The 55,884-nt window shown below is 61.8% G+C and carries 51 protein-coding genes and 4 pseudogenes (1 of these 55 only partly in view); 25 read left to right on the top strand and 30 right to left on the bottom strand.

The window, feature by feature from the left end; genetic code table 11:
- Positions 1 to 272: 272 nt before the first annotated feature.
- Positions 273 to 956, top strand: coding sequence for a response regulator (locus ABQJ48_RS30095; RefSeq protein ID WP_367841603.1), 684 nt, complete (start codon positions 273 to 275; stop codon positions 954 to 956).
- 333 nt (positions 957 to 1,289) lie between these two features.
- Positions 1,290 to 1,994: a response regulator gene (locus tag ABQJ48_RS30100; RefSeq protein ID WP_367841604.1), complete on the top strand. Its 705-nt coding sequence runs from the start codon at positions 1,290 to 1,292 to the stop codon at positions 1,992 to 1,994.
- Between the two features lie 164 nt (positions 1,995 to 2,158).
- Here the strand turns inward: ABQJ48_RS30100 and ABQJ48_RS30105 are convergent, their stop codons facing one another.
- Positions 2,159 to 5,686 carry an ATP-binding protein gene (locus tag ABQJ48_RS30105; RefSeq protein ID WP_367841605.1) on the bottom strand — a complete coding sequence of 1,176 codons (3,528 nt, stop codon included), beginning with the start codon at positions 5,684 to 5,686 and terminating at the stop codon, positions 2,159 to 2,161.
- 354 nt (positions 5,687 to 6,040) lie between these two features.
- On the opposite strand from ABQJ48_RS30105, the gene ABQJ48_RS30110 reads away from it, so the two are divergent.
- The 4 genes from ABQJ48_RS30110 (at position 6,041) to ABQJ48_RS30125 (ending at position 9,588) form a co-directional block, all read left to right on the top strand.
- Positions 6,041 to 6,733 carry an NnrU family protein gene (locus ABQJ48_RS30110; protein ID WP_367841606.1) on the top strand — a complete coding sequence of 231 codons (693 nt, stop codon included), beginning with the start codon at positions 6,041 to 6,043 and terminating at the stop codon, positions 6,731 to 6,733.
- A gap of 336 nt (positions 6,734 to 7,069) precedes the next feature.
- Complete coding sequence (locus ABQJ48_RS30115; protein WP_367841607.1) at positions 7,070 to 7,555, top strand: adenosine-specific kinase; 486 nt, start codon at positions 7,070 to 7,072, stop codon at positions 7,553 to 7,555.
- A 134-nt stretch (positions 7,556 to 7,689) separates the two neighbouring features.
- The gene (locus ABQJ48_RS30120; RefSeq protein ID WP_367841608.1) at positions 7,690 to 8,613 is read left to right on the top strand and encodes an ATP adenylyltransferase family protein; all 924 of its coding nucleotides are present in this window, start codon (positions 7,690 to 7,692) and stop codon (positions 8,611 to 8,613) included.
- Positions 8,614 to 8,835: 222 nt separating this feature from the next.
- Entirely contained in the window at positions 8,836 to 9,588 is a 753-nt protein-coding gene (locus ABQJ48_RS30125; protein ID WP_367841609.1) for an SDR family oxidoreductase, read from the top strand.
- Positions 9,589 to 9,655: 67 nt separating this feature from the next.
- Here the strand turns inward: ABQJ48_RS30125 and ABQJ48_RS30130 are convergent, their stop codons facing one another.
- Positions 9,656 to 10,129, bottom strand: coding sequence for a VOC family protein (locus tag ABQJ48_RS30130; protein ID WP_367841610.1), 474 nt, complete (start codon positions 10,127 to 10,129; stop codon positions 9,656 to 9,658).
- Positions 10,130 to 10,553: 424 nt separating this feature from the next.
- On the opposite strand from ABQJ48_RS30130, the gene ABQJ48_RS30135 reads away from it, so the two are divergent.
- Complete coding sequence (locus tag ABQJ48_RS30135) at positions 10,554 to 11,822, top strand: M20 family metallopeptidase (protein ID WP_367841611.1); 1,269 nt, start codon at positions 10,554 to 10,556, stop codon at positions 11,820 to 11,822.
- Positions 11,819 to 12,478 carry a trimeric intracellular cation channel family protein gene (locus ABQJ48_RS30140; RefSeq protein WP_367841612.1) on the top strand — a complete coding sequence of 220 codons (660 nt, stop codon included), beginning with the start codon at positions 11,819 to 11,821 and terminating at the stop codon, positions 12,476 to 12,478. The genes ABQJ48_RS30135 and ABQJ48_RS30140 overlap by 4 nt, the downstream gene beginning before the upstream one ends.
- A 220-nt stretch (positions 12,479 to 12,698) precedes the next feature.
- Here ABQJ48_RS30140 and ABQJ48_RS30145 read toward each other — a convergent pair whose 3' ends face one another.
- The gene (locus ABQJ48_RS30145; RefSeq protein ID WP_367841613.1) at positions 12,699 to 13,067 is read right to left on the bottom strand and encodes a BON domain-containing protein; all 369 of its coding nucleotides are present in this window, start codon (positions 13,065 to 13,067) and stop codon (positions 12,699 to 12,701) included.
- 649 nt (positions 13,068 to 13,716) lie between these two features.
- On the opposite strand from ABQJ48_RS30145, the gene ABQJ48_RS30150 reads away from it, so the two are divergent.
- Positions 13,717 to 14,739, top strand: coding sequence for an NAD(P)H-dependent flavin oxidoreductase (locus tag ABQJ48_RS30150; protein WP_367841614.1), 1,023 nt, complete (start codon positions 13,717 to 13,719; stop codon positions 14,737 to 14,739).
- A 183-nt stretch (positions 14,740 to 14,922) separates the two neighbouring features.
- Here ABQJ48_RS30150 and ABQJ48_RS30155 read toward each other — a convergent pair whose 3' ends face one another.
- A complete protein-coding gene (locus ABQJ48_RS30155; protein WP_367841615.1) occupies positions 14,923 to 15,696 on the bottom strand; it encodes an SDR family oxidoreductase in 774 nt (257 codons plus the stop codon).
- Between the two features lie 128 nt (positions 15,697 to 15,824).
- Complete coding sequence (locus tag ABQJ48_RS30160) at positions 15,825 to 16,529, bottom strand: GntR family transcriptional regulator (protein WP_367841616.1); 705 nt, start codon at positions 16,527 to 16,529, stop codon at positions 15,825 to 15,827.
- Between the two features lie 187 nt (positions 16,530 to 16,716).
- On the opposite strand from ABQJ48_RS30160, the gene ABQJ48_RS30165 reads away from it, so the two are divergent.
- Positions 16,717 to 17,991, top strand: coding sequence for a glucarate dehydratase family protein (locus ABQJ48_RS30165; protein ID WP_367841617.1), 1,275 nt, complete (start codon positions 16,717 to 16,719; stop codon positions 17,989 to 17,991).
- An 80-nt stretch (positions 17,992 to 18,071) separates the two neighbouring features.
- Here the strand turns inward: ABQJ48_RS30165 and ABQJ48_RS30170 are convergent, their stop codons facing one another.
- From ABQJ48_RS30170 to ABQJ48_RS30190, 5 genes are all read right to left on the bottom strand, one after another.
- Positions 18,072 to 18,776, bottom strand: coding sequence for a response regulator (locus ABQJ48_RS30170; protein ID WP_367841618.1), 705 nt, complete (start codon positions 18,774 to 18,776; stop codon positions 18,072 to 18,074).
- 24 nt (positions 18,777 to 18,800) lie between these two features.
- Positions 18,801 to 20,210 carry a sensor histidine kinase gene (locus tag ABQJ48_RS30175; RefSeq protein WP_473094210.1) on the bottom strand — a complete coding sequence of 470 codons (1,410 nt, stop codon included), beginning with the start codon at positions 20,208 to 20,210 and terminating at the stop codon, positions 18,801 to 18,803.
- A 285-nt stretch (positions 20,211 to 20,495) separates the two neighbouring features.
- The gene (locus ABQJ48_RS30180; RefSeq protein ID WP_367841620.1) at positions 20,496 to 20,939 is read right to left on the bottom strand and encodes a hypothetical protein; all 444 of its coding nucleotides are present in this window, start codon (positions 20,937 to 20,939) and stop codon (positions 20,496 to 20,498) included.
- A 224-nt stretch (positions 20,940 to 21,163) separates the two neighbouring features.
- Entirely contained in the window at positions 21,164 to 21,916 is a 753-nt protein-coding gene (locus ABQJ48_RS30185) for a BON domain-containing protein (protein WP_367841621.1), read from the bottom strand.
- A gap of 67 nt (positions 21,917 to 21,983) precedes the next feature.
- Positions 21,984 to 22,469 (bottom strand): aminoacyl-tRNA deacylase, encoded by a 486-nt coding sequence (locus tag ABQJ48_RS30190; RefSeq protein ID WP_367841622.1) that lies wholly within the window; start codon positions 22,467 to 22,469, stop codon positions 21,984 to 21,986.
- 199 nt (positions 22,470 to 22,668) lie between these two features.
- Between ABQJ48_RS30190 and fusA the strand changes: the two genes are divergently transcribed.
- Positions 22,669 to 24,720: an elongation factor G gene (gene fusA / locus ABQJ48_RS30195; protein ID WP_367841623.1), complete on the top strand. Its 2,052-nt coding sequence runs from the start codon at positions 22,669 to 22,671 to the stop codon at positions 24,718 to 24,720.
- Between the two features lie 66 nt (positions 24,721 to 24,786).
- Here the strand turns inward: fusA and ABQJ48_RS30200 are convergent, their stop codons facing one another.
- Entirely contained in the window at positions 24,787 to 25,701 is a 915-nt protein-coding gene (locus tag ABQJ48_RS30200; RefSeq protein WP_367841624.1) for a PhzF family phenazine biosynthesis protein, read from the bottom strand.
- A 91-nt stretch (positions 25,702 to 25,792) separates the two neighbouring features.
- Positions 25,793 to 25,879: pseudogene (locus ABQJ48_RS30205) on the bottom strand (carbohydrate ABC transporter permease); the annotation flags it as partial.
- Here ABQJ48_RS30205 and ABQJ48_RS30210 point away from each other — a divergent pair.
- A pseudogene (locus ABQJ48_RS30210) lies at positions 25,859 to 26,167 on the top strand (efflux RND transporter permease subunit); the annotation flags it as partial. The pseudogenes ABQJ48_RS30205 and ABQJ48_RS30210 sit on opposite strands and share 21 nt — an antisense overlap.
- 66 nt (positions 26,168 to 26,233) lie before the next feature.
- Here the strand turns inward: ABQJ48_RS30210 and ABQJ48_RS30215 are convergent.
- The 3 genes and pseudogenes from ABQJ48_RS30215 to ABQJ48_RS30225 all read right to left on the bottom strand — a co-directional run.
- Positions 26,234 to 26,512, bottom strand: a pseudogene (locus ABQJ48_RS30215) (efflux RND transporter permease subunit); the annotation flags it as partial.
- 12 nt (positions 26,513 to 26,524) lie between these two features.
- Positions 26,525 to 26,761 (bottom strand): annotated as a pseudogene (locus ABQJ48_RS30220) (NAD(P)(+) transhydrogenase (Re/Si-specific) subunit alpha); the annotation flags it as partial.
- Between the two features lie 166 nt (positions 26,762 to 26,927).
- Entirely contained in the window at positions 26,928 to 27,851 is a 924-nt protein-coding gene (locus ABQJ48_RS30225; RefSeq protein ID WP_367841625.1) for an NmrA family NAD(P)-binding protein, read from the bottom strand.
- A 230-nt stretch (positions 27,852 to 28,081) separates the two neighbouring features.
- Here ABQJ48_RS30225 and ABQJ48_RS30230 point away from each other — a divergent pair, with 230 nt between their 5' ends.
- The 7 genes from ABQJ48_RS30230 to ABQJ48_RS30260 all read left to right on the top strand — a co-directional run bounded on the left by ABQJ48_RS30230 (position 28,082) and on the right by ABQJ48_RS30260 (position 34,559).
- A complete protein-coding gene (locus ABQJ48_RS30230; protein ID WP_367841626.1) occupies positions 28,082 to 29,698 on the top strand; it encodes a long-chain fatty acid--CoA ligase in 1,617 nt (538 codons plus the stop codon).
- 97 nt (positions 29,699 to 29,795) lie between these two features.
- On the top strand, positions 29,796 to 30,014 hold the full coding sequence (locus tag ABQJ48_RS30235) for a hypothetical protein (RefSeq protein WP_367841627.1): 219 nt from the start codon (positions 29,796 to 29,798) through the stop codon (positions 30,012 to 30,014).
- Between the two features lie 452 nt (positions 30,015 to 30,466).
- Positions 30,467 to 30,673, top strand: coding sequence for a hypothetical protein (locus tag ABQJ48_RS30240; protein ID WP_367841672.1), 207 nt, complete (start codon positions 30,467 to 30,469; stop codon positions 30,671 to 30,673).
- A 1,285-nt stretch (positions 30,674 to 31,958) separates the two neighbouring features.
- Positions 31,959 to 32,411 carry a MaoC family dehydratase gene (locus ABQJ48_RS30245; protein WP_367841628.1) on the top strand — a complete coding sequence of 151 codons (453 nt, stop codon included), beginning with the start codon at positions 31,959 to 31,961 and terminating at the stop codon, positions 32,409 to 32,411.
- A 35-nt stretch (positions 32,412 to 32,446) separates the two neighbouring features.
- On the top strand, positions 32,447 to 33,157 hold the full coding sequence (locus tag ABQJ48_RS30250; RefSeq protein ID WP_367841629.1) for a flavin reductase family protein: 711 nt from the start codon (positions 32,447 to 32,449) through the stop codon (positions 33,155 to 33,157).
- A gap of 149 nt (positions 33,158 to 33,306) precedes the next feature.
- Positions 33,307 to 34,218, top strand: coding sequence for a LysR family transcriptional regulator (locus tag ABQJ48_RS30255; protein WP_367841630.1), 912 nt, complete (start codon positions 33,307 to 33,309; stop codon positions 34,216 to 34,218).
- A gap of 77 nt (positions 34,219 to 34,295) precedes the next feature.
- Positions 34,296 to 34,559: a hypothetical protein gene (locus ABQJ48_RS30260; protein ID WP_367841631.1), complete on the top strand. Its 264-nt coding sequence runs from the start codon at positions 34,296 to 34,298 to the stop codon at positions 34,557 to 34,559.
- 424 nt (positions 34,560 to 34,983) lie between these two features.
- Here the strand turns inward: ABQJ48_RS30260 and ABQJ48_RS30265 are convergent, their stop codons facing one another.
- The 6 genes from ABQJ48_RS30265 to ABQJ48_RS30290 form a co-directional block, all read right to left on the bottom strand.
- Positions 34,984 to 36,462, bottom strand: a complete 1,479-nt coding sequence (locus tag ABQJ48_RS30265; RefSeq protein WP_367841632.1) for a YncE family protein — start codon at positions 36,460 to 36,462, stop codon at positions 34,984 to 34,986.
- Positions 36,462 to 36,956, bottom strand: coding sequence for a DUF305 domain-containing protein (locus ABQJ48_RS30270; protein WP_367841673.1), 495 nt, complete (start codon positions 36,954 to 36,956; stop codon positions 36,462 to 36,464). The genes ABQJ48_RS30265 and ABQJ48_RS30270 overlap by 1 nt, the downstream gene beginning before the upstream one ends.
- A gap of 876 nt (positions 36,957 to 37,832) precedes the next feature.
- Positions 37,833 to 38,807, bottom strand: coding sequence for an alpha/beta fold hydrolase (locus ABQJ48_RS30275; protein ID WP_367841633.1), 975 nt, complete (start codon positions 38,805 to 38,807; stop codon positions 37,833 to 37,835).
- A gap of 112 nt (positions 38,808 to 38,919) precedes the next feature.
- Positions 38,920 to 39,321 (bottom strand): hypothetical protein, encoded by a 402-nt coding sequence (locus tag ABQJ48_RS30280; RefSeq protein ID WP_367841634.1) that lies wholly within the window; start codon positions 39,319 to 39,321, stop codon positions 38,920 to 38,922.
- Positions 39,321 to 39,746, bottom strand: coding sequence for a hypothetical protein (locus tag ABQJ48_RS30285; protein WP_367841635.1), 426 nt, complete (start codon positions 39,744 to 39,746; stop codon positions 39,321 to 39,323). Before ABQJ48_RS30285 ends, ABQJ48_RS30280 begins: the two co-directional genes overlap by 1 nt.
- Before the next feature lie 14 nt (positions 39,747 to 39,760).
- On the bottom strand, positions 39,761 to 40,297 hold the full coding sequence (locus ABQJ48_RS30290) for a tautomerase family protein (RefSeq protein ID WP_367841636.1): 537 nt from the start codon (positions 40,295 to 40,297) through the stop codon (positions 39,761 to 39,763).
- Between the two features lie 106 nt (positions 40,298 to 40,403).
- Here ABQJ48_RS30290 and ABQJ48_RS30295 point away from each other — a divergent pair, with 106 nt between their 5' ends.
- A complete protein-coding gene (locus ABQJ48_RS30295) occupies positions 40,404 to 41,411 on the top strand; it encodes a GlxA family transcriptional regulator (RefSeq protein WP_367841637.1) in 1,008 nt (335 codons plus the stop codon).
- 381 nt (positions 41,412 to 41,792) lie between these two features.
- Here ABQJ48_RS30295 and ABQJ48_RS30300 read toward each other — a convergent pair whose 3' ends face one another.
- The 5 genes from ABQJ48_RS30300 to ABQJ48_RS30320 all read right to left on the bottom strand — a co-directional run bounded on the left by ABQJ48_RS30300 (position 41,793) and on the right by ABQJ48_RS30320 (position 47,432).
- Entirely contained in the window at positions 41,793 to 42,944 is a 1,152-nt protein-coding gene (locus tag ABQJ48_RS30300; RefSeq protein WP_367841638.1) for an acetyl-CoA C-acyltransferase, read from the bottom strand.
- Between the two features lie 366 nt (positions 42,945 to 43,310).
- On the bottom strand, positions 43,311 to 44,330 hold the full coding sequence (locus ABQJ48_RS30305; protein WP_367841639.1) for a zinc-dependent alcohol dehydrogenase family protein: 1,020 nt from the start codon (positions 44,328 to 44,330) through the stop codon (positions 43,311 to 43,313).
- 130 nt (positions 44,331 to 44,460) lie between these two features.
- Positions 44,461 to 44,892 carry a tautomerase family protein gene (locus tag ABQJ48_RS30310; RefSeq protein ID WP_367841640.1) on the bottom strand — a complete coding sequence of 144 codons (432 nt, stop codon included), beginning with the start codon at positions 44,890 to 44,892 and terminating at the stop codon, positions 44,461 to 44,463.
- 202 nt (positions 44,893 to 45,094) lie between these two features.
- Positions 45,095 to 45,979, bottom strand: coding sequence for a beta-keto acid cleavage family enzyme (locus ABQJ48_RS30315; protein ID WP_367841641.1), 885 nt, complete (start codon positions 45,977 to 45,979; stop codon positions 45,095 to 45,097).
- Between the two features lie 46 nt (positions 45,980 to 46,025).
- Complete coding sequence (locus tag ABQJ48_RS30320; protein ID WP_367841642.1) at positions 46,026 to 47,432, bottom strand: NAD-dependent succinate-semialdehyde dehydrogenase; 1,407 nt, start codon at positions 47,430 to 47,432, stop codon at positions 46,026 to 46,028.
- Between the two features lie 166 nt (positions 47,433 to 47,598).
- On the opposite strand from ABQJ48_RS30320, the gene ABQJ48_RS30325 reads away from it, so the two are divergent.
- The 5 genes from ABQJ48_RS30325 to ABQJ48_RS30345 all read left to right on the top strand — a co-directional run bounded on the left by ABQJ48_RS30325 (position 47,599) and on the right by ABQJ48_RS30345 (position 52,482).
- Positions 47,599 to 47,895, top strand: a complete 297-nt coding sequence (locus tag ABQJ48_RS30325; RefSeq protein ID WP_367841643.1) for a DUF1330 domain-containing protein — start codon at positions 47,599 to 47,601, stop codon at positions 47,893 to 47,895.
- 208 nt (positions 47,896 to 48,103) lie between these two features.
- Positions 48,104 to 48,880 (top strand): enoyl-CoA hydratase/isomerase family protein, encoded by a 777-nt coding sequence (locus ABQJ48_RS30330; protein WP_367841644.1) that lies wholly within the window; start codon positions 48,104 to 48,106, stop codon positions 48,878 to 48,880.
- Position 48,881: 1 nt separating this feature from the next.
- On the top strand, positions 48,882 to 50,168 hold the full coding sequence (locus ABQJ48_RS30335) for a CaiB/BaiF CoA transferase family protein (protein WP_367841645.1): 1,287 nt from the start codon (positions 48,882 to 48,884) through the stop codon (positions 50,166 to 50,168).
- A gap of 171 nt (positions 50,169 to 50,339) precedes the next feature.
- On the top strand, positions 50,340 to 51,587 hold the full coding sequence (locus ABQJ48_RS30340) for an MFS transporter (RefSeq protein WP_367841674.1): 1,248 nt from the start codon (positions 50,340 to 50,342) through the stop codon (positions 51,585 to 51,587).
- A gap of 181 nt (positions 51,588 to 51,768) precedes the next feature.
- Positions 51,769 to 52,482 carry a TetR/AcrR family transcriptional regulator gene (locus ABQJ48_RS30345; protein WP_367841646.1) on the top strand — a complete coding sequence of 238 codons (714 nt, stop codon included), beginning with the start codon at positions 51,769 to 51,771 and terminating at the stop codon, positions 52,480 to 52,482.
- Here ABQJ48_RS30345 and ABQJ48_RS30350 read toward each other — a convergent pair.
- From ABQJ48_RS30350 to ABQJ48_RS30365, 4 genes are all read right to left on the bottom strand, one after another.
- Positions 52,404 to 52,679 carry a 4-hydroxylaminobenzoate lyase gene (locus ABQJ48_RS30350; RefSeq protein ID WP_367841675.1) on the bottom strand — a complete coding sequence of 92 codons (276 nt, stop codon included), beginning with the start codon at positions 52,677 to 52,679 and terminating at the stop codon, positions 52,404 to 52,406. The two genes, ABQJ48_RS30345 and ABQJ48_RS30350, sit on opposite strands and share 79 nt — an antisense overlap.
- Before the next feature lie 178 nt (positions 52,680 to 52,857).
- Positions 52,858 to 54,543: a cation acetate symporter gene (locus ABQJ48_RS30355; protein WP_367841647.1), complete on the bottom strand. Its 1,686-nt coding sequence runs from the start codon at positions 54,541 to 54,543 to the stop codon at positions 52,858 to 52,860.
- Positions 54,540 to 54,863: a DUF485 domain-containing protein gene (locus ABQJ48_RS30360; protein WP_367841648.1), complete on the bottom strand. Its 324-nt coding sequence runs from the start codon at positions 54,861 to 54,863 to the stop codon at positions 54,540 to 54,542. The genes ABQJ48_RS30355 and ABQJ48_RS30360 overlap by 4 nt, the downstream gene beginning before the upstream one ends.
- 115 nt (positions 54,864 to 54,978) lie before the next feature.
- Positions 54,979 to 55,884, bottom strand: the 3' portion of a protein-coding gene (locus ABQJ48_RS30365; protein WP_367841649.1) for an NAD(P)H-dependent flavin oxidoreductase. 96 nt of this gene lie beyond the right edge of the window; 906 of the gene's 1,002 nt are visible here — the last part of the coding sequence; the start codon falls outside the window, past its right edge; its stop codon occupies positions 54,979 to 54,981.

The raw sequence follows: 55,884 nt of genomic DNA on the forward strand, positions 1-55,884 counted from the left end.
CGTTTCGTTGACAGATCCAGACCAAGACCAAGTTGCGTCATCGAAGATACCCCTAAACTTTCCTATCTCCCAGGATAGTCCACCCGTACGTCGACGCCAGGACTTTTGCAGACCTTCCCTAGATATGATGCAAATATTTTCAGACTAGTCATGATTTAGCCTATTTCTTTCGCGAATCGGCTTAAGTTTTTGATAGTTTTTCAGATAACTCTTTTGAAGTTAATTTGCAAGCTGGGACGTATCCTGTTCACCTTCATTCTGCCGAGGTCTGCATGAGCAACATGAAGATCCGCGTCATACTTGCCGACGATCATCCGGCTGTACTGTCAGGCATCAAACACGGACTGGCCGCACTTCCCACGTTGGATGTGGTCGGTACTGCTGTAGATTCTGGCGAACTCATCAAACTGCTGGACAAGCACATCTGCGAGGTCCTCATCACCGACTACGCCATGCCCGGCGGAGAGTACGGAGACGGCATGACGCTGCTGGCCTATCTGCGGCGAACCTATCCGCAGCTCAAGATCATCGTCTTCACGACGATAGAAAACCCCGCCCTTGCCCAGGAGATCGCAAAGCTTGGTGTGCATGCGGTATTGGGAAAATCCCACGACACCAGTCACCTGATTTCGGCGGTTCACGCTGTGTATGCCGGCGCGACATACTTTCGCGCGACCTCGCGCGCGCCGGAAGGCGCGCTTCCGCACACGTCCGTCAACGCCGGCAAAGAGGCCCGGAATCTGAGCCCGCGCGAGATGGAAGTCGTCCGGCTTTTTGTGTCCGGCATGTCGATCAATGAGATCGCCGAGCGTCTGCATCGCACGAAACAGACCATCAGTTCCCAGAAGACCCGGGCAATGCGAAAACTCGGTATAGATCGTGACGCCGATTTATTTCGGTTTGCGTACGAAACCGGGATAGAAATCGCGACGGACCCTACGAAGCTACTTCAATGAGCGGTCTTCGGCGTCGAACACGTCAGCATCCAGATAGATGCCTTAGCGAAATCGTGGGCTCGTGCCGCAGTGCCGTTCAGTCGAGCGACTGAACGGCATTTCTTTTTCCGTTAGTCACATGTGAAGTGCGCTGCGTGGTTCCGGCATCGCCGCGTCCTATCGAGTCGGCTGGCAACTAGCGTTCGCCATAGTTGATTACGCCCGACTTTCAGACTGGTCAGAGAGGGTTTGGCATTAAATCTGGTCAATACGAAACAAGTGTCTCATCGTCGGCACTACATTGAATGCTCTTCGGGACATACTCGATAAGCCAGTCAACCGATCGAAGGCACCATGAGAATCAACCTGATACTTGCTGACGACCATCCGGCATTGATCGCCGGTGTGAAGCATGAATTGTCGCGAATCCACACGCTCAACGTAGTTGGAACGGCCCGCGACTCGACAGAACTGGTCGACCTGCTGTCGTGGGTACCTTGCGACATTCTCGTCACCGACTATTCGATGCCTGGCGGTGAATACGGTGACGGCATGGCCATGCTGTCGTTCTTGCGGCGCCGCCACCCCGACCTGAAAATTGTCGTTTTCACGACCATCGACAACATGGCCATTGCTGCCGAAATGCGCAAGATCGGCATTCATTCCGTGCTGAACAAGGCAAAGGACATCGGCCGTCTGATCACGGCGATCCATGCCGTGCATGCCGGCGCGATCTATTTTTCGCCCACCACGCGCGAGCATGACGAAGTGGCCTCCCCCGCGCAGTTCTCCAGCAAAAGCGTGTCCGCGCTCTCGAGTCGGGAAGCGGAGGTCGTGCGCCTCTATGTGTCCGGCGTGACGATCACCGAAATAGCCGCGCAGTTGAACCGGACCAAGCAGACAGTAAGCGCCCAAAAAAGGACCGCGATGCGCAAGCTCGGCATCGAGCGAGATGCCGAGCTGTTCAGGTTTGCGTATGAAATCGGCTTTGCTGCTTCCATGGGTCAGTCAGAAAGAACGGCTCCTGATTCCGACGCTGGCGAGTCCGCAAACGTCTGACCCACGTGCGGCCGGCGATTCGTTCGGACACGGCCGAGTCGCGGGGGTCATCTATACAAGGTCCACTTCCACGGCATTGAATCGACGGCTAGCCACCGTTTTCTTCCGATGTCCTGATGTCTTCACGTGAGGCAAGTGTCCTTTCCGTTGCCGACGCTAACCCTTCAACGAAACAAACCATCGTCGCTCGTCGCATTCTCCACCGTGCCTTGATCGGCTGGCGGCAGCGCCCTACGCACGAGACGGGCGATCTCGAGCAGTCCGTCGCCCGGTTCCGGCCGCTCGGCAAGCTCGAGGATTCGCGCCAGCACTTGACGCACATTGCGGGAATCAGGCGCGATCGCTGCACGCAGATGAGCGTCGAAGACATCAATCAGGTTCTGCGCCCGTCGAACACCCTCGTTCGATATCGTCGTTTGCATTTCAGCACACTGCGCTGCGAGCGCGTCGTAGCCGAACACGGCCAGCGCCCCCCGCAGCGAGTGCAACTCCCCGAGTATCCGGGCGCCGTCAGCGGCGTCGCAGGCTGCATGGAGCACTGCCAGCGACGCCTCGCACGATTTCAGGAACGTCTCTCGCATCTGCGCCGGGACCGCTTGGCCGCCGAGCACGCCATCCTGCTTGTCGTGCTGCGCGGCGGTTTCCACCGGCATGCCCGGCACCCCGGTCACTGCCGACAGCGTCGCCGAGAACTCAGCCAACTGCAGCGGCTTGGTCACCACCCGCGCTATCCCGGCCGCTTCGCACCGCGTTCGCTCCTCCAGCGTCGCACTCGCGGTCGCGGCGACGATCGGCATCTCCGGCCAGCGTGCCTGGGCCGCGCGCGCAAGCTCGTAGCCGTCCAGCACCGGCATTGCCAGGTCCGTCACGAGGACGTCGAAACGTTCCCGCGACAGCCATTCCAGCGCTTGCCGACCATCTTCCGCTGCCTGTGGTTCGCAACCCAGCAGCTTCAGCTGCTCCTGGAACAGTTGCCGGTTCACCGCGTTGTCTTCTGCCACCAGCACCTTCAACGGGCGCGCCAGCACCCGCTGGGTCTCGTTACCCACTGCGAGCGGCTGACCCTGCAACGTGTAACGTAGCGCGGCCGCCAGCCCCTTCAGGCCATAGCTCGACACTTTCACCACCCGTCCCGTCGCAACCGGATCAGCCGGACCGTCCGGGCTGCAATCGATCATCCACGAGGACTCTGAGAGCAGCTCCCGCTCATCGTCCGCATGCCAGGTCCCGCGCTCGCCGCAGACGATCAGCGTGTCCGCCTCTTCCAGCGTCTCTGCATCGACTTGCGCCGGGTGCCGGTACGCCTGCACCCTGAGGTTCCACGCCCTCAGCGCCGTCACCGCATACGCATGCCATGCGTGCGCATCTGCGACGAACAGCACGAGTTCGCCGGAGAAATGCGGCCTATCCGGCGCAGCCGTGGCTTCACCGTCCGAGAGCGGCACCCGCACCGTAAAGGCGCTGCCTTTGCCCGGCTCACTGCGCACCGCGATCGTTCCGCCCATCGCATCCGTCAGCCGCGCGCATAGCGCGAGTCCCAGACCTGTGCCGCCAAAGCGCCGGCTGATCGTCGCATCGGCCTGGCTGAACGCCTGGAAGAGCCTCCCCCGCTGCTCGGGCGACATCCCGATGCCGCTGTCTTCCACTTCGATCAAGAGCCAGCCGGCCCGATCGTCGCGCTCGTCGCCACGGTTGGTGCATGCTTGCGCCGACAGCCGCAACGTGACCCCGCCATGCTCCGTAAATTTGACGGCGTTCGACAGCAGGTTGTTCATCACCTGCGCGAGCCGGGTGGGATCGCCCTGCATGGGCTGGCTCGCCGAAGTGCCGAACTCGCCCGACAACCGCAAGCCTTTGGCCCGCGCCACCGGCCCGAACATGGTCAGCGCCCGCGAGGCCACCTCCTGCGCATCGAACGCAATGCGCTCCAGCGTCATTTCACCGGCCTCGATCTTCGAGAAGTCCAGCACGTCGCTGACGATCGCGAGGAGCCCGTCCGAGGCGCCGCGGATAGTCTTCACCCGATCGCGCTGCAGCGCATCGAGCGGCGAGTGCGACAGCAGTTCCAGATTCCCCAGGATCGCGTTCAGCGGCGTACGGATCTCGTGGCTGATCGCCGCGAGGAACGCCGATTTGGCCGCGTTGGCCGAGTCGGCCGATTGCTTCGCCTCGCGCAGTTGCCGCTCCAGGGTCTTTTCCGCGGTCACGTCCGTGAACGCCGTCACCAGCACGTCCTGCCCCTGGTAGCGCGCCGGTACGACGCTCACCGAGAGGTCCATCGTTCCACCTTCACGCATCGGCAGCGTGAGTTCCTCGCGAGTCACCTGTTTCGCTCCGATTGACCCACCGCGTTGCCGGTGACGGCGAACCAGTTCCGCCGACAGGGGTGGCGCCTCGACGAGCATCTGGGCCACCTTATCCGTCATCGTGGGGCTGCTCAGGAGCGGCTGGCCGCTCGGCAACGCGATCAGTCCCAGTCCGACCGGCGCCGTCTCGACCAGCGTTCGGCTCAGGTGCTCGCTTTCGAAAACCCGTTGCGAGCGCGCCAGAACGGGCTGGAAGACGCGTCGATTGAAGAGCAGGATGAGCGTCCACACCACCGCGATGATCATGCCCGTCGTTGCGGCCGACACGCCAATAGGACCGCTCACTCCCCTCGCGATGCCGCGCCATGACTCCACGAATACGAGCGTTGCGCCCGTCTCGCCGATTGGCCAGCCAAACAGCATGTGGCCGTCGCGAAAGACCGCGCCCGTCGCGGTGGAAATACCCGCCATGCCCAAAGAGCGCGCAACGGATACCGCCTGCGGGTCGAGCGGATCACCGCCAGCCGATGTGATTACACGTCCATCGCGCGCGAAAAGCAGTAGCGAGCCGTCAACGCGCGTTTGTCCCAGAGCGGCAGTGACAAAGGACACAGGCAACTCGCACACGGCGACGCCGAACGGCTTGTGCTTGTCATCGAACACGGTGGCTGCGACCCGGATCGCAGGCTTGCCGCTGAAAGGACTTTCGTAGGTGGGGAGCCAGCGCAGCGCAATCCCGCCGGTGCGGGGATCGCGTACCGGCGCGCTGTCCGGAGCAAGAAGATGACCGTCGGGGCCAGCAAGCGCGGCCAGGAACGCTGCATGATCGGAGAGCAGTTGGTCCATCCGCGCGTCACCGGGCCACGGCACCGCGACCATGGTCACCAGCGCATGATCGGGGCTGTACAACCACGAGTTCAGTACGCCTGCATTTCGCTCGGCGATGGCCGTCAACGCGCGACTGACCTGTTCGGCAAGCCGGATGTACCGGCTTACCTCCACGGGCGGCGGGACTTCGAAAGTTGTACCGATCAGGGTCACGGGCACGTGATCGGGCGCCTGCTGAAGTCGAAGCATCTGACCGTTGTCGCTGAACTGATCGACGAGGGATTGATCGGCCCTTTCGCCGGTCCTCCATGCGACTTCGACGATCCGCAGGTTATTGCGAAAAATGGCGCTGTCGCGCGTGTACAGGTCCGAGAGACCGCTTGCATTGAGCGACACTTCCTGATGCTCGAGCGCCACGTAAGCACGCACGATCGACACCGCGTTGATGACGAACGCGGCCAGCACAACCACCGTGATTGCGGCTGCGCCGCCAAACATCAACACCTGTTGATAGCGGCGGAAGCGCTCCAGCACACTGCCTTGCGCGGATCGGGTCATAGATTCACGAGGAGTTGACATTTTGCCGCGCGCCTGTATTCATATTGACTCACACGGCTAATGATCAGCCGATTATCCACCGCACGGCGAAACCGCGAAAGAGGACTTGATGAACACAGGTGCGTCCGATGCATGGCCTTGGGTGTTCCTGAGACGCAAGATATCGGCCGACATGCGGACGGCGCATCGATGACAAGACCCCGAGCGCGCATTTAGTTGCGCTAACGGATCCACGCAGCCGCACCGACCGCCAGCGAATCGGTCGGCGCGATGCTCCAGGTCTTTTTGAGCACGCGAGGTACTATTGTCCGGTGCGCACAGTCAGCCGACGACATGACCCGAGGAGCCCGGCCAATGGGAAGCATCAGTGCAGTTGTAGCGGCGGCAGTCGCTTTCGTGGGCAGCCACTTTCTCCTGTCACATCCGCTGCGCAGGAGTCTGGTCCGCGCAATCGGCGAACGGGGGTTCCAGGGCCTCTACTCGCTGGTTGCGATCCTCACGTTCGGCTGGCTGGTCCTGGCTTACCGGAAAGCGCCCGTTTCCGCGCCGCTATGGCCGGTTGGCGACGGGCTGTGGGCGGTTGCGACTGCATTCATGCTGATCGCGTCGATCCTCCTGATGGGCTCCCTGATCCGCAACCCCGCGCTGCCCACGGGCGGGCGGGCGGCTTCCTTCCCGGAAGTACCGCACGGCGTGTACGCAGTCACACGTCACCCCATGATGTGGTCGTTCGCGCTTTGGGGACTGTGCCATATCGCCGTGTACCCGGTGACCCGCAATATCATCGTTGCGGCAGCTATCGTCGTCCTTTCGCTTGTCGGCGCCGCATTGCAGGACCGCAAAAAGCAGCGGCTGCTGCCGCAGCTGTGGCCCGCATGGGAATCGAAGACGAGCTACCTGCCGTTCGCGGCGATCGCCGCCGGGCGCGCGCGGCTCGGCGGATTCGGCTTGCACGCGCTGCTAGGCGGGCTTGTCGTCTGGCTTGCAGCGAGCTGGGCGCATATTCCGCTCGGGGGCTGGCCAGCCGGTATTTGGCGCTGGCTGTAGCTAGCGTCGCCGGTATGCCGCTTTTGTGGCGGCCAGTAACTTCCAACGTTTGAGCAGAGCGCGTTATCAGACAACTTCCCGCGTAGGTCCTCAGCATTGGGTTTTCTCGCGCCTAAGGGTCCTGAGTAAATGACGCTTCGCATATCAATGCAAAACTGACTGATTGTCCATGATCGACACGTTGCCGTCGACTGGTGCTTCCTCTATCGGCCGGTTAGTACTAGCCTAGAAGATGCGGTAAAGCGGTGGACTGCCTCGCGACAACGGTCGAAGTGACAACCGCCGGTGATCCGCTCGCCTTTACCGGTGCGCCGTCGCAACGAAGCGAGGTCCGATATGCAATTGTCCGCCGTCCCGATCGTCAAGCCCGAAGCCATTAACTTCATCCTCGGGCAAAGCCATTTCATCAAATCCGTCGAGGATATCCACGAGGCACTGGTCGGCACCGTGCCCGGCATCAAGTTCGGCCTGGCGTTCTGCGAGGCTTCCGGCAAGCGCCTCGTACGCCAATCGGGTACCGAGGCGTCCCTGATCGAGATGGCTTGCAAAAACGCGATGAGCGTCGCCGCGGGCCACAGCTTCTTTGTGTTTCTGGGGGACGGCTTTTACCCGGTCAACGTGCTCAACGCGATCAAGGCCGTGCCGGAGGTATGCCGGATCTTCTGTGCGACAGCGAATCCGGTGGAAGTGTTGATTGCGGAAACCGACCAGGGCCGTGGCATTGTCGGCGTGATCGACGGATTCTCGCCGCTTGGCGTAGAAGACGCGCAGGAGGTGCAATGGCGCAAGGATTTGTTGCGCACGATCGGTTACAAGCTATAGCTGCTGTCACGCGCAGGCTTTCCTCGCCCGTGGACTGTCGTACTACATCGCAGCCAGCATTCGATGGGCTTCGTCGCGGTGCGCGCGGCGATCGATGAACGTGCCCGGTGACCCACACGTCTTCTCGACGAATCATGGAAAAGCGACGCCTCGCCCCCGGTACCCTGTGGCCTGCCATGCAGCGCCAGGCCGCCCACGCACTGCGCTGCGGCGCACTACAACCGATCGAAACGTTCCAGGCGGTGATCGAAAGCGGCGGTATCCGTTTTGTCGTGCGGCAGGTGTCGAGCCTGAGCCGCAAGGAGGCGCAGCGCGGTCAAACGCAAGAGCTTCGTGGCGCAGCGCGCCGCTGCGTCGATCCGTTCCTTCCGTACGAAGCGGAGCTCTTTGTCGCGGACATCTCGGAGACGCATGTGGCTCTGCTCAACAAGTTCAACGTGATCGACAATCATCTGCTGATCGTTACCCGCGACTTCGAACCACAGGATGCGCTCCTCGATCTGGCTGATTTCGAGTCGCTGATGACCTGCATGGGCGAGTTCGACGGCATTGGCTTCTACAATGCAGGCGCTGCCGCGGGCGCGAGCCAGGCGCACAAGCATCTGCAAATCGTGCCGCTGCCGCTCGGGGAGTCTGAGCCGGCTGTGCCTATCGAGCCCATTCTTTCGTCCGCGCGCGTCGCTGGTCTGGTGCAACGCGTACCGGGCCTGCCATTCCAGCATGCTTTTGCGCGCTTCGAAACTGGCACGATGAGTTCTGCGAATGCAGCGAAGTCGGCCCTCGCCTGCTACCTTGCACTGCTCGAAGCGGTCGATATCGAACCTGTTGAGCTCAGCGGTGAACTTCGTCAATCGGCGCCCTACAACCTGCTCTCTACACGCGAATGGATGCTGCTCGTGCCAAGATCGCAAGAGCGTGTAGAGGGCATATCGATCAACGCATTGGGATTCGCCGGCTCATTGTTCGTGCGGGATGCGGCGCAGATGCAGGTGATCGAACGGCTAGGCCCGATGACGGCGCTGCAACGCGTCACGCTTCCCGTAACCGGCCTGCGATAGCCTCGGCTGCTCTGACGCAGTTGACTGCCAGCGTCAAGCAGTCGGCCCAAGCCGCGATGCCTGCGGCGCACCTCACCCGTCCAGACACAGGCGCAACGTCTGTGCGAGACGATGACTCTTCCACAATAACCTCACGCGATGGCTCGGCGGCGACTACTTTCACGCAAACCACACCGCCCGGCGCGCCCGCGCGTTCGTTAATTTTCGTCTGGAGAATGTGCCATGAAGATAGTCGTAATAGGCGGTTCCGGCCTGATCGGGTCACGCGTCGTCGCGCTGCTTGGCGAGGCGGGCCATGAAGCCATCGCCGCCTCGCCACGTAGCGGGGTGAATGCCGTTACCGGCGAGGGACTGCGCCAGGCGCTCGCGGGAACCGACGTCGTAGTGGATGTGACGAATGCGCCGTCATGGGAGCCGCAAGCGGTGCTCGACTTTTTCCGTACCTCGGCGCGCAACCTCGGCAAGGCTGAAGTGGCCGCGGGGGTACGCCATCACGTCGCGCTTTCCATCGTCGGATGTGACCGGACTCAGGAGAACGCATATTTCGATGCCAAGGTCGCGCAGGAAGCGTCGATCGACGCGGCCGGCGTGCCGTACACGATCGTGCGCGCGACGCAGTTCATGGAATTTATTGGCGGTATCGCTGATTTCAGTACGGACGGTGGGACCGTGCGCGTCGGCGAAGGACTGTTTCAGCCGATCGCGGCGGACGACGTTTCGGCGATCCTCGCGCAGATCGCGCTTGAGCCCCCGGTGAACGGCATAGTGGAAATCGCTGGCCCGGAACGTGCGCCGTTCGCGGACATCGTCGCGCGTTATCTGAAGTCGGTGGGCGACCCACGGCCGGTCGTGACGGATCGCGACGCAAGATACTTCGGTGGCCGTGTCGAGGAACAGTCGCTGGTGCCGCTCGGCGACGCGCGCATTGGCCGCATCGGTCTGGACAAGTGGCTGGCGAAGGCCAGCAAGGGTTGATCGCGGGTTCAGGCGAAACCTGAATCGACGGTTCTACCTGTTCGTTGGAAGTAGTCGGCGACTCATGTCACCCGGCTGCGGCTGCGCGCTCTATCACGGCGATCTCGATCTTCTTCATTTTCATCATCGCCTCCATCGCCCGCCTTGCGGCGGCGCGATCGGCACCGCTGACGAGTTCGAGCAGCCGCTTCGGCGTGATCTGCCATGAGAAGCCCCAACGGTCCTTGCACCAGCCGCAAGGCGCTTCCTCTCCGCCATTGCCGACGATGGCATTCCAGTATCGGTCGGTGTCTTCCTGGCTGTCCGTCTGCACCATGAAACTGACCGCCTGATCTGGCTTGAAGTTGGGCCCGCCATTCAGCCCGACGAAGCGCCGCCCGAGCACGCTGAACTCGACCATCAGTTCCGCACCCGCCCCGATACCCGGTATGGGGGAGACATGCGCTGCATCGACCCGGCTGTCGGGGAACGTGGCGGCATAGAACTCCGCCGCCTCGCGCGCTCTACCATCGAACCACAAGCATGTTACGAGTTCAGCCATCGCAATCTCCTTTTTTCAGAAACGTGCGCCGCTAAGCGGCTTCGAGGCCATGCGGTCTAATGTCGACGCGATCCAGACAAAGGATCGGCCGCGCACAATAATGATAATAACGCAACGTGCCTGCGCGGCAGCCACGGCTAAAATAGTTGAAACTTTCAACCATTGTTTTATAATTGGCGGGACCGAGAGTGCTATTCCGGTCCTGTCCAGTTCACTGCGTGTCGATTGAACGAAATCAGCGCGCGCGCAACGCCTGATGTCCCTCGATAGACGTCGTAGGTTTTAGACCGACGCGCACAGGTTATCGAGCCTCCCATGATCGGCGAAACACCGAACCGCTATCGCCGTACCTGCCCCCGCACCTGCCCAGCGGAAAGAGGATTAATCTTGCACTGTTGCGCATCATCAAAGACGGGAGCCGAACATGTCGTCACTAGTCGAAACCACCGCCCGTGACATCGAAGCACTGTTGCCCGAGCTGGAAGCAATCTATCAGGATCTTCACGAACATCCGGAGCTTTCGATGGCGGAGTTCCGCACGGCTGCGATGGTGGCCGAGCGCATCGAAAAGCTCGGCTACGAGGTCACCAGGAACGTCGGCAAAACCGGTGTGGTGGGCGTGCTGCGCAACGGCGCAGGCGCGACCGTGATGCTGCGCGCCGACATGGACGCGCTGCCCGTCACCGAGGCGACAGGCCTTCCGTACGCGAGCCGGGTCAAGGCGAAAGACGAAGACGGTGTCGAAGTCGGCGTCGCCCATGCGTGCGGCCATGACCTCCACGTGACATGGTTGATCGGCGCGGCACGACTGCTGGCCCAACATCGCAACGCGTGGAAGGGCACCGTTCTGGTGGTTTTTCAGCCGGGCGAAGAAGTCGGACGGGGTGCGCGCAGCATGATGGACGACGGCATGGCGGAGCGTTTTCCGAAGCCGGACATCGTCCTCGGACAGCACGTGATGGTGGGCGCTGCCGGCACAGTGGGCTACCGCGCCGGCACCATCCTGTCGGCGGGCGACAGCCTCAAGGTCAAGCTATTCGGACGCGGGTCGCATGGATCGCAACCGCAAACGTCGATCGATCCGGTCATCATGGCCGCGTCGACAACCATGCGGTTGCAGACCATCGTCTCGCGTGAAATAGCGCCGCTGGACAGCGCCGTGCTGACGATCGGCGCTTTGCAGGCGGGCACAAAAGAAAACATCATTCCCGACGACGCCACGCTCAAACTCAACGTGCGCACCTACGACGAGGACGTGCGCGAATACATGCTGGGCGCGATTCGCCGCATCTGCTGCGCGGAGTGTGTGGCGTCCGGTGCACCGCGCGATCCCGAATTCACGACGTTGAGCAGCTATCCGCTGACCGTCAACGACGAACATGCATCGGGCCGTATCGGCGAAGCGTTCAAACAATGGTTCGGTGAGCGCGCTTTCGAGACGCAACCGGCCGCCGCCAGCGAGGACTTCAGCGTATTCGGCCGTACATGGGGTGTGCCGTACGTTTTCTGGATCGTCGGCGGGACTGACGCGCAGGTGTATGCCAAAGCCAAAGCGGAGAAGAAGATCAACCAGATCCCGAGCAATCATTCGCCGATGTATGCACCGACGCTCCATCCCACGCTGAGGACCGGCCTCGAAGCGCTGCTTTGCGCGGCTTCCGTGTGGCTCGCCGTGCAAGGCGAGATAACGTGAACTCGCATATCGTCTATCAGGTACTCGACCTTGTCGGCACATTCGCATTCGCGATCAGCGGCGCGGTGGCCGCAAGACAGCGAAGACTCGACCTGTTCGGCATCCTGTCGGTCGCGTTCGTGGTCGCATGCGGCGGTGGCATCGTGCGCGACGTTTGCATCGGCGCGACGCCCCCGGCCGCGCTCTCCGACTGGCGGTACCTTGCCACGTCGATGCTCGCATCGGCGGTCACCATCGCCGCCTACGCGAAAGTCAGGCGACTCCGGTTTCCGGTACTGTTTTTCGATGCCGTTGGATTGGGTCTATTTGCCGTGTCGGGCGCGCAAAAGTCGATGACGTATGGGCACAATGCCGAACTGGCCATCCTCCTAGGCATGGTCAGCGCGGTGGGTGGCGGGGTCATTCGCGACATGCTGCTGTCGCGCGTTCCGGCAATCCTCGAACGAGAGATCTACGCGTCCGCGGCGTTGCTCGGCGCGATGGTGTTCGTCGTCTCCGCGGAGATAGGCGCAATGTCCGCGTGGACTCCTTGGGTCGCGACGGCGGTTTGCGTGGGCGTTCGCCTTCTCGCGCTCTATTACGGCTGGCGACTACCCGTGTATCGAGACAGGAAAGCCAGACGCGAAGACGCGCGCACCGGAACGAATGCGCTGTAGCGTCAAGCAGCAGACGTAACGGTACGCCATCCTCTTCATATCAGGCAAAGTAGTCGCCGACGCGAAGCAAAGGCGTTCAGGCGCGGGCAAGGACGAGCGCGGCCCCTAAGCCGCACGCGCAAACGCGCTGGCGCCTCGGCTTTTCATGTTGGCACACTGATGCCGTCACTGCGCCCGAAACAGTCGGCTGTTGCAAGTGCGGCACTGCGCCTGCGTGGCTTCAGGTCCCAACAGGACGGATAGAAAGCGCGTTTCTGACGGAGGTGACTCCCGGAACGCTCTTCGCCACTTCGGTGGCCCGGTCGCTTTGAGCCTGCACCGGCACGCTGCCTTGCAACGTGACGGCGCCATCGCGAGCACGGATGGTGACATTGGCCATTGAGATGCTTCTGTCCTTCACCAACGCCGAGCGCACCTGGCGTTGCAGCGCCCGGTTCGCCGCTTTGAGCGACTTGTAGTGCTGCCGCGCGCCCGACGTTGTGCTTGCCGGGGTAGCCGGGGCAGCGTCGCTCGCCTGCGCGTAGGCCTGAATAGAACCGCAGATAAGAAGTGCAGTACCTGCCAGTTTGATTGCGTGAATTGCCTTCATGCATTTTCTCCTGTTGTCACAATTGTCTAGCGTCCCGGACAGGAACGCTGCACTACACCACCAAAATCTTTCCGGCCGAATTGAATAGAACGATATTGCGGATAATGCGTTGAGTCAGGCGATAATGCAGACGCAAGCAGCCGTGAAATACTAGTCAAAAATGCATGCGTCGGATAGTGACAATACTCCAATCTCGCCAGGTTGACTGCGTGAGGATCGGAAAATGAGGTTTTGACACAACGTCTCGCGCGTCGGGTTGCGGGTGGCGTCACTCTTGCAGTGGAATGCCACCAAGCGCGGCGTGAATTGCGACGCTGCCGCTTACCGCGGTAATTTGGCGCGTCCTCGGCGTTCCCTTGGCAACAGTACGCACACCTGTGCAAAGCATCGGCTGAACGAGTCTATGTCTGCAATAGTCGTCATTTGCGTGGCCGGCATCGCTGTGCCGTTGCATGGCTGCGGCGACCGACATCCCAGGCAGGCGCTGCAACACCGCGCCGAAATCGTTGAGCAGCGCGTTTCCTATTGGCCTAATCTTTAGAGGTACTTTGGCCCCAACGTCCGGCAAAGCGAACGACCGATCGACTGCTGGTTGCTCTCGCTCCCGGTGGTTCAAGCTGCGACAAAGAAAGCCGTTAAAGGAACCGTGATGAACCGAAACGACGCACCGTTCCAAACCGCGCTAACCCGTCTGCTAGGTTGCCGGCATCCGATCATATCAGCGGGCATGGGTGGCGTGGCGCGCGCTGAACTTGTATCGGCCGTTTCGAATGCGGGCGGGTTCGGCCTGCTCGGCATGGTTCGGGAGCCGCCGGCGGTCATCGAGCGTGAAATCGCCGCGGTGCGAGCCGCAACGGATCGTCCGTTCGGCGTCAACGTCATCCCCAGGGGCACCGAACCCGCGCTCCTCGCCGCGCAACTCGACATCTGCCTGTCGGCACGCGTTCCGGCGATGTGCTTCTTCTGGGACGTGTTCCCGCAAGTCATCGCACGCGCCAAAGACGCCGGGGCCATCGTGCTGTATCAGGTCGGGTCGCTCCAGGACGCACTTGCGGCCGAAAAGGCCGGTGCGGACGTGATCATTGCCCAAGGTGTCGAAGCCGGCGGCCATGTGCGTGGACACACTGGCATCCTGACGCTGCTGCCGCTGATTGCAAAGCACGTGCGTGTTCCGGTCGCCGCCTCCGGTGGGTTCGCGACCGGCGGCGGGCTCGTCGCCGCGCTTGCACTCGGCGCGTCGGGCATTCACTGCGGCACGCTGTTCCTCGCGACGCACGAGTCGTTTGCACACGACTACCACAAGCAGCGCATCGTGGACGCGCAGGCCGGCGATACGGTTCACACGGACCTCTATGCAATCAATTGGCCGCCAGGTTCGCCCGTGCGGGTGCTCGCGAACAGCGTCACCCGCGAAGCGGGCGGCCGCCTCTTTGGCAACGATCCGTATCTCTTGCCGCGCGAAGTCATCGCTCAGGAGCCCGACTACCCGATTTACAAGTTCGACACCAACTCGCCCTTGCGCACGACCACGGGCGATCTGGAGAAGATGGCCTTGTTTGCTGGCGAATCGTCGGCGCTCGTGGACACGTGCGCGTCCGTCGACGAAGTCATCAATCGTCTTCTGAACGAAGCCATTGCGGCGTCGGCGCACGCGAGGCCGGCGAGCGCTTAGGCTGTCGCAGCGGCGAGTGGCGGGACGGCATGCGTCGCGATTCGAGCAAGTCATCTGCAATCGCGCGAAACGCCACGAGCTTCGGGCATTCCCTTTTCTCTCCACTCTGATTGCATGCGGGTGAAATGCATTCGACGTCTCGCGTCCAATCGCGCCAGTTGGGTAGCCGCGCTCCCGACGATCTCACACCACGCTAGTCAATCCACCGTCGACGAAAAGTGTCTGCCCATTTACGAAGTCGGACGCCGAAGACGCCAGAAATACCGCCGCGCCGCACAACTCTTCGACGCGTCCCCAACGTCCGGCCGGTGTGCGTTTGCAGATCCATTCGGAGAACGTAGGGTCGTCGACCAGCGCGCGATTGAGATCGGTCGCGAAGTAGCCGGGCGCGAGCGCGTTGGCCTGAATACCGCGACCGGCCCACTCCGCGCACATGCCTTTGGTGAGCATGCGGATCGCGCCCTTGGTGGCCGCATAAGGCGCGATGCCCGGCCGTGCCAGCTCGCCTTGCACCGAACAGATGTTGATGATCTTGCCGCGCCCGCGCAGCAGCATGTGGCGAGCGACCGCTTGCGACACATGAAAAGCGCCATCCAGGTTGACGCGCATCAGGTCGTTCCAGTCGGCAGTGCTGAAGTCTTCGAGCGGCGCCCTGCGCTGAATGCCGGCATTGTTGACGAGGATGTCGATTGCGCCGACGCGCTGTTCGAATTCATCGACCGATGCCGACACTTGAGCGGCCTGCGTCACATCGAATACCGCAATATCCGCGACAAAGCCTTCATCGCGCAATCGCGCCGCCACGGCGAGCGCCTTCTGCTCGTTGCGGTCGTTGATCGCGACGGCTGCGCCCGCGCCCGCCAGTCCGCGCGCCAACGCGAGCCCGATGCCGCGCCCGGAGCCGGTGACCAGCGCCCGCCGCCCCGCAAGGTTAAACAGGTTCAATGTGTCATACATGTTTAAGGACGCATACGATGCGCTTTCAGGTTGTCGTTCAATGAACGGAGTGGCCCCGACGCGGGGATTCTGCCCGATGGTCCTTCATGGTATCGGGGATTCCTGACGCGCGCCGCCGCGGGAGTCTTTTATTCATCCGTCAGGAAGTCAGGATGACTCGCGCGGATCTGCTCAAGCTGGTTAAGCGTACCCGACAGGTGCTTGCGCAGCGCCGCCTGCGCGGACTCGGCGTCGCCCTTTTCGATCGCATCGACGATCCTGGCGTGATCGCGCACCACCGCCGTCGTCTTGCCCGCCACCGGCAGGTGCAGGCGTCGCAGCCGGTCGATGTGCCCGCCCCCTCGGCGCACCAGATCCCACAGTTGCGGCACGCCCGCCGCCTCGTACATCTGCCGATGAAACGCCTGATCGAGCACAGAGAACTGCTCGTAGTTCTTCACGTCGCGCAGCTTCTTCTGCCCGGCAATCATCGCGCGCAACTGCGCGATCAGCGCGGCATCGCGCTGCTGCGAGAGCGTGCGCACCACTTCCAGTTCGATCGCGCGGCGCAGAAAGTGGGCCTGCAACGCAGAGGTCACGTTGATCTGACTCACTACGGTGGCGTGCTGCGGAAAGATGTCGACGAGGCCTTCTTCGCCGAGCTTCATCAGCGCGTCGCGCACTGGCGTCTGGCTAAGACCGTACTGCGTCGCCAGATCGGCGCGCGAGAGCACAGTGCCGGGCGCGAGTTCGAGCGACAGGATCATTTCGCGCAGCCGTTCGAATACTTGCGGCGCGGCATGGCGGGACCGGTCGAGCCGGGTCGGTATCGACCGGGAAGCGTGGGTTGTCATGGCAGGAATCAAGCGTAAGCGCGGGCGGAGTGAGGGGTTTTGCCCGCTGAGATACTAATACTATAGCCGACACGAGCCCGCGTCCGACACCCACGCAGCCCGCAGGGACCTGAGTACTTACCCCAGTGACGCACTAATACATTAGTGCTCTACCATGGCGTCAGTCCAACGGAAACGCCTGTCTCCCATGACCCGCGACATCACGATTACCCTGGTGCGAATTACGCCGATCGCCTTCCGCGACGGCCCGATGCTCAACGCTGCCGGCATCCACGAACCGTGGGCGTTGCGGGCAATCGTGGAACTGGAGACGAGCGATGGGCGCGTGGGCATCTCCGAGACGTACGGCGACGAACCGATGCTGCGCGTGCTCGACGAGGCGAGAGCGCTGGTGATCGGCCTGTCGCCGTTCGACCTGAACCGGATGGAAGGACGCGTGCGCGGGGCGATCAAGGCGAGCCCTGGCGCCGTCGAATTCGAACTCGCGCCCGGCTCCCACGCGGCCAAGAACGCACCGAAAGTGATCAGCACGCTCGAAGTCGCGATGCTCGACCTGCAGGGGCAAATCGTCGGTGCGCCCATCGTCGATCTGCTCGGCGGCAAGGTTCGCGACGTCGTGCCCTACAGCGCTTATCTCTTCTTCAAGTACTCGCAGCACATCGAGAACCCGTATGCGCCCGATGCCTGGGGCGAAGGATTGAGCGCGCAGCAGATCGTTGCGCAGGCGCGTCGCATGATCGGGCTGTACGGCTTCCAGAGCATCAAGCTCAAGGGCGGCGTGTTCGAGCCGGCGCACGAAATAGCGTGCATGCGCGCGCTGCATCAGGCGTTTCCCGGCGTGCCGCTGCGCCTCGATCCGAATGCCAACTGGACGCTCGAAACGAGCATCGCCGCCGCACCCGAACTCGACGAACTACTGGAGTACTACGAAGACCCATGTCCGGGGCTCGCAGGCATGGCCGAGCTGGCCAGGCACACCCGCCTGCCTCTCGCCACCAATATGGTGATCACGACCATGGAAGATTTCCGCCGCGGCGCCGCGATGGGGGCGGTCAAGGTATTGCTGTCGGATCATCACTACTGGGGCGGCCTACGCGCGACGCAGACACTCGCGCGGATGTGCAAGCTGTGGGATCTGGGCATGTCGATGCACTCCAACTCGCATCTGGGCATCAGCCTGATGGCGATGACACACGTCGCGGCGAGCATCCCCAACCTGACTTACGCTTGCGACACTCACTATCCGTGGCAGGAAGAAGAAGTCATCAAGGGCGGCCGCGTGAGCTTCGACAAGGGCGCGGTATGCGTGCCGACGACCCCGGGCCTCGGTGTGGAACTCGACCGCGAGCGCCTCGCCGAACTGCATGCGCAGTACCTGTCGTGCGGCGTGCGCAATCGCGACGACCTGAAGCAGATGCAGAAGTACGACCCGGACTTTAGCGGGAAGAACCCGCGGTTTTGATTCGTGCTTCTGATTCGCGCTTTCGGGCCTCGCTTCATATCCGAAGAGTCGCCCGGCGCACGATGCGCATTGCCATCCTTTCAGAATGCGCATTTGGCGGCAAACGCATCGCTCGACTCTTCTTCACGCAAGATGTAGCCAAGACCCCGCAAGGTCATGATCTTCGCACTGGAGTCAGACAGATGTTTGCGCAGGCGATGGATATAGATATCGATCGCATCGGCACTCGGTTCATCGTCGAGCGTAAAGATCTTATCCATCAGCGTGGACTTTGAAACCGTCTTGCCGAGCTTGAGCATCAGCGTTTCGAGAATCGCATGTTCGCGGCGGCGCAAGCGCATGGGCTGGTCGCGCAGCATGAACTGGCGCGAGTCGAACAGGTAGCGCAAATTGCCGCATTCGATCAACTGACCCTTGTCGCCGGCCGACTGACGGCGGATCAGCGCCTTGATGCGCGCAACCAGTTCGCGCGCGTCGAACGGTTTGACGACGTAGTCATCCGCGCCGGCCGAAAAGCAGGCAACCTTGTCATCGGTCGAGCCGTTCGCGGTCAGCATCAGCACCGGCACGTCATCGCGTTTGCGGCGCAGGCGGGCCAGCACTTCCTTGCCGCTCAATCCGGGCAAGCGCAGATCGAGCAACACAGCGTCATAGCACTGTGAAGCGAGCAGGGTCTCGGCCCGTTCGCCGTTCTCCGCCCAATCGACCACGAATTGCTCGACCTGCATCAGGTTCATGACCCAGCGCGCGAGATCGGCATCATCCTCAACCAGCAGCAGCTTCATCGTTCTCTCTCTCGTTGCTGGGCATCATGCCGCGCCAGCCCATAAGCGCATTTCGACAGTCGCCACGAGGCCGACACCGTCCTCATTCGATTCCAGCCTGACGGTGCCGCCTTGCCGGTGTGCGATCTCGCGAACGATGGGCAAACCCAGACCCGTTCCCTCCGCGCGGTTCGACGCGCGATAGAAACGCTCGAACACGCGTGCCCGGGCTTCGTCGCTCATACCCGGCCCATTGTCGATTACGCGCACGATCGCCCGGTTCTGGCTTTTGCACGTTTGCACCGTGACGCGACCGCCCGATTGTGTATAGCGCAGCGCATTGTCGACGAGGTTGGTGACGAGTGCCGCAGTGAGCGCTTCGTCGCCCGTGACGTGCAAGCCGTCCTCCAGTTCCGCGCCCAGATCGATCTCGTGGGACTGAGCAAAAGCGATCAGCTCTTCCAGCACGCCCGCAATCAATGCGCTCAGGTCGACACGCTCATGCATACCGGAAGGCGCGGCCGATTCGGCCTGTGCAAGCAGCAGGAGCTTGTTGGTCAAGGTGGTCAGCTTGCGGCTGCTTTTGTGCATCCCCGCCAAGGCTTCGGCGAGCGAGCGGTCCGGATTGTCGCGTTGCCGCGCGTACTGGATCTGCGCGGCTAGCAGCGCGAGCGGCGTGCGCATTTGATGCGCCGCGTCCGAAATGAATTGTCGCTGGGTCGCCGCTTGCTGGCCCATGCGCGCGATGCACTGATTGATCGCGTCGACGATGGGCCTCAATTCGACGTGCAGCCGCGCCACACGAATGGGTTGGAGCTGCGAGGGGTTGCGATCGGCGACGTCGTCTTTCACCTTCATTAGCGGCAGCAATTCGAAGGTCAGCCCGAGGTAGACGAAAGCCATCGCGAGCAACAGTGTCAGCACTTCGCCGAACAACTGCGGACGCAGCAGATGCCACACCATCGCATCGCGTGAGCCCTCGGTCTTCGCGACCGCCACGACGACTTCCTCGGTTCGCCCGGAATCGTACAGTTGCCGCACATAGGCGGCCGCGCGCACCACGCGGCCATCGTCGAGGCGGGTGGAATAGAGCGTGGGCCGGTCGCCCGCGCGCGGCGCAAGCGGCAACTCCAGACTGCCTGCCAGCAGGCGCTGGCCGCTCGCCTCGACACGATAGAAGACGCTGTCGTGCTCGGGCGACTCGAAGAGTTCCAGCGCGGCTGGCGGAATCGGCACCGAGACGGCGCCGTTTTCCCAATCGATATCCTCGCCAATGATACGCATCGACGAAAGCAACGCATTGTCCTGCACGAGGTCGGCGGTGGCCTGCGCAAAGCGATATGAAATCACGCCTGAAATGGACACGAATGCCGCCAGCGGCAGCAAGAGCCACCACAGCAAGCGTCCCCGCAAACCGCCTTCAAACACGATGTGTCGTTCCCTTTCAGACAGCATGATGGCGTTACGTCGTCGGCCGTCGGCGCCAGGCATTCGCAGCGAGGCTTTTAAACGCGCTCGCGTATCGCGCTTTGTCGTTAGCGGTATGGTCGTTCGACATCGGGCGAGAGCCTCGCCGGACGACGATTCATTGGTGGGCGTCTCCGTTATATTCGCTGCCGGCATTCGGCGCATGACGGACCGGCTGGCAGCAATTCTATGAGTGCCAATCCTTCTCAATGCTTTCGATGATGCCGATTTTTAACTCATTGCGGGTTTATCCCGAGGACGTCACGGTCAGGATCACCAATGCATCCAGTACATCTCGGCAATGGCCCGGTCCGCATCGGATAGAAACGGATTGTCCAGCCAGATCACCTTTCTGTTGCCCAGGTTCGCGCGCTTCAAGCCGTTCTGGATATACGGATGCGTGTTGAACAGTTTCAGATACGATCCATCGCGCCACGCGGCGGTGAAGCCGCGAGCAATGGTCGCGGCCAGCTTCTCGTGGTTCGGCGACACGTAGAACAGAAAATCCGGGCGATAGGCCAGCAGCAAGTGATTCTCGACGGCGAGGCGCGGCTCCGTGGCCTCGCGCGAGTCCAGTTCCGGATAAGCCTCGACGCCGACATCATGCGCAACGCAGGCCTTCCGGTGCAGACGACTTCCAGCTATGAAACGATCTTCAGGGTGGTCGAAGGCGGGCGGGCCGATTATTTTCCGCGCCGCGTGATCGCATTGAGACAACCGCGCCGCGTTCCGAAAAATCCGGCTGGCGCAACGCCGTCTGAGGCAGCGCGTACCGACGGGATCATGGCCTGCTTGACGACGCAAGCGCCACAGATCGCACGGCCCTGGCCGTTGCGCTGCGCGCTCGTGCAATTATGCAGAGATCATGGCGCATACGCGCGAGAGCGGGGCGATAAGCCGCTGGCTTGCCCGCAGGCATTTCCGGCATCCCCGGACCAGGATCAGCCGCCCACCTGGATACGATTGAGCACCCCTTCGATATCATCCAGGCACCACGCGTCCTGTTCCGCCTGCCGTCTCTCGGCTTCGGTCGCCACCCACCCTGCTAGCGTGATCCTGCGGTCTTCCACAGTGGCGGTGATCTGCTCGGCACGCACGCGCGGATCGGTTTCAAGCACCAGGCGCAGGACGTCGGCAATCTCATCGTCGCCGTCCGTTTCGGCGGGAACCAACTCGAGCAGGTTGATCACGTCGCGGCAGCCGCCGACCCACCACACGGTGACGCTCGCGAGGCGCCGGTGGGACAGGCTGATGACTTGCCCGGTCAAGGTCACCACGCCGTCGTCGACCGTCACTTCGATGACCCCGCTGCCCTCGTTGCCCGCCGCGTCGATGGTGCCGCGCAGCACGTCCAATTGGCCCTTCACGCGGGCGCAAATCACGCAGGTGCGGAAATCCACCGCCTGCACCAGTCGTTCGCAGATACGTGTGCGCAATTCGCCATCAGCGACCGGCGGGTTGGCTGCGACCCGTAACTGGTCGACGATGCGCTTGTCCTCGCTGTGCATCCGCGTCAAATGCAAGAGGCGCTTCTTGCATGCGACGTCCGGCACCTCGCCGGCGACGATCAGCGCATCGCCGTCGACTTTCATATGAATCGGATGATTGCGCAGTTTGACGTGCGAATCGCGCTCGAAGGATGCCAGCACCTGCTTGAGGATCGTATCGCGGCCTTGCATGATCAGTTCGCGCAAAAGATGGGCGACGCAGCGCGCGCAAAGCCGCGCCGCGCCATCCAGGGTTGCGCGAGCCCTGCGCCGCTCACATTGTCAAACCCTGCATGCGACGCGCAAAGCGCGCCCGCTCGGCTCGGTCCATCAGATCGAGGAATTGATCCGCGCCCATGTGAATCAGTTCTTCGTGATCGCCGGCCTCGAAATAAACGTCCGGCTGCATGGCGAGGCTCTCGTCGAGATAGGTCCGCATGCCATAGGCCGTGCATACCGGCGGAAGCGCCCCGGCATCGCAATCCTTGAACAACTCCCGCAGATCGTTCTCCTGAGCTAGCACGAGATGGCGTCCGGTCTTTGCCCAAAGCTCGGACAGTCGCACCGCGTACGTCGATGGCAGCACAGCCGCCACATAACCGTGTTCGTCTTCGAAAAGCACCGTTTTGGCGAGGCGATCGCCGGGAATATGCGCTGCCGCCGCGGTTTCGATGCTGGAATGACTGTACGGATGATGCACGATTTCATACTGCAAGCCCTTGCTGCGCAGGCAGTCCTGGAGCGTGGCTGACATTGGCATGACGTACCTCCGCTGGAAGAAAACGGGAGACTACTGGCAAGCTTCCTTAAGGATAGTTCGCTTTCGCTCGCGTGTGAAAAACATGCGGACGGCAGCGCGGTGACCAGCGCGCGCGAAAAACCGGACGATTACCCCGTCTGGCATATGAATCCGTTTTCGCCAATAATGGCCGCTTAGCCACTGCTGGAGGAGGGCAACCATGCGTTACAGCCCCGATTCCATACGTACTGTCGGCCTGGTCGGTCATGCCGGGTGTGGCAAGACGTCCCTCGTCGAAGCACTGCTGCACCAGGGCGGCGCGCTGCACGCGCCCGGCAGTGTCGAGCGCGGCACGACGGTCTGTGATTTCGAGCCGCTCGAGCGCAAATATCATCACTCGCTGAACTCCGCGGTGGCTCATCTGGACTACCGGGATACGCGCATGTATCTGCTGGATACGCCCGGCTATCCCGACTTCTCCGGGCTGGCGATCAGCGCGCTGCCGGCTGTCGAAACCGCGGCTATCGTCATCAATGCGCAGACCGGGATCGAAATGACCACCCGGCGCATGATGGCGTGGGCGGAACAACGCAAGCTCTGCCGAATGATCATCGTGAACGGTATCGATGGCGAAAAGGTCGATCTGCCCGGGCTGCTGGCGCAAATTCAGGAGAGCTTCGGCAAACAATGCCTGCCCATCAACCTGCCGGCTCAGGGCGGCCGCCAGGTGGCGGATTGCTTTTTCAAGCCCGCCGGCGACGCCGATTTCGGGTCCGTTGAGGCCGCGCACGACGCGCTCGTCGATCAGGTGGTCGAGATCGACCCTGCCCTGATGGAGCGTTACCTGGAGCAAGGCCAGGCGATCAGCCCCGAGCAGTTGCACGAGCCGTTCGAACGGGCGCTGCGCGAAGGTCATCTGGTGCCGATCTGCTTCACGTCGGCGGTCAACGGCGTCGGCATTGCGGAATTGCTGGATGTGTTCGTCCGGCTGCTGCCTAATCCGCTGGAAGGCAACCCGCCGCTTTTCTACCGCGACGCCGGCGGCCGCCGGCAAGTGGTGAGCGCGGAACCGGTTCCCGACAAGCACGTGTTGGCCCACGTCTTCAAGATCGTGATGGACCCTTACATTGGCAAGATGGCGGTGTTTCGCATCCATCAGGGCACGGTCAGGCGCGATAGCCAGCTGTATGTCGGCGACGGGCGCCAGCCGTTCAGAATCGCCCATTTGATGATGCTCCAGGGCAAGGAGCACGTGGACGTGCCGCAAGCCGGTCCGGGCGATATCTGCGCCACGGCCAAAGTGGACGAGATCGGCTTCGATGCCGTGCTGCACGACGCGCCCGAGGACGGCGACATCCACCTCACGCCGCTCGACTTTCCCACGCCCATCTATGGTTTGGCGATCGAACCCGCGCGCCGGGGCAACGAGCAGCGCCTCTGGGAGATGCTGCAAAAGTTGAGCGCGGAAGACCCCTGCCTGCGCATCGAACATCCGGTCGGTACCAACGAGACAGTGGTGCGAGGTCTTGGCGAGTTGCACCTGCGCCTGATGCTGGAGCGACTATCGGAGCAGTACAAGCTCGACGTCGTCACGCGCCCACCGAAGATCGCCTATCGCGAAACCATCGGGGCGTCGGCCGACGGCCATCATCGCCACAAGAAGCAAACCGGCGGCGCCGGGCAATTCGGCGAAGTGATGCTGCGCGTCGAGCCGCTGCCGCGAGGCACGGGCTTCGAGTTCGTCGACGCCGTGAAGGGCGGTGCCATTCCCGGCCAGTTCATGCCGGCGGTGGAAAAGGGCATCCTGCAGGTTATCGAGAGCGGACCGCTGGCCGGCTTCCCGATGCAGGACGTGCGCGTCACCGTGTTCGACGGCAAAAGCCATTCGGTCGACTCCAAGGAAGTCGCATTCGTGACTGCCGGACGCAAGGCCTTCATCGATGCGGTGCTGAAGGCCCGGCCCATTCTGCTGGAGCCGATCGTGAACATCGAGGTGATGACGCCGGACGCCGCGATGGGCGATGTCATCGGCGATCTGTCCGCCAAGCGCGGGCAGGTTCACGGTACACGCGTGGCTGCGGGCAACGCGGTGGTCGTTGCCGGGCAGGTACCTTTGTCCGAACTCAACGACTATCAGTCGCGTTTGAATGCGATTGCCGGCGGGCACGGTAACTACAGCATTCAGCTCAGCCACTATGATCCTGTACCCCCGGCTCAGCAGGAGCGGATGGCCTCGCAGCACAAAAAGCAGGGCAACGGAACGGTGACGTGAAGGGTGCGCAGGTCGCGTCGGCTCGAGCCGAGTGCAACGGCGGTTGCGGCTGATGTCAAGCTTCGCTCAGTGTTCACCCGCAAGTTCAAAAGAGCCCTCCATCACGGTGACGCATTTTCCGCCGACCCGAACCTCTGCCCGATCATCGCGCGTATCGACCTTCACGGACAGGATGCTTGGGCGTCCCATATCCACACCTTGCGCGACGCACATCGACAGTTCCGACAGGCCGCGCACCTCGGCGATCAACGCGGCGGTCGCGGCCGTCGCGCTGCCGGTGGCGGGGTCCTCGGTCATGCGCGGAGTGAACATGCGCGCCTCGAGATCGCAGACCTGTGCGGACCTGGCGGGGCCGACTTCCCGCGTATAAGCGTAAATGGACACCGCGCCGTCGATAGGCAGCAAAACCTTGTACGCGGCGAGGTTCGGCATGCAGCGGCGCAACGCCTCGCGTGAAGCGAGTTCAACGACGAGAAACGGCAGGCCGACCGAAGCAACCTGAGGCGCGTGGGTATCGACGCGAACGTCGCCCGCAGTGAGCGACAGACAGGCCGCGGCCCGCCCCGCGGAAACTTGCGACAACCGCGTCAGCGGCTCGGGTGCGACCAGTTCGGCGCCGACCACGGCGTCACCCTCTTTCAACTGTCGCACCGGAACGAGGCCCGCGATCTCCTCGAAGACGAGCACGTCGGGCAACGGCTGCTGCCGCGATGCCGCCTGTTTTGCGAGCACGAACGCCGTGCCGATGTTGGGATGGCCGGCGAAAGGGATTTCGCGGCTCGGCGTAAAGATTCTCACCCAGGCAGTGTGAGCGGGACTGCGCGGCGGCAGCACGAAGGTCGTTTCGCTGTATCCGAACTCGCTCGCGAGGGCCTGCATCTGGGCGCTCGACAAGCCTTGCGCGTCGAGCACGATGGCGACCGGATTGCCGCTGAATTGGGTGTTTGTGAATACATCGGCAGTGACGTAGCGGCGAATCATGGCGTTCCTCGGCTGGCTAGTGGCTTTCCAATGTTATGCCCATTTCCGCCGTGAGTCGCCGATAGGGGAGCGCCGGTTTCGCGCCCACCCCTCACCCCTTCGTCGCCCCAAACGTCAAGCCGGCGACAAAATGCTTCTGCATCGGAAAGAACATCGCAACCGACGGTATGTGCGCAATGCATGTGGAGGGATGGTGCCGTTTAGCGCCTTCGCGAGCGGCCAATGGACGTACGGGTCGCCCAAGCTCGAACGCTACAACGGTGTATCGGCTGTCGAAATCCAGGGGGCGGCCGCGCCGGGCAAGAGCACAGGGCAGGCGCTGGGCGCGATGGAGAAGATCGCGGCCCAATTGCCGGCGGGCATCGGCTTCGAATGGACCGGTTTGTCGCTGCAGGAAATCGAGTCCGGCTGCCAGGCGCCTGTTTTGTACGGCGTCTCGATCCTCGTCGTGTTCCTGTGCCTCGCTGTCCCGAGCAGTTCACGGGCCGCCTCGGAGAGTACGATGGGACAACTGCAGGCATGTGCAGGAACCGAGCGACGTCATGAGGATGGGCCGCAACCGCAAACGTGACGCCTCGAGCGCCGCTGCCACGGGTCCCATGCCCCGGGTCTGCTGCAATTCCCGCGCGAACTCCACGATCAGGATGGCGTTCTTCGCGGACAGGCCCACCGTGGTCAACAAGCCCACCTGAAAGAACACGTCGTTTTCGAGTCCGCGCAGCGTGGCGGCGAGGAGTGCGCCGATCACGCCGAGCGGCACGACCATGATCACGGAGAACGGAATCGACCAGCTCTCGTAGAGGGCCGCCATGCTGACCTAAGGTTCTGATTCGGTGGGGCTCTGAACCTTGAGAACGAGTTCTGCGCCGAAAGCTGTCGGCGCAGCGACAAGTTCTGCGCCCGCAGTTGCGTACGCGTCGTCCAGAAAGCTCGCGGCCGTTCCAGCGCCGCTCTGTACAGTAACCCTGTGGCCCTGCGACACGTACTTCCTGACCGTCTCGGGCGTCGCGGCGACGCGTGTTTCGTACGGCCGCGTCTCGGCTGGTATTCCGATGTTCATGTTTGAGATGATGGCGTGGTTGGAATATCACCGGGCGAACGTCCGCGGCTCTCGCGCTTCTTCCAGCGTTGAGTACCGCGACCCTGTATGGAACGAAGCCGCAGCAGATTTCTTGCATAACCCTTGCGCACGCGTTGCCGCGCGCGCAAGGACATCGGCGCGGAACTCAAGCTTCTTTAGGCGATGCGGTGAACTTTGCCGCGTTCTTTTTGACGAAGTCATGTACGCTGAGCGGTGCTTGCCCCGTGAGCGTGACCACGTCATCCGACATGCGGTCGTAGCGTCCCGCGCGATGCAGGTCGGCCATCGTCGCGAGGTGGTTGACGAGGTGAATCGGCAACTTGCGTTCGATCAAACCCTCGCGCCACGGTCCAGCGGGAACGTCCTGATAGGTAATCATGCGGCCCAGCGCTTTCGAATACTCCTGCGCATAGAATTGCATGTTCTCGGATTGCGGGCCGGTGAGATGATAGGTCTTGCCGATATGCGGCTGTGGATCGGCCAGGAGCGCCGCCACCACGCGCGCTACGTCTTCCGCCGCGACGGGTGAAGTTTTGCCGTCGCCGAACGGCAGCCGGATCTGGTCGGCCTCCTTGACAGAGGGCGACGAAAACATCAGGAAGAAGCCTTCGAGAAACACCGTAGGCCGCACGTGCACCACGGGCAGGCCCGACCAGTCCAACGCCTGTTCGGCCAGCCAGTGCAGCTTGTGCTGCGGGCTTGCAGTCGTTTCGGTGACGCTCATCTGCGAAAGCGTCATCTGCGACATGTTGATGAACGCCTTCACGCCATGATGCTTCGCAACGGCCGCCGCGTTGATGGTTGCGGCGAGATACGCGTCGGACACGGACATCGCGAAGTACATCGTCTCGCAACCGACTATTGCCCTATGCATCGAGTCGAGATCAAGCAGATCGCCGACCACCACTTCGGCACCCATGTCGCGCAACGCCTGCGCACGCTCGTCGTCCGAGCGCACCATCGCGCGCACCGCTTTACCTTGTTGCAACAGCAATTCACTGACCGCGCGCCCGACCGCACCAACGCGGCCTGCGGCGCCGGTGACCAGAATGGGCTTCTGTTGTGCCATTTGACTGCTCCTTTTGAACATTGATACATAAGCCGGCCGTACGCTTCGCGCCAAGACCGGCGTTCGCGCCCTACGCTGCCAGCTTCAGGATCTCCAGCACGCCCGGATTCGGCGCAATGATGGCTTCGCTGTTCATCGCTGGCTCCTGTGGTTTCGCGTTAGTCAAGCATGCGCCTGCGCGCTTGCAATCAGTAACCGGCGCTTGAGCGCCAACGACGGAGTTCTAGCAAATGCGCTCTACGATGATGGACCAACCGCTCCTTATCTCTTCGATTATTCGTCATGCGGCTGCCTGTCACGGATCCACGGAAATTGTCTCGCGGGTAAGCGACGGGTCGCTGCGTCGCACGGACTACTCCGAGGTCTACGAACACAGTAGCAAGCTTGCAAATGCACTCACCTCCTGGGGATTACAACGCGGAGAGCGCGTTGGAACCCTCGGTTGGAACGACCATAGGCATCTGGAGATCTATTACGGGGTCTCGGGCGCGGGTTTCGTCTGCCACACCATCAGTCCGCGACTGTTCCCACACCAGATCGTCTATATCGTCAACCGTGCCAGCGACAGCGTCCTGTTTTTTGACCCCAGCTTCGTTGCTCTTGTAGCCGGTGTGCGGGAACGCCTGAGCACGGTCAAACGGGTCATCGTGACGTGTTCCTCGAGCGCTATGCCGCCCGAGGCCATTGCGGAAGGTTTCGAATGCTATGAAGAAGCCATCGTGGCACATGAGGACACGTTCGAATGGCCCCAGCTAGACGAAAACGACGCGGCCGGCCTATGCTACACGTCGGGCACCACTGGCGATCATAAGGGCGTTCTCTATAGCCACCGCTCGACTGTGCTTCACGCGTTGGCGGTCTGTGCGCCAGATGTCTTCAACCTAAGCGAGGGCACGACCATCATGCCGGTGGTTCCCATGTTCCATGTCAATGGCTGGGGGCTACCGCATGCCGCTCCGATGGTTGGCGCGCGGCTCGTTCTCCCTGGGCAAAAACTCGACGCGGCGAGCCTCTATTGGCTCATTACAACCGAAAGGGTGACGTTCACTGCAGGCGTCCCGACCGTTTGGGGCTCGTTGCTGGACTGGATCGACGACAACAAGGGCGAAATCGCCCCGTTGGAACGCGTCGCAATCGGAGGCGCCGCATGTCCGCAGATCATGGCTGAGCGTTTCCACAAACAGAGAGTTGACGTCGTCCATGCATGGGGGATGACGGAGACCAGCCCCGTGGGCCTGACTAATCGGTGCCCGGCACCCGCATCCCTGGCGCCGGAGGGAACCACGTCGCTCAATCAACGACTGAAGCAAGGCAAGCCGCTATTTGGAGTCGAGACGCGAATTCTGAATGATGACGGCCGCGTCTTGCCGCACGACGGCACCACTTCCGGGCGCCTTCAGGTCCGGGGCCCGTGGATTGGATCTTCCTATTTCAACCTCCCCTTGGACCGCGCAGACAGTGCCAACGAAGGGTGGTTTGAAACCGGTGACATTGCAACGATCGAAGCAGCCGGAACTGTCGAGATCGTCGATCGTGCCAAGGATGTCATCAAGTCAGGCGGTGAGTGGATCAGCTCCGTTACGCTCGAAAATGCCGCGATGTCCCATCCCGACGTGTACGAAGCAGCCGCTGTTGCCCGCGATGACGAGCGATGGGGCGAACGTCCGGTACTTTTCGTAGTACTTCGCCCCGGATCGGCTCCTTCCAAAGAAGGCCTGTTGTCCCATCTCGGTACACGCGTCGCTCGGTGGTGGATCCCGGATGAGATCCATTTTGTTGACGAATTGCCCCATACCGCCACAGGCAAGGTCGTGAAGGCCACGCTTCGGTCCCGCCTCAAGCAGTGAGGATCTCGACTTCGGTGTTCTAACCGTGCGCGCGCCGCGCACGACGTAGTGCTGACGCCGTGAAGGTGCCAGATTCCCTATTTAACTGGAGAAAGCAATGCCACGACTGGATATTCCCGGTGACGTTCGCCGCGTTTTCGACGTCATTAAAGACGGCGGAGTAGCGATATGGCCCAATGACGTCGGCTACGGGATGATCGGGGGAACCACGCAGGCGCTGAAGAAGATCTTCGACACGAAGAAGCGCGGAAGTCACAAGAGAAACGCCCTCATCGGCGACGCGATCACTCAACGCGAAGTGCACAAGCTCGAATGAACCGCCCCGGATTTGGTGTGCTTCGATGTTGCCATTCACGGCCGTAGTAATGCGCGCGATCAGGGCGGGGGCCGATTCAACGCTAATGGTCACCGCCGTCACCACTGCCTCCGGTTCAGACGTCCCGTCAGAGCATCAGCTTGACGACGAGCGAAACAGGCAAACGAAGCCGGTTTTGTTATGTCGGGAAACCGGAAACCCCGCATCAGCAGCCCATCTCACGTTTCGCCATGACGGAGGCGGGTACCGCTTGTGAGCCCGCAACGACATAATACGCTGGAGACCGGCATATCACGAGCAGCAGACGGAGCGGTGAGCCTTTACGGGATCCGAATATGTTGGCCTGCGTACACAGGCCGCATCGTCAGCCTTGCAGGCGCGACCTGCGCAAGCGTGCGTGCTATCGTGCCGGCTCGATTGAAAAAGTCGGCAGTTGAATGGATCGTTTTTTTATGCAGCGCGCAAGCGCAGTCCTGTATTTGCTTCACCGCCGTCGCGAATGGTCAACACGGATTGAGTCCGCGCAGACCGGCGACGCACAGTTTGAGATGCAGCAACTCGCCGTGATCGAGCGCCTGATCCTCGATGTCAGCGCGGGACGTGTCCACGCATTCGAGTTGGACCATCCAAAGGCCGTTGCAGTATTCGTCTCGGACTAGCGCGGGCAGCGTGCGAAGGCTGTCAAAACGGCCACCCGTACTCCAGTGATGGATTGTGGCGATCGCCATTGCGGATAGAGGAAGCGCTGACGTGAGGAGGGGGTCGAAGACTGTCCGCCGTCTCCTTATGGCGGACAGTCTCGATGCTGCGTTGGGGCACTGCGCAGACAGGTGCGCATTCCTGTCTACTTGAACAGCCGGCGCCAGGCTTGCCGATCACCTGGGTTCGGGGAGAATTACCCTATCGGGTAATCCTCACATGAGCATCAATCGTGACGTGCTGTACTGGTTCCTTGGAGCCAGTACTTGTGATTGCATCATGGTGCATGTCGTGCCTGATGGTGTCCGCCTTTCCCAAGAGCGTATCCACCTTCACGACCGCCGTAGCAATCACGCAGAGGATAGTCAAGATCCAAACTATCACTCTCAGGACCTTCAAAATGGTCCGAAAAACCGTTTCTGCTTTCAGAAACGACCTGCCTTTGCTTTTCTGCTTCTGGCGCATCTGTACCTCCTTGTGGGCTGGGGGTGGCTGTGTGCTCCCGCCCGGATGAGCACCCAGGGGTTGCTATAGCAACTCCGGACTGCCCACCCGACCCACCTACCCGCCAGGGAGGTAGCGATCAAAAGGGTTTGGAGGCCTTCTGATCAACTTACCAAAGATATCATCGCCTTCTCTGTGCGGTCAATTGACGCCCGTTTGATGAAGCGCATCGATCGCTATATGGCATTTCGGATAGTGCAGAACCATCGACGACCGATTGCTCGCCGCCGCCGCACGCGAACACTCGTGCCGCGACACCATACCAGGCGATCTGGTCCGCCCTTTCGCCAGCCTCGATCGCATCGCCCAGCGCGACGAGCACGATGCCATCTCGCGCCGAAACAGATCGGCGCGCGCCGCAGCGGCTCCTTCCCTGACGATGGTTCGTTCCACCAGATTAGCGGTGGTAACGGAGCGCCTCGTCAAGTCTATGGCGTTGTCGTAATGGCAGGGGAAGAAGCAGATCGGGACGCGTTCGTCAAACCGGCAGCCCTGCGACAGTGAAGATGGTCATTCCGTCTATCCTCTCGGCCGTTGTTTGCGAGAAATAGTTTGCGCCGAACCTTGCCGGCAACCTGGCGGCACCCGCGGCCCGTTCGATTATTGATCCGCCTGAAATAATGCATTCAGCGGCACCCTCTTACTCCTCCTCGAACTCTTCCCTACAGTAGCGTCACGGCCCATGGGATAACGACGCGACCAGCCGGTCGACCCGCCTCCCTGGCTCGGAAGGAGACGCTCATGAATCGGCAGCCGCTTTATTTCGACGACCTCAAGGTCGGCGACACCTCCACCACCGGCACGTACGAAGTCAGCGCGGCCGATATCAAACGGTTCGCCGCGGAGTTCGATCCGCAGCCCTTCCATCTCGACGAGGACGCCGCCCGCGGCACCATGTTCGGCGGCCTCGCGGCGAGCGGCTGGCATACCGCGGCAATCACGATGCGCCTGCTCGTCAGCGATGGGCCGAAGCTGGTCAACGGCGTACTCGGCGCTGGCTGCGAAGTCGAATGGAAGATGCCGACGCGTCCCGGCGACGTGCTGCACGTCGAAAGCGAAGTGGCGGAGCTGAACCCTTCCCGCTCACGCACCGATCGCGGAACGCTGGTGCTGCGCTCAAGGACGATCAATCAGCACAAGCAGATCGTGCAGACCATGACCGCCAAACTGATCGTTGCACGCCGGCCCGCGTAACGCAGACTGCCCATCATTTCGCAACGACCTCCCCCATGATCGTCGATCCCTCCACCCAGAACGCCGCCGCGAACTACAAGCTGCTGATCGGCTCGATTCTGCCGCGCGCCATTGCGTGGGTCAGCACGCTGTCGAAAGACGGCGTGGCGAACCTCGCGCCGATCTCGTTCTTTACCGCGGTCGGCCGCAAGCCGCCGATGATTTCGATCTCGATGCAACCGCGCTCCGACGGCGTCACGCTGAAAGACACGTTCGTCAATATCCGCGACACTGGCGAGTTCGTCGTCAACATCGTGAATCTCGAGCTCGCGGATGCGATGCACCGAAGCGCTTTCGAGTTCCCCTCCGACGTCGACGAGTTCGAGGCGATTGGCCTTGAAAAGGCGGAATCGCTGACGGTCCGGTCACCGCGCGTGAAGACGGCGCCGATCGCACTCGAATGCAAGCTCGAGCGGATCATTCCGATCGGCGATCAGCACGACCATGTGGTGTTCGGCGAAGTGCTCCGTTTCCAGATCCGCGACGACCTCTACCTCGATCGAGGACGCATCGACACCGGCGCACTGCAGGCTGTCGGCCGCCTCGCCGCCGAATACACAGTCGTGCAGAGCGCATTCACGACGCCGCTCGGCCCACAGGTGCTCGCGCGCCTTCAAGACCGCCGCATCGGCCGGCTCGACGACTTCGAGGACGGCTACTCGCCGATCGACGCGGCAAGCTGGTCCGCCTCCGGCGCGACGCGCTGACTTTTGTGCGGACCAGACTCGCAGGAATGACCGTCGAGGCGCTGAAGGCCGGACGCCCGCGGCCGGTCATGGACATCACCGGTCACTAGCAGCGGCGCTCACGATTTGCGGTCTAATGGCGTCTTCCCCATCGAACGGAGACGCCGATCATGGACCGCATCGCAGCGATGAACGCCTTCGTCCGTGTGGTGGAAGCAGGCACGTTCACGAAGGCAGCGGAAACACTCGACATGCCGAACGCGTCGCTGACGCGGCTCATCCAGAAGCTGGAAGAAGAACTGGAGGTTCGTCTGCTGCACCGCACGACGCGCTCGGTCACGGTCACACCGGAAGGCGCGCTCTACTATGAACGGGTCGTGCGCCTGCTTGCGGAACTCGCGGATATCGAATCGTCGACCACGCACGCGCGGATGAAACCGTCGGGCCGACTGCGTGTGGAGGCCGCGACGGCAATCGGCGCGCTCGTGCTGATCCCGGCTCTCGACCACTTCTACCGCACCTATCCTGAGATCGGGATCGAACTCGAAGTTGGCAATGAACGCGTCGATCTGATCGCTGAAGGCTTCGACTGTGCGATCCGTGCCGGCACGGTCGACGAGCAGTTCATGGTCGCCCGGCAGATCGGCAGTTTCGGTTTCACTACATGCGCGACGCCCGCGCTGCTCGACGCGCACGGCACGCCGACATCGCCGGACGAGTTACGCAAGCTGCCGACGATCGGCATGATTCCGTCCACCGCAGGCTACCCGCCGTCGTTTCCATTTTTGTATGACGACCGGAAAGAGGGACTCGAATTGAGGCATCGGCTCGTCGTCAATGATACGAATGCTTACATCGCGGCGGGCCTCGCCGGTCTCGGCGTCATCCAGGCGCCGACCTACTCGGTGCGCGATGCGATCGTCGCGGGCAAACTCATGCCGCTCCTCGTGGAATGGCGGCAACCGACTATCCCCGTGCATGTGATCTACGCACCCAACCGCTATCTGAGCGCGAAAGTGCGCGTTTTTATCGACTGGCTCGTCGAACTATTCGAACAGGACGAACATTTGCGCCGTCGGTGAGGCGACCGGGATGCGCTCGCTGAACGTGAACAGTCTGGCTGCCGTTTGAAGTCGGGGAAGTCGGTTACTGGCCAAGTATGGTGAGCGCTTCGCGCACCGGCGCGAGCGGGGCAGCAACAATTCCGCTGAGCGGTGTGTTCATTTCGTGGATCAGAAATGTTGCGATGGAAGTCGATGCCGCGCCCAATAAAAACGTCGGGTCGACATTCGTGTTGGGGGACGTCAACGGGCCAAATGAGCTGAAGATGATGCACAGCCATAACACCAGTGCTAACAGTAGTGGCAGCAAGCTCTCGCATCGCCAGCACTTCGTCGGCGCTCTGGATGGCGCGCGCCTGTAAGCGACGTTGCGCTTCACTGTACGAACTTTTCGCCGACGAGATCAGCAGTCCAAGTACTAATGCGGCCATCGTGGCGGTCAGTCCCATCGTCAGTTTGATGACGCTCACCGATTCATCGCTCAGATGACGCTTTGCAGCAGAGAGTGCGGATACAACCCGAGCAGCGCGCTACCACAAACGCACGCGAACACAATGATAGCAATGCCTGGATGATGTACGCTTGGGTTCTCCGTTTCTGCATGTAAGCGGTAGTCTTCGCTATATGCCGTGCCGCTGCGTCCGCTGTTTCGGAGCGCTCTGGTGGCGAAAACGTGACGACCGACGCCGCCATATCGCAATCGGACCAACCTGCAGGCTGCGCAGTCAGCAGTCGTCGGGAACTGACCGCATCGCCTTGCGCTGTCGTCCGCAACGGCAGATCCGATTACAGCGACTGCACCTGTACGGGAGCCCCGGGCTTGCCCGAGACCTGGGGGGCGACCACGAGGTAGCGGCGCTTGTCTGCGGCGGTTCTCACTCCCGGCGTGACCAGTTGGCGAATCTGGCCGAGAGCATTGACGATCGCCGAGCCAGCGGGATTGGACATGAAATTCGCAAGCACCTGCACATCCCCCGAGCCATCCGGGTTATCGGCAAGACCGAGTACGTAGGGCTGCTTCGGTTGTAGGCCGGTGACAGCGGCCTGGAGAACCTGCACGAGCCCCTGGTCGAACAGCGCGACAGTCGTAGGTGCATTTGCGGCATCCGCGGTCTTGCCCGACCCCACCGGCACCAATGCAAGATGCACGCTCTGACCAGCCAGACCGAGTGCCTGCAGGTTCTGCGTACCATCACCTTCCGGCACCGCATTCGGCACATAGGTGACAGCCTGCGGCGCCTGGCCGATGGGCACGGTCGCGATGACCGTGTTGGTCAGTGCGTCGATCGCTGTCATCGCATCGGCGTTCTCGAGACCGACATAGATGCGGCTGCCATCCCCAGACGGCCATAGCCCATGAGGCAGGTTGCCGACGGGGATTGTCGCGACCTGCGAAAAGTCGTCGGTTCGAAACACCTTGATCACATTCAGCCCTCCAACGGTGACGTACGCGAACGTGCCGTTGGCGTTATGCACGATGTTCACGTGATTTGTGATCGGGCCGGTGTCGAGCGTTCGGATCAGCGCGAATGGCGGCATTGCATCGAACACCTGGACCTTGCCGGTGTCCTTGAGCGTGAACCAGACCTGCTTGCCGTCGGGCGTCGCCGCGAGGTCGGGACAGAAGGGGCTCGCCTGCCTGACCGTGCCGACGATCTTGTGATCGGCCACGGACACCACCTCGGTCTCCGGGTTAAAGGACGAACAGACGTAACCATACTTCCCGTCGGGCGAGAAGATCTGCATGCCCGGGCCAGCCGGGACGGTAATGCGAGTCCTCTCCTCGTACGTCTTGCCGTCGAGTACCGCGACGTAGTTTTCGCCTCGCACAGTGACCCAGACCTCCTTTCCATCGGGAGTAAAAAAAGCCTCATGAGGCGAACGGCCGACGTAAGTGACGTGCTTGACGGCGTTAGTCTGCGTATCGATGAATGAAACTGAATTCGATCCGATCGAGACAACCGCAATCGTGTGATGGTCCGGCGAGTAACCCATGCCGTGTACGAGCAGTTGGCCTTTGTACAACGGACTGAAATTGCCGGGCGAGGGATCGCCGAGACGAATCAGGCCAACCAGCCTGTTGTCGGCGGGGTCGATCACCGACACCGTGTTCGAAAACTGTTCGGCGGCGTAGACGCGATCATGGTGGCTTATTGGAATGTCTCGATCGGACAGCGATCCCGGCGCCTGTCCAGCCCAGGCAAATTGCGCTGCGGCCAGCGCAGCTACCGACACCGTGTTGGTAAAAGTCGATTGGCGGTTCATCACTGCTCCTCGCGCAAAGGGTTAGGCGTATGCATTCGCATCACAGGGCCGGACGTGGGGCGGCCGGGCGCGGTCGGGACAGAAGCTGGCTTTTGTTGGTCCGGAGCGGGGGCCGGTGGCCGCAATGGCTGTCCTAGAGCGACGCGCATGGCCACGATTTCCTGTTGTTGCTCGACGACGATCTCTTGCGCGATGCGGCGTAACTGTTCGTTATGCCCGTAGCGCAGTTCAGCCTGTGCCATGTCGATTGCGCCCTGATGATGAGGCACCATCATCTCGACGAAATCGCGATCGACGTCGCCTGTTGGCTTGACGGACATGCCGTCCATCATCCTCGTCATCGCGGCATTGTTCTCTGCCAGGAAGGGCGCTTCGTCGGGCGCGGCGGTTTGCAAAGGCGCAGCGACGGCAGGTGCGCCGCAAATTGCCGAGATCGTCAGCGCAATAACGATGCTCAGGATCGTTCGCTCGGTATGAGGAGTTGGGGTACGCACCACGGCTCTCCAGTTGTGTCAAACAGACGTCGCGACAAGTACAAGATACTTGCCCTTCACACGATGCGACAAGTCCCGAGGATCCTCGCACAGCGCCGGGGTAATGGGTTGGCCTTCACCCATCTCTAGCCTGGACGCCACCGCGGTTTCCTCGCGCTTCGCCCCTCGCCCATACCGCCTTCTCGACGTGCACGATCCCATGCTACATGGCGCCGATCGGTGGCCTTCCCGCGTGCACCCGCGCCGCGCCGATGACGTTGTGCGACTGGCGGCTTTTGAGCTACCTCAGCGCTTCGAGACGTTGCTCATGGATAACAACTTTAGGCGGTGATTGGTGCGTGAACAATTGCACGATGGCGTAGCAGAACGGCATTCCCCTACATCAGCGAACGCGCACTCCCCGACACGAAGCGGCCGCTCGGGCTTTCGGGACTCAATGGCCCCTTCCGAGGTGCTTTGGACGCCTCGCAACTGTTCATGAACAAGTCGGCAACCATAGACCAAGGAGCCTTGGACGTGGCATCCGAATTGCAGGTATTCCGGGGCCGCTTGCCGATGCCCAAGGGGTTGGCAGGTCGTTGTTCTTCACCTGTCCGCTCGACCCAACCGCTCTCGAGCGCACGATTCAGATCGACGAGGTTCGTCAGACGCTGCACCCGCGTGGTGATCAGCCCAATAGCACGAGCCGGCACTGTTCAGCTAATGTGTCATGCTGTCGGGCCTCGATCTCCTGTTCTGCGCGCGGCGCGCCGCGAGTCCGTCGGCCACTTCGTGTAACGCGGTCTGGATCATCTTTTCGTATTGCGCGACCGAAAGCACTGCAAATTGGGCCATTGCGGTGACGGAAACCACGTGTGCATCGCCGGCCCACTCGCGCTAGTCACTGAGAGGATTGCTGCCTGCGATGAACGCCGCCCGAACTTCGTCCACTGTCTGTCCCGGCGCTTGTAGATGCGGATAATGGCCGAGTTTAGGGAGAATCGAAAGCTTCAGAGCGTTGCGGTTCGCATACTCAATGCCCATTTCCTTCTTGATATAGATATCCTGTTCGCCCCACACCACCTTCACGGGAACCTTCAGCTTTGCCATATTGGCTTCGAAGTAGTCCTGGTCGCGGGTGAAGCAGGAGTAGTAGTGGAAGAAAGCGTCTGCCGACGTGACATCACCGTTCCACCATTTCGCCATATCGTCTCTGAACTCCTGGGACAACGGGTAGCGCTCCTCCGCCGACATGCCGCGGAAGAATGTGTTTGCCAGGATTTCGTCACGGTTCTGGTTCATCGCGGCACGCACGGCGCCAGAGGAAGGCTCTGACTTCAGGCCCTGCAGGCTTTCGTACATGTACTGTGGGCGGTTGAATGGGGCAAAGTCGCCGACAATGATCTCCCTGGCGATATCTGGTTGCTCCAATGCCGCTAGCAGCGCAGGCAAGGCCCCGATATCCGTCGCGTAAATCACCAGCTTCGAACTGTCGATGCCGGACGTGCGGATATAGTCTTTGAGTACTCGGGCATAATCCTTCGGCGCGTATGAGAAGCTATCGGCACCTGGTCGCGAGGATTGTCCGTAGCCCGGCCAGTCAAACGCATGCACCTGGTAGTCGCTGGACAGGGATTCGGCAATCGGCTTCCACGCATACATTGTCTCCGGGAAGCCGTGCAGGAACAGCACAGTACCCTTTGGATGCGCGGGCCGATAGACCATATGACGCAGCTTGATGTCTGGATTGACCTGCACCTCGCCGACTTCAACCTTCGGCACCGACGAGGATGACGTCGGCACAATCCCGCACGGGGATATGCCCACAGCTACTGCCGAGAAGCGGGTCGCCTTCGTTACGGGTTTGAACATGATCGTGATCCTCATCAAGTGCGAAATTGCGCCGGGTAAACTGTGCTTCACGGTTTGAGGATTTCAAGGGGCGCCAAAAGCCGTGTACTCGCCCACTACGTTCCAGCGCTTCCTACTGGGCAGAAGGCGGATTCAAAAGCTTGCTCAACGGCTTCAGTGGGCCGATTGGGAGGAGCGAGAATGTCATTAAGTGCGCTTTCCCCAAGGGAAGTGCCTCAAGCATTTCATGCGCTTGATTGACGTCCGTAACGTTCAGGATGAACGCCACCCCAGCCCGGTCTTGTAGTGAATACCACTGGTCAATCTTGCCCTCGAGGTAGAGTTGCGCGGTCTCTCGGACTTCGGTCGGAAGACTGTGCTGGACAAGCTGCATGTCCGTGCCCGGCGGAAAGGTTCCAACCGCCAAGATCTTCGTGGTTGGCGTGGTTGGCATCGGAGCGGTGTGCGCCATGGAAACTCCAGTAAAAGCGACCAGCACAGAGGCTGTTGTCAGATTAAGAAGAAAGCGTTTCATCACGTCCCAATCGCCGCCGCTTCCGGTCCCGTCAGATAGCAATCGCGGAAGCGCTCGTCGACGCGCTCCCACATCAGCCTCGAAAACAGCAGCACTGCATTGAGCGGGCGATGATTAATAACTACGGAATCCGTCTCGCCCTCTTCGTTCATATGCGCGACGACCACCGTCTCGATCGGCACGCCCTGGATCTGCGAGCGATAGGACTCCATATACAAACCGTCGCGAATCGCGCCCTTGTAGCTGTGATGCTGGAATTCGTAGAGCGGGACCGCGTGTTTGATCACGGAGAGAATATTGGCTCGTCCCTCGATCGGACGTTTCAGGACTGTGGCCTCGAGGGTCGCGTTTTCCGCGAGGCTCGTCAGCCAGAGCGGCGGGCCGCCAGCGGGTGTCATCACGGGGGCTGTGTCGTTGAATTTCATGTTAGGCGCTCTGGTTATGGTTTGCTCGCGATGCCTGCACTGGCGGCATCAAGCGCTGCTTCGAGCGTAATGCGCGCCTTTTCCAGGCGGCGTCGCGCGAGCCGTTCTGCGCCCGCGCCGCGCTCCGACTCGCCCGCCAGCAGCGCATGAATATCGGGCAGCATCCAGATCGCGCCGCGCGTCCCCCAGGCACCATCCGGAATCTCAGTTGGAAAGACCCAGACGCGCGGCGCGACGTCATCGAACGGACAGTTCTCCGCGCGGGCCACCGCTTCCGTAACGTTCCTGACGAGGGCGCGACGCGATTCGTCGGTGTATTGCCCCTCGGGTACGGTCGGAATGATCCGGTAGCGGATCGTGTTCGTGCGTTCACCGCCGATGTAGATCGCAGCCGGCCGATGAAGATGGAATACGGTGACCTGCTGTGCGATCGGACTGGCGGGATCGTACCCTTCGGCCTCGATGAGGAGGTCGGTCAGTTCCTTGACGAGGCGCGCTTCGGCCTCGGGCGTCAAGGCGTCCTCGGGCCACAGTGCATCGATCATTGGCATGGTGCTGCTCCTGCTTTCAGTTCAGTGGATGTGGCCATGATCGGGGTTTACTGGTGCGGCCAGAAGTGGCAGCATCGACATTATTCGGGGAACTTCAGACACGCAAATGGCCATCGTCCGCATCTGGGTCTATGACGGAATCCTCGCGTCCGGCGTCGCGGGCCCTGTTGACGTCTTCAGCGCGGCCAATCAGTTCCATGCGCGCAAGGCTGCACCAGGCACGACATCCGCGCCCATGTTCGTATGGCGCGTGGAATCGCTCGACGGGCATCCCGTCACGGCTGCATCCGGACAGACCATTCAGGTCGACGGCAAGATCGACTCGCGCAAACGCGCGGACGCCGTGTTGCTGACGGCTCCGTTTCTCTCGAACCTCGACGAGTTCCTCGGGCGCCGCGAGCAGTTGAACGAGCTGTCTTCCGCGCTGCGGCGCCAACGCAAGGCAGGCGCCGTGCTGGCGGCTTATTGCACGGCCAATTACCTGCTCGCCGAGGCTGGCCTGCTTGACGGCCGCGCCGCAACGACGCACTGGGCGAGAGCCTCGGACTTCGCGCGCCGCTATCCGCGTGTCGAGGTTCGCGCACAGGAACTGCTGATCGCGCAAGACGGCATCATCTCGGGCGGTTCTGTGACGTCGTATCTGAATCTCGCGGTGCGGCTCGTCGAAACATTCGCCGGGGAAGAACTCGCTACGCTGACCGCGAAGGCGCTGTTGATCGACATGAACCGGGTTTCGCAGGCTTCCTTCGCCACGCTCATCGACGAACATGGGCATACCGACACGCTCGTCGCGCGCGCCCAGCAGCAGATGGAGGCTACATTGCAGCAGGGATTCCGGTTGAGCGATCTGGCAGCATCGCTTGCTGTCAGCGAACGCACGCTCAATCGCCGTTTCAAGGAAGCCGTCGGGCTGGCGCCGCTAACGTATCTGCAAAATCTGCGCATCGAGGTCGCGAAAAGGTTGCTGGAAACGCGGCCCATCGGGCTTGAGGCGGTAAGTCAACGTGTAGGTTATGGCGATATCAGCACATTTCGACAATTGTTCAAGCGCAAGACCGGGTTGTCGCCGAGTGAATATCAAATGCGGTTCTCGCGTGCCGCGGCGGAGAAATAGAAGCCGAGTCCGGCTGCAACGGCGGCTGAGGCCTCGCCAGATCGCACCACCGTCCTCCTCACTTCCATCCCTCTCGCCCCGCATCTTCCTTTTGTATCTCAAGGTACCTACAAACACAGGGCGACACGACAATGTTTGATACGACTGAAAAAGCGTTCGACGATGTATGACAATCTCCAGTTGGTGAGCTGGTGCCGCGCCACCCGCGTGCTTGGCCCTAAGCCTCCCGTTCGCACCGTTACGTTGCTGGAAAAACTCAATTGCGTCGATGCGAGCGGGCGCGGCGTTTCCGCTCGTCTACATCAGTTCAGAACGTGCCGCCACGTCTCGGGTGCATCAGCGACTCCGGCCGCCTATGGCCCACCGCGGCACCGTTTGTAGTCAAACTATCTCGAGCGCCAGTGCGAGGCCCTGCCCGCCGCCAATGCAGAGGGTGACGATACCGCGCCGCAATCCATCGCGTCGCATCGAATGGATAAGGCGTGTCGTCAGCACAGCGCCGGTCGCACCGATTGGATGACCGTGAGCGATCGCGCCGCCTTCCACGTTGACGATGTCCTCCGCCAGCCCGAGTTTTTGGATGACGGCGAGCGGCACAGCCGCGAACGCTTCATTGATTTCGACCCGGTCGACATCGGCGTGCTTCCAGCCCGCGCGTTCAAGCGCCATGTGCACGGCCGGCACGGGGCCGAGTCCGAACATGCCCGGCTCGACCGCCGCGACACCGAACGCGACCAGCCGGGCAAATGGCTCAATGCCACGCACCTCGGCAAAGCCACGCTCCGCGACTAGCATGGCCGCAGCGCCGCTGTTCAGCCCTGGCGCGTTGCCGGCGGTGATGGACCCGTCGGACCGGAACGCCGGACGCAGTTTCGCCAGCGTTTCGATCGTCGTCTCCGGGCGCGGCGCTTCGTCTCGGGAGAAACTCACTGTTCCCTTTTGTGCTTTGACTTCCACGGCTACCAGGTCCGCGTCAAACACGCCGCGTTCTTGCGCCCCGGCAAATCGCTGTTGCGAACGTACAGCCCAGCGGTCCTGCGCTTCACGCGAAATCGCGAGCAACGCGCGGGCATACGACCTGTGCGCCTGCGTCACCCGCGCGACGCGCGAACGGCCGGCGACGTATCGCGTGTAATTGACGTACGTTCGCGCGGGGCATATGTCCGGATCGACCGCCGCAGCGCAGGCTGCATGCGATTCCTTTGGCGCAACACGCTTTTCGGCCGCAACCAGCGACGCAGTGAGCAGCTCGACGTTGCAGTCGAGCACTGTCCACTCGTCCAGCCGATAGTCCGCGATTGCATCGTGCAGGACGAACGGATCGCTTTTCACTAACGTCTCAGCCTGCTGCTTCGACGCAACTTCATAAACAAGGAGGACGCCACGGGACTGTCCATTCTCGCCGATCAGGGGGCCGCCTATCGCGAGCCTGTCGTGTTCCCTGAGTGCATCTGCATAATTCTGGTGTTCGGCGCGGGCCGCGTCCACCCTGCCCCCGTCCTGAACGTATGTCGCATAGTTCACGACTTTCATTGCGCCCTGAGTTCCCGAGAGGACGTCGGAAAACGCGAGAGGCGGAGACCTGAGGCCCGCGATGCCTGGCGGGGGCGAGGACGCTGCCATGGCCGAGACCATGTCGGCAAGCGCAAGGCTTGCGATGCCTGCCGCGGCGCAGACGAGGAAGCGGCGACGCGCGGATGTTGCGACGAGACGTCTTCCTTGCGTTCCATTTCAGTTGATGGTTCGTTTAATGCCCTGCGTCGCCGACGAAGACAGCCGGACGCCGGCGTGTCGACGCTGAGGCAGCGCCGCAGAAGTCGTGGGTTGCTCGACTTGCCCTTTCGCGTCTATATCCGGGAGCCCTGCGTGCCCCTATACATCGCCCGACACGAGCAAGGCCTAGTGTTCCGTGAACGCCAGCAGCGGTTTGGCGTCGTGTGCGGCGCTTTCGGCGGCCGCGCAAGCTTCGAGTGCGCGATCGAGGCTGTAGCGCTGCGCTGCCGGCGGCTTCAACGTGCCCCCGGCCATCCGATCGAGCAGACTGCGCAGCGTCGTGCTGCTTTCGCTCAGCCCCTTGCGTGCGAGCCATGAGAAGATTAACCAGCCGCGCACCTCGGCAGCCGAGTAGACCAACGCCGGGGCGAAAATCGGCATCTCGAACGCCACCGGGTCGGTCTGACGATGCGACGACAACACTCCGTACACGAACAGGCGTCCGTTCGTGGCCAACTGACGCGCAAGCACCGCACCCGTGCGGCCCGCGACGCAGTCGATCGCGCTCACGATGCCAGCGTCGCCCGTGGCCGTCTTCAATTGCTCTGGCCAGCGTTCGTCAGCCGTGCATAGCACGACGTCGCCGCCAAGCGCCTGTATCTCGGCGACCTGCTCTTCACGGCGCACGAGGTTGATGGTGCGGAACCCCTCTGCTTTCGCGATCTGCAGCACCAGACGACCGACGGTCGAGCCTGCCGCGCTCTGGACCAGCCAGTCACCGCGTTTAAGCTGATGCTCGCACATCGTCATGGCCCATGCCGTCATCGGGTTGATCAAAGCCTGCGCAGCGTCCTCGTCCGAGATGGACGAGGGTACCGATATCGCGCGGTCGGCTGGACTGATGACTTGCTCTCGCCATGTTCCGGGCACATCGAGCAACACAACGCGCTCTCCTACCCGCGTGCGCGGCACGTCGCTGCCCACGGCGTCGATGATGCCGACGCCTTCGGACCCGGGTGAGGCCGGCAGTTCCGGCTGACGCTGGCGTGCAAAACGTCCACGGATCACATGCAGGTCGGACGGATGCACGGGCGTCAGCAGCATCTTTACGCGGACTTCAGCGGGACCGGGCGTGGGCTCGGGCAGATCACGCCAGTGGACTGCCTCCGACGGCTCGCCGTTGCGTTCGATTATCAAGGCCTTCATACGCGTATCCAGACGGTTGGGAGAGACTGGGTGAAAGCTCGGCTTTCACCGCAGCCGGTCGAGTCGAGTTTGCCAATAGCGTCGGACTCAATCGCATCAGACTCAATCGCGTCAGACGAAACCGCGTGACTCACCCTTCGCCCGGCTCATAGGGCGACGCACGGTTTTCGATCTTCCATTTCTTCTCAGCTTCCGTATCGGGCCGAGGTGGTCGAATGCCATCGATCAACCACAGTTCTCGCGGCGTTTCGCCGACATGCAGTTCGTAGTGATAGCCCCGCTCCTGGACAAATGGCGCGATTGCAGCGTTCGCCTTGCGCAACCAGGACTCCGTCCACACGGGGTCCCTGGAGATATGCCTGGCGAATTGATCTAATCGGATTCTGACAAAATCATCCCGCGATACACCTCCCATGAAGAAGGAGTCTTTCGGCTGTTCATGAAACAGCACGCCGACATAGAAGCGAGGGATGATGTAAATGTCGGCGATCCGATTCGCCATGTCCTGCTTGTCTTCTGCCGTGTACGCACCGACGGGATGATAGATATTCCACAAAGGCATTTTTTGTCTCCATGCATCAAATAGATGCCGCATTTCTTATGTCAGAACATCCCACTCTCTGGAAAGAAAAGACGAACCCGACATGAGTGAGGCGGCGTTATAGATAGCCTAAGGATAGGCTACCGTCTGGAACCAATGCTTTCGCAACGCAGCATTGATTGCGACTCGTCGCACAGGAGTGCGATCACATTGTCGTCCCGTTCTACTGGCGACGGGAAAGGACGAGTAGGCTACGAGCCTCGTCAGGTGTCGCCACTTCTCCGCCGATGCTTTGGACGATACTGACCGCCCGTTTGACCAGCGCCGCGTTGCCCGGCGCAAGTTCCCCTTTGGCTAGGTAAAGGTTGTCCTCGAGGCCAACGCGGACATGTCCTCCAAGAATGGCGCTCTGCGCCACGATCGGAAATTGGGCGCGCGAGATGCCGAATGCCGACCAGCGAGCGTTCTCGGGCAAATAGCGCTTCATCTGCAGAAGGCTCTCGGTATCGGCGGACGCGCCCCAAGGCACGCCAAGACATAACTGGAACAAGGGAGCCTGCAGGATGCCCTGCGTTTCGATCAGATGACGCGCCAGCCGCACATGTCCCAGATCGAATACCTCGAGTTCCGGCTTCACCCCTGCTTCTTCAATCAAGGTCGCCATCTTGATCAGATGGTCGGGCACGTTCACGAATGCACGATTGCCGAAGTTCATGGTCGCGATGTCCAGCGTGCAGATCTCCGGACGCAACTCGAGCACATGTCGCACGCGCGCCTCGGGCGACATCATCGTGCTGAGTTCGCTTCCCCGGTTTGGGTCTTCGTCGCTGGGAACGAATCGTGCCCCAGGTCCTGTCGTCAGGTTGATCAATATCGGACATCCGCTATTGCGGATACGCGTAACGACCTCCCTGTACAGCGACAATTCGGTGCTTGGTGCGCCGGTCTTCGGGTCACGAACGTGAATGTGCGCAATGCTCGCACCGGCCTCGCACGCAGCAATGGCTTCATTGGCGATCTGCTCGGGCGTTACTGGCACTGCTGGGTTCACGCGCCAGGTATCGTCGCTGCCAGTGAGTGCACAACTGATAATTGTCTTGCTCATCATGGTGTCTGTTCAAAAGAGAAAAGAATCAGGCGCCGCTGTCGCGCGTTCAGGCCGCCCGCGCGGGACCGAACGGTGACGCCCCGACAGGCGCAACCCTGATCAGCTTCTTGTTGACGAATTCGTCGAAGCCTAACTGGGAAAGCTCGCGGCCGAATCCTGACCGTTTGACACCACCGAACGGCAGTTCCGCCGCCGTGGCGAACGGCTGATTGATGAACACCATGCCGCTGTCGATCTGTGCGGCGACACGCTCGCCGCGCTCGGTGTCGGCGGTGAACACCGATGCGCCAAGACCGTACGGCGTGCCATTGGCGAGCGCAATTGCGGCGGCTTCGTCCTCGACGATGTGAAAGGCCGCGACCGGGCCGAACAGTTCTTCGGCGAAGACGGGATTCTGCGGCGAGATGTCAGTCAGGACAGTCGGTTCCAAATAGAATCCTGGACGCTCGACGCGCTTGCCGCCACATGCGATACGAGCGCCATGGGACGCGGCGCGATCGATCTGCTCGAGCAGCAGCTGCAAAGCGCGCTCCGACGAAAGCGGTGCAACGGCCGTCGCCGGATCGGCAGGATCGCCCGTCTCGAGCGCTGCCATCTGCCGCGTGAAGCCTTCAAGAAACGCGGCACCGCGTGCCTTGCCGACCACGATGATGCGCTTGGAACCTACGCAGCATTGCCCCGCATTGAGCATCCGCCCCGCGACCGCGCTCTGGATCGCCCAGTCGAGCGGCGCATCTTCAAGGACGATGAACGGATCGCTGCCGCCCAGCTCGAGCACCACCTTCTTCAGATTCCGGCCCGCGCGCTCGGCGACCGCCGCGCCGGCGCGCTCGCTGCCCGTCAGTGTCACGCCCTGGACGCGCGGATCGTCGATGACGCGACCGGCCTGTTCGATCGAGATGAACAGATTCGTATAGACGCCTTCGGGCGCGCCGGCTTCCTCAAACAGGCGCGCAAACGCCAGCGCCGATTGCGGCACGCTCTCCGCATGTTTGAGCAGCAGCACGTTGCCCACCATCAATTGCGGCCCGGCTACCCGCGCGATCTGGTAGTACGGAAAGTTCCATGGCTCGATGCCGAACAGCACGCCGATTGGCTCGATGTGAACGGCCGCGCCGGGCGCTTCCGCGAGCGGGCGCGGTTGCAGATAGGCGCGCGCATGCTTCGCGTAGTAGTCGAGAATGTTCGCCGATGATTCCACTTCCTTGCGCGCTTCGCCGCTGCGCTTTCCCATTTCCAGCGTCAGATAGCCCGCATATTCATCGGCTTTCTCGCGCAACAGCGCCGCCGCACGCGCCACGATGCGAGCCCGATCGCCGACCGGACGACGGCGCCAGTCGGCATCAAAAGCGCGCTGCGCGGCGGCGAGGTTCGCTTCGAGCAACTCGTCCGATATCTCGTCATAGGTGGCGAGCAGTTCGCCCGTTGCAGGATTGATCGTCGTGTACGGCATGAAGTTCTCCGCAAAATAGGTTGGCAGCGAGTCACCGCGTTGCCTAATGCTAACACCGTTAACACGTATGGTGTCCAACTTTTTAAGGCCAGGAAAAACCCTCATTGATAATTATGTTAACACCGTTACTATAGTCACGTATCTTTCTTCCGACTTGGGAAATGAAATGGCCAAGGGATATTGGGTGGCAGCGTATCGGGCGGTCCATGACGCAAGCAAACTCGCGGCGTACGGCGTCCTCGCGACACAGGTGGTGGAAGCGGCGGGTGGAAAATTTCTGGTGCGAGGCGGCGAGGTCGTTGCGTTTCAGGCGGGTCTCAAGGAACGGACAGTCGTCGTCGAATTCCCGAGCTTCGAGCAGGCACTCGCTACGTTCCAGAGTGAGGCTTATCAGGAAGCGCTCGCGGTACTGGGAGACGGCGTCGAAAGGGACGCGCGCGTCGTGGCGGGCCTCGATGATTGAAATGCCTACACTCTCCCTGTTGCGGATTTCCGGACGACCGCGGCCCGCAATGGGTGCCACCTGTGCCTATACGCATTGGCATTGATCGGTCACCGAAAACAGGCGCCATATTCGAGTTGATCCTGGCGTCGAATTTTTACCCAAATGTTATTCACGTTAACATTAATTAAGTCGGAATCGACGATGAGTCTGACGAACGGGAGCAAAAATGGACGAAGCAATTGTTCAGACAGAAATCAAAGGTCACGTGACGGTTGTCACGATGAACCGCCGCCCGCACAACCTCGTGGGGCCGACGCTGTATCGCGCGCTGCTCAATGAATTCGACGCGGCCGTGAAACGCGGCTCGCGCGCCATTCTGCTGCGCAGCGGTCTGCGGCACTTCTCGGCGGGCGCCGAAGTGGCGCTCTTTCCCGAACGCATTGCCACGCAGGGCAAGGCGTTGATGGACCCGCTCGAAGTGCTGCGCGGCTTCGAGACGCTGCCGATCCCGATCGTGGTCGCCGTGAACGGCACCTGCCTTGGCGGCGGTTTCGAAGTGGCGCTCGCGTGCGACTTCAGCGTGGTCGCCGAATCGGCAAGGATCGGCTCGGTCGAAGTGGCGCTCGGCCTGCATCCCCTGCTCGGCGGCATCCAGCGTCAGGTCATGCGGGCCGGCCCAGCGCGCGCAAAAGAACTCGCGATGCTCGGCCGCCGTTACGACGCGGCGACGCTCGAGCGCTGGGGCTTGATCAATCTGGTCGTGCCCGACGACAAGCTCGATGACGTGGCGCTGTCGGTTGCGCAGGAACTGGCGGCCGGCCCGACCGTCGCGCACGCCGCGACCAAGCAGTTGGTGCGCGTCGCCGTCAACGACGGTGTCGCCGCCGCCGACGAAGCGATGTTCGAGCTGCAAAAGCCGATCTGGGCGTCGCAAGATCTCAAGCGTGGACTGGAGGCCTTCAATGGCGCCGGCCCGGGCACTGCCATTTTCGAAGGGAATTGATATGGCCGGACCACTCGAAGGACTCAAGGTCGTCGATTTTTCGCGTGTGCTGGCGGGCCCGCTATGCGCCCGCACCCTTGCCGATCTCGGCGCCGACGTCATCAAGATCGAGCCGCCGCGACCCGATGTGTCGCGTGCCGCATTCCCGAATTGCGACGGCATGTCGGGCTATTACGCGCAGCAGAACAGTGGCAAGCGCAACGTCAGCATCGATCTGAACGCGCCCCGCGCACGTGAGCTCGTGCTGCGCCTGTGCGACGAGGCGGACATCATCGTCGAAAATTTCCGGGCCGGCACCCTCAAGGGGTTCGGGCTCGATTACGACACGCTCGCGAAGCGCAATCCCAAGCTGGTCTACGTGTCGATTACCGGTTACGGGCAGCGCGGGCCTTGGGCGTCGCGCATGGCCTATGCGCCGACCGTGCAAGCCGAAACGGGCTTTACGCACAACACACTGCGCCATTTCGACGGCACGGGCGAGGGACGCAAGTGGACTGATCCGCTGTCGCACGCCGACGTCTATGCGGGCCTGCAGGCGACCATCGCCGTGCTCGCAGCGGTGCGCAAGCGCGAGGTAACGGGACGCGGCCAGTACATCGACGTCGCGATGGCGGCCGTGATGCTGTCTATCAACGAACGCGCTCACCTCGATCTCGAGGGCGTCGACACGGGCGCGGAGCCGGGCATCCTCGGTGCCTCCGACGGTCCGCATTTCGTCGGCCCCGGTGGCGAGGAGTTCGTGGCGGCCCAAAGCATCGTCGGCAGCAACACGTTTCCGAACTACCTGCGCGCGATGCGCCGCATGGACCTGGCGCGCGACCCGCGCTTCAGGACCGCCGAGAGCCGCCTGCAGAACTATGACGCGCTGCATGCGGTGATCCAGACGTGGATGTACTCATTCCGGGACCTCAAGACACTCGACGCGCAACTCGACGAGGCCAAGATTGCCATTGGCCAGATCCGCACGCTGAAGGAACTCGCCGATACCGACTGGGCGAAGCAATGGGGCGCGGTGCACGAGATCCCCGATCGCCGAGGCGGTTCGTATCTGATCCACGGATACCCGTGGCGTTTTTCCGATGACGAGCTCGGCATGCGTAGCGCGCCCGCGTTTCGCGGCGAGCATAACGAGCAGGTGTTCCGCGAAGCGGGCCTGGCGGATACCGACATCCGCAATGCCATCGAGACGGGCATTCTGGTCGGCGGCCCGCCCCCGTCCGCAACGAAGATCGACGACGCCGTGCTCGCTCAAGCGCATGAGTTGCAGAAAGTAACGGACGAGCTTTGACGCCCGCCGTACGCCTCGCAGTACCTGGATCGACACAAGACATCGGAGGCCCGAATGGAAGTGGAAAACCAAGCCCGCATCGAGGAGGCATCGTCACATGACGACGACCTCCTTCGCAAGGCCTACGCTTCGGCGCAATGGAGAATACTGCCGATATTGTTCGGCCTATGGATGCTGGCGTGGGTCGGTCGTTCGAACGTCGCGTTTGCGAAGTTGCAAATGATCGTGGACCTCCGATTCAGCGAAACGGTCTATGGATTGGGCGCCGGCCTCTTCTTCGTCGGCTACGTGCTGTTTGGCGTCCCCACCACGATGCTGCAAAAGAAGTTTGGTGCACGCGCCGTGCTTGCTGGTATTGCCGGCGCCTGGGGACTGACAAGTGTGGCGATGACGTTCGTCAATAGCGCGCCGACGTTCTACGTGCTGAGGTTCCTGCTCGGCGTATTCGAGGCAGGCTTTTATCCAGGCGTTGTGTTGTACTTCAATGCGTGGTTCCCGGGAAAACGGCGCACGCGCAACTTCAGCATCTTCCACTCGGGGTCGCTCTTCTCGACGGTCACGATTGGTTTAACGGGGGGATTCGTGCTCGAGCACATGAACGGCCTCGCGGGCTTACAAGGCTGGCGATGGATGTTCTTCGCTCAAGCCATCCCTACCGTCGTATTGGCGTGCGGCGCATTCGTGTTACTGCCGGATCTGCCTCGCGGCGCCAGGTGGCTCTCGGCGCGACAGCGGACGCTCGTCGAGGACGATCTCCGAAGGAGCGCCGAAACGATGGACACCATCGGCGACGGGCGCCCCCTGTTCTGCAACCCCGCCGTCTGGATCCTGAGCGCCGCGTACTTCTGCCTCCTGGCCGCTACGGCCGCACTGTTTTTCTTCTCCCCGACCATACTCCGCGAGGCGGGCTTCGGCGGATACAAAGAGATTGGCCGCGCAGTCGCTGGCGCCTGCGTACTCGGGGCATTGGGCAATGTGCTCATCTGTAGCATCGGCGGCAGCCCGCAGCGTCGACGGCTCTTCTGCACGCTGGCGTCAGTCTTTACGGCGGTGAGCCTTTCGGGACTTGTTTTCGTATGGCATAGCAGTGCCGCCGCGACGTTTTTCCTGCTTGCCCTCGGCTTCGCAGGAACGGGTGCGGGTATCACGCTGTTCTGGCAAATGTCCGTGGGCTTACTCAGCGGTACATCGCTGCTGGTTGGCGTGCCTTTGATCAGTTCCGTCGCCAACGTCGCCGGCTTCGTTACGCCCTTTCTGATCGGATACGTCCGGGACGCAACGGGAACCTATGCGAGCGGATTCATCATGATTGCCTGTGTCCAGGCGCTTGGCGTCGTCGTTCTTCTTTTCGGCGTACAGCGCATTGCCAGGAGGCAATTGGCCGTTGACGATGTATCGGTTCGATGCCCGACGCCATAGGTCGACGCTGGCGTGGTGCGGAGCTCCCAGGCGTGCGCTTCAGCCTGACACGCAGCCACACTACCAGACCGTCAGATGGAGGTGGTGAGACGCCTGCTTGACGCATCTTCCGAAATATTGCGTGTCTCTTCGCGCAGAATTTATAATCGATTCCCGCTGTTGCTCCACGCACGAAGGTCACGTGAATCCTAAATCGTCTATCTCGAAGAATGCGGATTACCACCATGGCAATCTGCGCAACGCGCTCATCGAAGCCGGGCGCAGCGCACTCATGGATGTATCGGCACAGGACTTGAGCCTGCGTTACCTCGCGCGCATGGTGGGCGTATCGGAAGCAGCGCCTTCGCGGCATTTTGCGGGTATCGACGAACTGCTGGCCACGATCGCTGCGAGTGGATATCGTGACCTCGCTGCGCTGCGCGTTGCGATCCGTGAAAGCGAGGATACGGCGCTTTCGAAAGCGTACCGGATGATGCGGGTATACGTTGAGTTTGCGCAACGCCACAATGGCCTGTTCGGTCTGATGATCGGGCCTCGCATTGTGGCGCACCAGGCGTACCCCGAGCTCATCGAGGAAAGTAACAGGTCGTTCGGGTTGTTTTCGGATACGATCGAGGCGCTGGCCATCGAGAGTCATTGGGCCCAGGCCGATCTCAAACTCGTGACACACGCCGCGTGGAGCATGGAACATGGCCTCGCCACGCTAATTCTGGCGAACCGCGCGCCGCGCGCGGACACCAAAGTCGCAATACCGAGGTTGATCGACTTCGTCCTGATGACCCTGCTGAGCGCGATCACGGCCGGTCCGGATCATCTTCAGCGCGTGATCCAGCAATGCGAGCTCGCCGGAAAGTCAGCGGTGTCACGCACGGCTCGCAAGCGCACCAGAGCGTAGTCCTTGTCGCTTTCACGCTCCCTTCGCAGCCCGCAGCAGGATCCTTCAAATGGGACGATCATGTTGATCTGGCCGTTCGTATGGCTGTGGTATTGCCTCTTCACATCGCGCAGCAAGCCGCTTTCGAAGCTCATGTTCGACGTTTCGTTCGACGGAGCTTCATCCGTTGCGCGTACGCCTGCGTGTTCGCGCCGTATCGGCTAGTGAGGCGCGCTTCGAGCGCCGCGTCGAGCGATCGGCGGCTATCGCGGGCAGCGCGGTGTTCGCGATCCACGTGTCGAGCGTGGCGAGCGCGACGGCAAGCATGACCGCGACGATCGCCCAGCGGTTCTGTGCTGCGTCAGGCGCTGGTCGGCGCCTGACGCGCGCTTCGCTTCAGTGATCGACGGCATTGACGGCCAGCACGCCCGTCTGTCCGTAGAACTCTTGCAGGGAGAACGCTTCGCGCTCGCGCTGCGCTCGCACGCCGCGATCGAGCATCGAAAATAACCAGATGCCCACGAACGCGAGGGGCACCGAGACGAGTGCGGGATTATCGAGCGCCACGGGCGCATGGGCCTGATGCAGCACGTCGACCCACACCGACTTCGACAACAGCGTCAGCAGCACGGCGGAAATCAGGCCGAGACTGCCGCCCATCACCGCGCCGCGCGTGGTCATGCCGCGCCAGAAAATCGACGACACCAGCACGGGGAAATTCGCGCTCGCCGCGACGGCCGCCACGAGTCCCACCAGAAACGCCACGTTGACATGCTCGAACAGGATGCCGAGCGCAATGGCGATGGCGCTCAGGATCAGCGTCGCCACGCGCGAGATGCGCATTTCGTGTGCTTCGTTGGCTTTGCCGCGTGCCAGCCAGCATGCGTACAGGTCGTGCGACACGGTGGTCGCGCCGGACAGCGTGAGTCCCGCGACCACGGCGAGGATTGTCGCGAACGTGACGGCCGCGATGAAGCCGTAGAACACGTTGCCGCCCACCGCCTGCGCCAGCTTCACAGCGACCATGTTCGAGCCGCCGAGCAGATCGTGGGTGAGGTTGAAGTGCCCGTCGGCCGCCGCCTTGAAAAACTCGGGATGCTGCGCCAGCAACGCGATCGCCGAGAAGCCGATGACGAAGGTTAGCAGATAGAAGTACCCGATAAAACCCGTGGCGATGAATACGGATTTGCGCGCCTCCTTTGCGCTCGGCACCGTAAAAAAGCGCATCAGGATATGCGGAAAACCCGCCGTGCCGAACATCAGCGCGATGCCGAGCGAGAGGGCATTGAGCGGGTCCTTCAACAGCTTGCCGGGGGCCATGATGCTGAGCGCGCCAGGATGGACGTCGACGGCGCGCCGGAACATCTCGTCCGGGTTGAAGCCGAATTGCGCCAGCGCGGTAATCGCCATGAAGGTCGCGCCGCACAGCAGCAGGACGGCCTTGATGATCTGCACCCACGTCGTCGCCGTCATGCCGCCGAAGAACACGTACACCACCATCAGCGCGCCCACGACCACTTCCGCCATCCAGTACGGCAAGCCGAACAGCAGCTGGATCAGCTTGCCCGCGCCGACCATCTGCACGACCAGATAGAACACCACCACGACTAGCGACGTGCTCGCCGTCAGCAGCCGAATGGGCGCCTGCTCGAAGCGGTACGCGACCACGTCGACGAACGTGAACTTGCCGAGATTGCGCACGGGTTCGGCGAGCAGGAACATCACGAACGGCCAGCCGACCAGAAAGCCGATCGAATAGATCAGGCCGTCGAAGCCGAACGTGAAGACCATGCCGGACAGGCCGAGGAACGACGCCGCCGACATGTAGTCGCCGGCAATCGCGAGTCCGTTCTGAAAGCCGGAAATACCGCCGCCCGCGCTGTAGAAATCTTTGGTCGTGCGGGTGCGGCGCGAGGCCCATCGTGTGATGCCGAGCGTGACGAAGACGAACAGCAGGAACATGCCGATCGCGACCGGGTTCAATTCGAAATGATTGGGCACCGGGCCTTCGACGCCCGACGCATGAGCAAGTGCAGCCGTTGAAGCGAGCACGCTGCTGAATAGGAAACGGAGAGGCTTCATCGGTTGGCCTCCTGCATTGTGCTGGCGAGCAGTGCGCTCATCGAAGGATCGAGCGTGCGGTTCGCGCGCAGCACGTACCAGCCCGTCAGCGCAATCGCGACCGCGATAATGCCGACGCCCACGAGCACGCCAACGGTAGTCGTTGCGCCCCGATACAGCGGACGCGCCAGCAAGTGCGGCGCGAGCGCGACGAACAGAATGAAGCCGTAATACGTGACGATCATCAGCGCCGTCAGCGTAAAGCTGAAGCGTCGCCGCGACGCGACGAGCCGCCTGTAGGCGGGATTCGACTTGATCGAATCGATATGAATTTGCTGCATGCGTCTGTCTCCTGCTTTGGTCGGCTGATATGTGTGTTGACTAATGAAGCGAGTCTCGGTGGACCCGTTGCAACGGCATTACAGGACTGGCTGCTTGGTGCAGCGCTTGTTCTGATCAGTGGGTGGCGAGCCGTGACACGGCTTGTCGCATGTCGGCTTCGAAACGCTTCACGATGTCGGCGAGCGGTTCGATGCGATCGACGAACGCCAGTGATTGCCCCGCCGCGAGCAGCCCCTTCGACCAGTCGCCCGTCACGTAGGCCTCGCGGCCCACCTTGCCGGCCACCCACGGCAGCAGATCCTGAATCGTCACGTTCGGGTTCTGCGCTTCGATCTCTCTGACGGCGGCCGTCGTTTCGTTGCGCAGCGCGCGCGCCGTGTTGCGCACGGACGCCATGCACAGATCGGTGTCGGCCGGGCCCGCTTCGACCAGCCGGCGCTTGTAGTCGACGTGCGCCCAGACTTCGTCGGCGACCGCGAAGCGCGTGCCGATCACCACGCCCGCTGCACCCATCGCCAGCGCGGCCGTGATCTGCGAACCCCGGCCGATGCCGCCGCCGATCAGATACGGAATGTCCAGTTCGCTTTCCGCCCACGCGGCGTTGACGAAGGTCCCGACCATATCGAGACCCGGATGACCGCCGCATTCCGCGCCGACGATCGCCACGGCATCGGCGCCAATGGACGCCGCCTTGACCGCGAAACGCACCGACGGCACCTTGTGCAGCACTTTTATGCCGGCGTCTTTCAGAAGCGGCATGAACTCTTCGGGATTTCGCCCGGAAGTTTCGACGTACTTCACGCCTTCATCGACGATCAGCTGGAACACGTCGCGCGTCGTCTCGCCGGGCACGAGCTTCGGCAGCATCGACACGTTCACGCCGAAAGGACCGTCTTCGCAGAGGTCGCGGCAGCGCCGAATTTCAGCGCGCAGCGCCTGCGGCTCGGGAAAGCTCGCGGCCGTAATGAAGCCGATGATGCCCGCACGCGCCGCGGCGGCGACATACTTCGCATCGGCCAG

It is taken from the genome of Paraburkholderia suaedae (genome assembly GCF_040812055.1).
Taxonomy (GTDB): Bacteria; Pseudomonadota; Gammaproteobacteria; order Burkholderiales; family Burkholderiaceae; genus Paraburkholderia.

Excerpts from the sequence above, each read along its gene's own strand:
- ABQJ48_RS30190 (WP_367841622.1), bottom strand. The coding sequence starts at position 22,469 with ATGCCAATGTCAGCCACGCTCCAGGACTGCCTGCGCAGCAAGGGCTTG.
- ABQJ48_RS30245 (WP_367841628.1), top strand. The coding sequence starts at position 31,959 with ATGAATCGGCAGCCGCTTTATTTCGACGACCTCAAGGTCGGCGACACC.
- ABQJ48_RS30265 (WP_367841632.1), bottom strand. The coding sequence starts at position 36,462 with ATGAACCGCCAATCGACTTTTACCAACACGGTGTCGGTAGCTGCGCTG.
- ABQJ48_RS30290 (WP_367841636.1), bottom strand. The coding sequence starts at position 40,297 with ATGCCAATGATCGATGCACTGTGGCCCGAGGACGCCTTGACGCCCGAG.
- ABQJ48_RS30335 (WP_367841645.1), top strand. The coding sequence starts at position 48,882 with ATGGCCGGACCACTCGAAGGACTCAAGGTCGTCGATTTTTCGCGTGTG.
- ABQJ48_RS30285 (WP_367841635.1), bottom strand. The coding sequence starts at position 39,746 with ATGAAATTCAACGACACAGCCCCCGTGATGACACCCGCTGGCGGCCCG.
- ABQJ48_RS30145 (WP_367841613.1), bottom strand. The coding sequence starts at position 13,067 with ATGAAGGCAATTCACGCAATCAAACTGGCAGGTACTGCACTTCTTATC.
- ABQJ48_RS30200 (WP_367841624.1), bottom strand. The coding sequence starts at position 25,701 with ATGATTCGCCGCTACGTCACTGCCGATGTATTCACAAACACCCAATTC.
- ABQJ48_RS30095 (WP_367841603.1), top strand. The coding sequence starts at position 273 with ATGAGCAACATGAAGATCCGCGTCATACTTGCCGACGATCATCCGGCT.
- ABQJ48_RS30360 (WP_367841648.1), bottom strand. The coding sequence starts at position 54,863 with ATGCAGCAAATTCATATCGATTCGATCAAGTCGAATCCCGCCTACAGG.
- ABQJ48_RS30315 (WP_367841641.1), bottom strand. The coding sequence starts at position 45,979 with ATGATGAGCAAGACAATTATCAGTTGTGCACTCACTGGCAGCGACGAT.
- ABQJ48_RS30160 (WP_367841616.1), bottom strand. The coding sequence starts at position 16,529 with ATGACAACCCACGCTTCCCGGTCGATACCGACCCGGCTCGACCGGTCC.
- ABQJ48_RS30325 (WP_367841643.1), top strand. The coding sequence starts at position 47,599 with ATGGCCAAGGGATATTGGGTGGCAGCGTATCGGGCGGTCCATGACGCA.
- ABQJ48_RS30135 (WP_367841611.1), top strand. The coding sequence starts at position 10,554 with ATGTCGTCACTAGTCGAAACCACCGCCCGTGACATCGAAGCACTGTTG.
- ABQJ48_RS30175 (WP_473094210.1), bottom strand. The coding sequence starts at position 20,210 with ATGCTGTCTGAAAGGGAACGACACATCGTGTTTGAAGGCGGTTTGCGG.
- ABQJ48_RS30130 (WP_367841610.1), bottom strand. The coding sequence starts at position 10,129 with ATGGCTGAACTCGTAACATGCTTGTGGTTCGATGGTAGAGCGCGCGAG.
- ABQJ48_RS30275 (WP_367841633.1), bottom strand. The coding sequence starts at position 38,807 with ATGTTCAAACCCGTAACGAAGGCGACCCGCTTCTCGGCAGTAGCTGTG.
- ABQJ48_RS30110 (WP_367841606.1), top strand. The coding sequence starts at position 6,041 with ATGGGAAGCATCAGTGCAGTTGTAGCGGCGGCAGTCGCTTTCGTGGGC.
- ABQJ48_RS30240 (WP_367841672.1), top strand. The coding sequence starts at position 30,467 with ATGCAGCGCGCAAGCGCAGTCCTGTATTTGCTTCACCGCCGTCGCGAA.
- ABQJ48_RS30165 (WP_367841617.1), top strand. The coding sequence starts at position 16,717 with ATGACCCGCGACATCACGATTACCCTGGTGCGAATTACGCCGATCGCC.
- fusA (WP_367841623.1), top strand. The coding sequence starts at position 22,669 with ATGCGTTACAGCCCCGATTCCATACGTACTGTCGGCCTGGTCGGTCAT.
- ABQJ48_RS30260 (WP_367841631.1), top strand. The coding sequence starts at position 34,296 with ATGGTGAGCGCTTCGCGCACCGGCGCGAGCGGGGCAGCAACAATTCCG.
- ABQJ48_RS30300 (WP_367841638.1), bottom strand. The coding sequence starts at position 42,944 with ATGAAAGTCGTGAACTATGCGACATACGTTCAGGACGGGGGCAGGGTG.
- ABQJ48_RS30125 (WP_367841609.1), top strand. The coding sequence starts at position 8,836 with ATGAAGATAGTCGTAATAGGCGGTTCCGGCCTGATCGGGTCACGCGTC.
- ABQJ48_RS30105 (WP_367841605.1), bottom strand. The coding sequence starts at position 5,686 with ATGACCCGATCCGCGCAAGGCAGTGTGCTGGAGCGCTTCCGCCGCTAT.
- ABQJ48_RS30340 (WP_367841674.1), top strand. The coding sequence starts at position 50,340 with ATGCTGGCGTGGGTCGGTCGTTCGAACGTCGCGTTTGCGAAGTTGCAA.
- ABQJ48_RS30250 (WP_367841629.1), top strand. The coding sequence starts at position 32,447 with ATGATCGTCGATCCCTCCACCCAGAACGCCGCCGCGAACTACAAGCTG.
- ABQJ48_RS30230 (WP_367841626.1), top strand. The coding sequence starts at position 28,082 with ATGCGCTCTACGATGATGGACCAACCGCTCCTTATCTCTTCGATTATT.
- ABQJ48_RS30310 (WP_367841640.1), bottom strand. The coding sequence starts at position 44,892 with ATGCCTTTGTGGAATATCTATCATCCCGTCGGTGCGTACACGGCAGAA.
- ABQJ48_RS30150 (WP_367841614.1), top strand. The coding sequence starts at position 13,717 with ATGAACCGAAACGACGCACCGTTCCAAACCGCGCTAACCCGTCTGCTA.
- ABQJ48_RS30330 (WP_367841644.1), top strand. The coding sequence starts at position 48,104 with ATGGACGAAGCAATTGTTCAGACAGAAATCAAAGGTCACGTGACGGTT.
- ABQJ48_RS30120 (WP_367841608.1), top strand. The coding sequence starts at position 7,690 with ATGGAAAAGCGACGCCTCGCCCCCGGTACCCTGTGGCCTGCCATGCAG.
- ABQJ48_RS30225 (WP_367841625.1), bottom strand. The coding sequence starts at position 27,851 with ATGGCACAACAGAAGCCCATTCTGGTCACCGGCGCCGCAGGCCGCGTT.
- ABQJ48_RS30320 (WP_367841642.1), bottom strand. The coding sequence starts at position 47,432 with ATGCCGTACACGACGATCAATCCTGCAACGGGCGAACTGCTCGCCACC.
- ABQJ48_RS30355 (WP_367841647.1), bottom strand. The coding sequence starts at position 54,543 with ATGAAGCCTCTCCGTTTCCTATTCAGCAGCGTGCTCGCTTCAACGGCT.
- ABQJ48_RS30295 (WP_367841637.1), top strand. The coding sequence starts at position 40,404 with ATGGCCATCGTCCGCATCTGGGTCTATGACGGAATCCTCGCGTCCGGC.
- ABQJ48_RS30115 (WP_367841607.1), top strand. The coding sequence starts at position 7,070 with ATGCAATTGTCCGCCGTCCCGATCGTCAAGCCCGAAGCCATTAACTTC.
- ABQJ48_RS30170 (WP_367841618.1), bottom strand. The coding sequence starts at position 18,776 with ATGAAGCTGCTGCTGGTTGAGGATGATGCCGATCTCGCGCGCTGGGTC.
- ABQJ48_RS30280 (WP_367841634.1), bottom strand. The coding sequence starts at position 39,321 with ATGAAACGCTTTCTTCTTAATCTGACAACAGCCTCTGTGCTGGTCGCT.
- ABQJ48_RS30255 (WP_367841630.1), top strand. The coding sequence starts at position 33,307 with ATGGACCGCATCGCAGCGATGAACGCCTTCGTCCGTGTGGTGGAAGCA.
- ABQJ48_RS30155 (WP_367841615.1), bottom strand. The coding sequence starts at position 15,696 with ATGTATGACACATTGAACCTGTTTAACCTTGCGGGGCGGCGGGCGCTG.
- ABQJ48_RS30305 (WP_367841639.1), bottom strand. The coding sequence starts at position 44,330 with ATGAAGGCCTTGATAATCGAACGCAACGGCGAGCCGTCGGAGGCAGTC.
- ABQJ48_RS30100 (WP_367841604.1), top strand. The coding sequence starts at position 1,290 with ATGAGAATCAACCTGATACTTGCTGACGACCATCCGGCATTGATCGCC.
- ABQJ48_RS30235 (WP_367841627.1), top strand. The coding sequence starts at position 29,796 with ATGCCACGACTGGATATTCCCGGTGACGTTCGCCGCGTTTTCGACGTC.